A 57,671-nucleotide genomic window follows, 5' to 3' on the forward strand; every position below is an offset into this window, starting at 1 on the left:
CTCAATGATTTCCGTTCCCTTCTCACTGTTCTCGGGCTTGCTTGCTTCCTGGGGATTTGTCTCTGGGCCTATAGCAAGACCGCCAAGTCCGGATTCGAGGAGGCGGCGCGGCTGCCCTTCACCGACGATGATGCGCCGGCCACCGCTGGTGGTCGGAACGGCGAGAAAGGATAAAAAATGGCTGACTTTGTGAGCGGCTTCTGGAACATGTATGTGATGGGCTTGGTTGGGCTAAGCTTGTTGTTCTGCTTGTTCGTGCTGATGTCGAACAACAAGCGGGAAACGGGCCCGGTCGAACTGCATGGCCATGTTTGGGACGAGAATCTGGCGGAGTACAACAACCCGCTGCCACGTTGGTGGCTGTACCTGTTCTGGGGCACCTTGGTGTTTTCGGCGGTGTACCTCGTCATTTATCCGGGCTTCGGAAACAAGAAGGGCGTACTGGGCTGGAGTTCAGCCGGGCAGTACGCCGCCGAGATGAAGGCAGCCGAAGAGCGTTATGCGCCGCTATTCGACAAGTACAAGGGGATGGAGATTCCGGCGGTTGCGGCGGATCCGGAAGCTCGCGCGGCGGGCAAGCGTCTGTTCGTCACCTACTGCGCTCAGTGCCACGGTTCGGACGCGCACGGCGCCAAAGGTTTCCCGAACCTCACCGACAAGGTGTGGAACTGGGGCGGCGATCCCGCCACGATCAAGACGACGATCACTGGCGGACGCATGGCGATGATGCCGGCCTTCGGACCGATCCTCGGCGCTGAGGGGGTGAAGGATGTCGCAAACTACGTTCGTTCCCTGTCGGGTCTCGCTCACGATTCGTTGCGCGCGCAACGCGGCGCGGAACTGTTCCAGCAAAACTGTGTCGCATGCCACGGACCGGAAGCGAAGGGCACTCCCGCGATGGGCGCGCCCAACCTGACCGACGAGGATTGGCTGTATGCGTCGAACGAGGCGACCGTGATTGAGACGATCACGAAGGGTCGCACAAACCGGATGCCTGGTTTCGGGGAATTCCTCGGTGAGGCGAAGGTCCACCTGCTGGCCTCGTATGTGTATAGCCTTTCGAATAACACCACGAAGTAAAGCTCCACGGTTTTGAAGAAGTACCGCTCCCCGGGGTTCGCCCCGGGGAATTTGTAGACCGAAGATTAGTAAATATAGATATATCGATATGGGTGATCCGCTGCCGAAGAAGAAGGGCGTCGTACCACTGGTTCGTGCGACGGAATCCGAGGGGCTTTACGCGGCCAGGAAAAAGCTCCACGTGCGTTCGGTGACGGGGCGCTTCGCCACTTGGCGATGGGTCCTCGTTTGGGCAACCCAGCTTCTGTACTATGGCTTGCCGTGGGTGAGATGGAACGATCGGCAGGCGGTATTGTTCCACCTCACCGAGCGCAAGTTCTACCTATTCGACTGGATATTCTGGCCGCAGGACGTGTTCTATCTCGCGATCCTGTTGATCATCTCGGCGTACGCGCTATTCTTCTTCACGGCGATTGCCGGTCGCCTGTGGTGCGGCTATGCCTGCCCGCAGACGGTGTATACCGAAATCTTCATGTGGATCGAAGAGAAGATCGAGGGCGACCACATCCGGCGACGCAGGCTCGAAGCGGCTCCCCTTGCCGGCCGGAAATTGGCCCTGCGAAGCGCCAAATACACCGTCTGGGCGCTGTTCTCGCTCTGGACCGGCTTCACGCTAGTAGCCTATTTCACCCCGCTGGATGAGTTGTTGGGCTCGGCCGCAAGCTTCAGCTTCGGGCCGTGGGAGCTTTTCTGGATTCTGTTCTACGGCGGCTTCACCTACCTCTTCGCCGGCGTGATGCGGGAACAGGTCTGCAAGTACATGTGTCCCTACGCGCGGTTCCAGAGCGTGATGTTCGATCCGGATACGCTCGTCATCACATACGACGCCGATCGCGGCAATCCGCGGGGCTCACGCAAGAAGGGTGTTGACCCTCGCGCAGTCGGACTAGGTGACTGTATCGATTGCGGAATCTGTGTTCAGGTCTGCCCGACCGGCATCGATATCCGGGATGGTCTTCAGTACGAATGTATCGGGTGTTCCGCTTGCATCGACGGATGCGATCAGGTCATGGACAAAATGGGTTATCCCCGCGGCCTCATCCGCTATTCGACGGAAAATGCAGTCAAGCAGCACTGGGGGCGGCGAGACATCATCGCTCACGTGCTGCGTCCCCGGACCTTGATCTACGGCGGCATCCTGGCGCTAGTCTCCCTTGCAATGGTTTGGGGACTTGCTACCCGCTCGGATCTGAGGGTGGACGTCATACGCGACCGTGCGACCCTCGCGCGAGAGGTCCCAGGAGAGATGATCGAAAACGTCTACCAACTGCAGATCATGAACATGCTCGAAACCCCGCGCACCGTCGATGTCAATGTTTCTGGGCTTGAGGGGATCCGTATCGATGGCCTGAGTCAGATTGAGCTCCAGCCGGCAAGCACCGAGGCCGCGACCGTGCGGGTGCGCGTGCCCGAGCGTGACGTAGCGGAGGGGTCGCATGAAATCACGTTCAATATCACTGTTCCAGACGATCCTCGACTTGCTGTGCATGAGCGCACGACTTTCATCATTCCACACTAATGCGGAGCGCAAGCATGCGGTTGGCAAAAGCAATTGAGACTTCGCAGCCGTGGTATCGGCACGGTTGGGTCTGGTTCCTGATTTCCGTTCCTGCCGTCGCTGTGGTGACCGGTCTCGCGACTCTGTGGCTTGCGGTTCGTACTGCCGATGGCCTGGTCGTGGATGATTACTATCAGGAAGGGAAAACCATCCAGAAGACGATGGCGCGCACCACGCGGGCGGCGGAACTTGGCATTGCAGCAGAGGTGACGGTGCGTGCGGACGAAGTGAACCTGCAACTCTCTGCTGCTCACGATGCTGCAATGCCCGAGACCCTTTTGCTGACGATCGCGCACCCGACGCGTTCAGGCATGGACCAGATTCTGACGCTGCGTAAGCGCGACGGTGCCTACGTGGCCCCGCTTGCTCCCTTGACTGCCGGACACTGGCTGCTGCAATTGGAGGACGACTCGCGGAACTGGCGCATGACGACGACGATCAGCGTGCCGGTCAGCGGGCCCGTGAGGATGGTTCCGTCAGCGGGGTAAATCGAACTGCAAGGAGGTTGTCGATGCTGAAATTGATTCAGGTCCTATGGCCGTCTTTTTTGGTCGCGGCAGGAGCCGAAGCCCTATTCTTTACGGTCATTGATCCGCAGACACTCTATCTCTTCGGCGAGCCGGTCGATTATTCTGCGACCGCGACCTATTCGATCGGCTTCTTCGGCTTCTGGCTGGTCGGGGCCGCATCGAGCTTGCTGACGTTGTTCTTTCAACGCAGCGCGACGCAGATCAACGCGTCGCATTGAGTTTGCCCTTAGGATCCGGATCGACCAGCATCGCCCCTGCGCTGGGCCGGGGCGAACGTCCTTCTTGATCTAGCGATAGACCAGCACCGGGATCGACGTGTGCGTGAGGACCTTCTGGGTTTCGCTGCCCAGCAAAAGTCCGGCAATGCCGCGGCGACCATGGGATGCCATGAAGATCAGGTCGCATCCGTGGCGCTCGGCAGCGTCGATCACCGCTTCGTACGGGACTTCATTGACGACAGTGTCGGTATCGGAGTTGACGCCGGCCGCGTCCGCGATCGATTTTGCGGCGTCGAGGATCCGTTTCGCTTCATCGGCGGCGGCCTTGCTGAACTGCTCCGGCGTGGTCGGATCGATCAATGCTCCCTCGCCATAGATCGGCATCGGGAAATCGGGCTGGGCGTAGAAAAACGTGATGCGGGCGCCAGCGTCCTTGGCGAACAATACCGCGCGTGAAACCGTCCCCTCGGACAGCGGTGAGCCATCAGTCGGGACGAGTATGTGCTTGAACATCGTGCTTCCCCTTGTTTGGATCGTCGCTTAATTATAGCCAGCCGGTTTCGTGCAGGTTAAATCCATGTGCCCTCGTTGATGCACGTCAAGAGGCGATGACAGGATGGCAGGAACACCGTCGGCATGAAAAAATGTCTATGGATATGCCATGTTCGGGGGCGCAAGCTGATCTGCGCGGCACCCATTTCCGGCTCTCGCTGAGCGCGGGCGGCAGTCCGTGAGTGCGGAGCGTATCATTGCACCGGTACGAGGATTGCGGACGGCGGAAGAAATGCTTCGGGCGGCGCCTCGCCGTCCAATGATCGAGCGCCTGGTGATGTGGCGCGAGAAGAAGAAGTGAATCCAGGACCAGGAGTCAAACATCGTGGCAACGAGGAAATCTGCAAAGACCGTTGAGCCGATCGATCCGGGAAAGGCGGTCAAACGTACCTTGCGCGAATTGCATGACACGGTCGAGGGGACCGTCGACCCGCTAGGTGTGGCAGCGCCGATCGTCCACGCGCAATTGGCGTGGCTCGCGCATCCCCAGGAGTTGATGGAGCGCTTCCTGGATCTGTCGAGCGATCTGTCCCGCCTGCAGTGGCACTCGATACTGCGCGTTGTTGGCATGCGGAGCAGAGATCCAATCAGCCCCAATAGCGACGATGCGCGTTTCGTTGATCCGGTATGGACCGAGGCGGCGAGCTGGGATTTGACTAAGGAATGGTATCTGGCGGTGACCCGGCACGTGCAGGACATGCTTTACGACACGCCGGGCTTGTCCAGCAAAGAACGTCGTCGTGCTGCGTTCTGGTGGCGGAAATGGCTCAATGCGGTAGCACCGACGAATTTCTTCTGGACGAATCCGGTTGCCATCCGTAAAGCGGTCGAGAGTCGCGGTGACAGCCTGGCCCTGGGGTGGCAGAACTTCATTGCTGACGTCGAGGCGGGCGAAATCAGGATGAGCAGCCCCGGGGATTTCAAGGTCGGGGAAACTCTGGGAACGACTCCCGGAGCCGTCGTATTCCGAAATGACTTGCTCGAAGTGATCCATTATTCGCCGACATCGCCCAAGGTGCATGCCGAGCCCCTGGTAATCATCACGCCATGGATCAACAAGTTTTATATTCTCGATCTCGTGCCCAAAAAGAGCATGGTGCGCTTCTTGCTCGACCAGGGGCTCGACGTCTTCATCACCAGCTGGAAAAACCCGGATGGGGCAATGCGGGACGTCACCTTCGACCGCTACCTCGAGGACGGCGTGCACGCGATCGTCGAAGCCGCTCGCCGCTTCACCGGTGCGCCTCGTGTCCATGCGGCCGGCTACTGCATCGGCGGGACGGCGCTGGCGATGTACATGGCCTGGGCCAACCGGCGCTTCAGCCCCGAGGAAGTGCCGGTTGCCGACTGGACCCTACTTACGACCTTGGTGGATTTCCACAAACCGGGTGACATCGAGGTGTTCATCGATGAGGCCAGTGTGCGGTACCTGACCGAGGGCATGGCGCGTAAGGGCTACCTCGACGGCAAGGAGATGGCCTCCGCCTTTCGGCTCTTGCGCTCGAACAGCCTGATCTGGCATTACGTGGTGCACAGCTGGCTCTACGGCGAAGCGCCGCTGCCTTTTGACGTCCTTTACTGGAACATGGATACAACGCGCATGCCGTTCGCAATGCATGCCTGGTATCTGCGCGAACTCTATCTGAAGAACCGCCTCATTGAGCCGGAAGGGCTGACGGTGGCGGGAGAAGAGATCGACCTGTCAAAAATCACGCAGCCGCTGTATGCAGTGTCGGCCGAGGACGATCACATTGCGCCCTGGGTGCAGACCTTTCGCATCAATAACTTCGTGACCGGCCCGAAACGCTTCGTCCTGTCGAGCTCTGGACATATCCTCGGTATCGTCAATCCGCCGGTAAATCCTCCCAAACGGACGTACCGGGTCGCCGATCCACATCGTTCCGACAAGGCGGAGGATTGGCGCAATTACGCCGAAGAACATGCCGGCAGCTGGTGGACCGACTGGATGGCATGGCTCAAGCCCCGCTGTGGCGAGCTCGTCGACGCGCGTCCCGCTGCATCAGCCGACTTCCCGGCGCTGGCCGCGGCGCCCGGCACATACGTTCTGGAACGTTGAGCTGGAAGGCCCTTTTCGTCGGTTGATACGAGTCAAGGCGTCTGCCTGAAGGTGTCGCGGACAATGATCTCGCACCTTCAGGGCAGAGACGCTTCTAGCCCTGATGGCGGGCGAGGCGATTCGGGTCGTGCAGGGTGATGTGTTTGCCGTGTACCGTGATGAGGCCGGCGTTGTTCAGATCGTGGAAGATGCGGGAAAGGGTTTCCGGCGTGAGATTGAGCCGTGAGGCAATGACCTGCTTGCTGGTCGGCAGCTCGATGTCGCGGCTGGTGGTGCCGCCCTCGGCGTCCGCCTGCTGCAGCAGGTAGCCGATTACGCGCTGCATGCTGGAGCGCAGCGAGTAGGTTTCGACGTCCTGGATCATGCCGTGGAGGCGGATTGCCATGCCGGCGAGCAGCTTTCGCGCGAAGCCCGCATCCTGATCGATCAGCTCGGACACCACGGCTTGGCCGATGTGGAGCAGATGGGTCGGAGAAAGGGCTTCGGCGAAGACCGGGTAGGGGCGATTCAGGAACATCACCGCTTCGCCGAAGGTCTGCATGGGGCTGATGATCTCAACGACTTTTTCGTTGCCCTGGGGGGATGACACTGCGAGCTTCATCTGTCCCGAGACGACGAAGTAGAAGCCATGGACCGGGTCGCCCCGCTGGAACAGGACCTCGCCTTTCTCGAGGTGGCGCTCGCGGGTGTAGCGGGTGATGTGTGCAAGATCTTCGTCGGAAAGCTGACCGAAGAACGAGATATGACGCAGCTGGGTTGGTATGTCGGTCGGGGGTATGGACATTACGGACTCCGGCAGGAAACGTGGTGATTTTACCGTGTCGGCGGCGTGCATGACCTGATGCGTGCGACGCGTCGGCGAAAACGGGTTTGAGGAGCAGGAAGGAATGCAGCGACGCAACGGCAACGAATCGGGAAGCGGTCGACATATTGTCTTCGCCGCACCGCACCGCTCGATGTTTCTGACGGGTGCGACCATGTTGCTGACCGCTTTCACGCTTTGGACTGTGGAAATCGCGGCGCGTGCAGGCCTGGCGCCGTCGGTCTCATGGACTCTTCCGCCTGTCTGGATGCATGCGTTGCTGGTGACTTGTGGGATGTTCCCGCTTTTCATGTTCGGGTTCCTGCTCACAGCAATGCCGCGCTGGCAAGCGTTCGACGAAATTCCCCAAGCGCGTTGGCTGGGTGCTTGGCGTCTTCTTGCCGCGGGCTGGGCAATTGCCGTAGTCGGAATGGTGGTCCCTGGGCTCCTGATCGCGGGACTCATGCTCGCGCTGGCCGGCTGGATCGGCGTGCTACGGGTCTTGTGGCAGGTTGCCCACCACGGCGATCTGGAGGCTTTGCATGCACGGGTTATCTGCTATGCGATGACGGCGGGCGCGCTGGCGCCGCTGGCGTGGATTGCCGTTGCGGCAGGAGCGGGTCCCGTCGCGGCACGCGTCGCCATCAATGCCGCTATCTGGTGGTGCCTGCTGCCGGTGTTCTTCAGCGTCTGTCATCGCATGATTCCGTTCTTCTCCACAGGGCCGATTCCAGGCTATCAAGTCGTGAGGCCGGTATGGGCGCTATGGCTGGTTGTCGGAGCGAGCATCGTCCATGGTGGACTGTCGATGGTTGGAGCTTCCGCCTTCAGCTGGATCGTCGATCTGCCCGCTGCCTTCGCGTCATTGTGGTTGTCCCGCCAATGGAGACTCGTGCCGGCATTGAAGGTGCCTCTGTTGGCGATGTTGCACATCGGTTTCCTGTGGCTCGGCATCGCCTGGGCGCTTTTCGCCGTCCAGTCGGCGGCCGCGATGGGCGGAATCAACATTCTGGGTCTGGCGCCGCTCCACGCATTGGGGGTGGGCTTCTTCGGTTCCGTGTTGATGGGAATGGTGTCGCGCGTGACCTTGGGGCATTCCGGCCGCAAACTGACTGCTGACCGGCTGACGTGGGGACTATTCTTGACGCTCGAGATCGTGGCGGTAACTCGGGGGCTCGCCGAATTGGTGCCGGCAGGGTGGGTGCCATGGGCAATGCTCGTATCCGTTCTGGGGTGGCTCGGCGTGTTCGGCTCATGGGCGGTTCGCTATGTGCCGATTTACCTGCGCCCGCGCAGTGACGGCCGTCCGGGGTGAGCAATGTATCTTGCGGTCAAGCATCTGCACATGTTCTGCGCAGCTCTGAGCGGCTGCGGCTTCCTGCTGCAGAGTGTGTGGATGATGCGCCGTAGTCCGCTGGTCGATCATCGGCTGACGCGTACGTTGCCGCACGTGATCGACACGGTCTTTCTCGGCAGCGCGATCACTCTGGCGACGATGAGCGCGCAGTATCCCTTCGTTTCCCCGTGGGTGACCGCCAAGGTCTGTGGCCTGGTCGTCTACATCGTGCTCGGCGCAGTCGCCCTGCGGTTCGGTCGAACGATGGCCATCCGCGTAGCGGCCTTTATTGCAGCCGTTGCGACCTTTCTCTGGATTGTGTCGGTTGCCCTTACCAAGAACCCGGCGGGCTATCTCGCACTTCTCAGTGGATCCTGACCGCGCGCTCAGCTCCGGTGAGGGTGCTGGATCAGCTTCTTCAGGCCAGCGCTGTCGATGATGCGGATATGCTTCTGCTGGACCGCAATCAGGCCTTCTTCCTGGAAGCGCGAGAACGCGCGAGAAACGGTTTCGAGCTTCAGTCCCAGATAGGAGCCGATTTCCTCCCGGGTCATGCGCAGGTGAAATTCGGCCGCCGAAAAACCCCTCGCCGTGAAACGCTGGGACATGTTCAGCAGGAAAGCCGCTAGCCGTTCTTCGGCTCGCATCGACCCGAGCAGCGTCATCACGCCGTGATCACGCACGATCTCCCGGCTCATGACCTTGTGGAACTGCAACTGAAGGCCTTCGACGACCCGCGAGAGTTCTTCCAGCTTGCTGTAGGCGATCACGCAGACTTCGCTGTCTTCGAGCGCCACAGCATTGCATGAGTGCTGCTCGGTGCTGATACCATCCAGTCCGATTATCTCGCCTGTCATCTGGAAGCCGGTGACTTGCTCGCGCCCGTCTTCGAGAAGCACGTCGGTTTTGAACGAGCCCGTCCGGATCGCGTAGATCGCCTCGAAGGGGTCTCCTGCGCGATACAGGTGCTGCTGCCGCTTGATCTTGCGGCGCGCACCGACCAGTTCGTCGAGACGGTCGATCTCGTTTTCCGACATCCCAAACGGCAGGCACAACTCGACGAGGTTGCATTGCGAGCACGCCACCTTGAGACCGGCAACCGTAATCGGCACCGTCGCCTTCATTTGCACGATAATCTGATTTCCTCTACAGAGAAGATTGGCGCGGATAAGCTGTCAAATGCTAAGTTGATCCACGTCAACCACAAAAGTGCTGCTTTTTGAGATCGTACGAAATGCACTCTACCGACACAACCATGACCAGTCAGAAAGATCTTGTCTTCGATCAGCAGTTGATTCGTCGCTTCGACATCAACGGGCCGCGTTACACCTCCTATCCGACGGCCGACCGCTTCGTAGAAGCGTTCGACGCACGTGCCTTGCGCGACTGGCTGGCTCAGCGCGGGGTCGGAGGGGTCAGCAAACCGCTCTCATTATACTTCCACATCCCCTTCTGTAACACGATCTGCTACTACTGCGCGTGCAACAAGATCATCACCAAGGATCACGCACGCTCGGCGAAGTACCTCCAGTATCTCGAGAAGGAAATGGATCTCGTGGCGGCTTCGCTCGGCGGCAGCCGGCAGGTCACCCAGCTGCATCTGGGGGGCGGTACGCCGACCTTCCTGTCGCACGACGAAATGCGCGGGCTGATGGAGGCGGTGCGTAAGCGTTTCACGCTGGTACCGAACGGCGAGTACTCGATCGAAGTCGATCCGCGCAAGGTCGATTTCGAAACGGTGAAGCTGCTCGCCGACCTCGGCTTCAACCGCATGAGCGTCGGGGTGCAGGATTTCAACGAGGATGTGCAGGCTGCGGTCAACCGCATCCAGAGCTTCGACGAAACCAAGCTCGTGATCGATTCGGCCCGTGCCACGGGCTTCAAGTCGATCAGCATGGACCTGATCTACGGTCTGCCGCGCCAGAACATGATCAGCTTCAACCGCACGCTGGAGCAGGTGCTGGAGCTGTCGCCGGACCGTATTTCGCTGTACAGCTACGCCCACCTGCCGGGCTTGTTCAAGCCGCAGCGCCGCATCGCGGTCGAGGACATGCCGACGTCCGACACCAAGCTGCAGATCCTGCAGCTGGCGATTCGCCGCCTGACCGAGGCGGGTTACGTCTATATCGGCATGGACCACTTCGCGAAGCCGGACGACGAGCTCACCGTCGCGCAACGCCAGGGCCGTCTGCACCGGAATTTCCAGGGCTATTCGACGCAGGCCGAGTGCGATCTGCTCGCCTTCGGCGTGTCGGCGATCGGCAAGATCGGTCCGGTGTACTCGCAGAACGTGAAGACGCTCGATGAGTACTACGACGTGCTCGATCGCGATGAACTGCCGGTGTTGCGCGGCATCGAGCTGACGGCGGACGACCTGCTGCGCCGTTCGATCATCCAGGCGCTGATGTGCCATTTCGAGCTGTCGATCGAGTCCTTCGAAATCGCCCACCTGATCAAGTTCGACGAGTATTTCGCCGAGGAGCTTCAGGACCTGCGTGCGATGGAGGAGGCCGGACTGCTCAAGGTCAGCGACAAGTGGATCAGTGTGCTGCCTCCGGGGCGCCTGCTGGTGCGCGGTATCGCGATGGTGTTCGACCGCTACCTGCGGGCCGACCGCGAGCGGGCTCGTTACTCGCGCGTGATCTGAGCTTACCGGCTGCCGTGGTTCGGATGGCTGCGGACCGGGCGTGAAGGTGTTAAAGTGCGGGCGTTTTTCAACGCCCGCATTGCTTTGTGCCGCCGCTCCAGTATCTGTCCGGCGGGCGTCGAGTCTAGTGATTTCGCATGCCTGAAACCGGTTACGTTGCAGCCTTTCTCATCGGCCTCCTCGGAGGCACACACTGCGTAAGCATGTGCGGCGGCATCGTCGGCGCGCTCACCGTGAATCTTCCTGGGCGCGGCCGCAGCCAGTGGCCGATTCATCTCGCCTACAACCTCGGCCGTGTGGCGACCTATACGGTATTGGGTGGCCTGCTCGGTGCGCTGGGCACGGTCGGCCTGCTGTTCAACGACTTCCTGCCGGTGCAGCTGGGCCTCTATGTGCTCGCGAACCTGATGCTCGTCGCGCTGGGCCTGTATCTGACCGGCTTCACGCGCTTGCTGACCCCGGTGGAGCATGCCGGGATGCATCTGTGGCGCCGTGTTCAGCCTTACACGGCGCGTTTCCTGCCAGCGCGCTCAGTCCGCCAGGCGCTCCCATTGGGGCTGCTGTGGGGCCTTCTTCCCTGCGGTCTCGTGTATAGCGCGTTGACGACCGCGTTGGTGACAGGGTCCGCTGGCCGCGGCGCCGGGCTGATGCTGGCCTTCGGTCTGGGTACCTTGCCGAATCTGATGCTGGCGGGGATGTTGTTCAAGCGTTTCCGCGACGTCACGCGCAATGGCAAGGTGCGCCTCGCCGCGGGGCTGCTCGTGCTCGGGTTCGGTGTTTTCGGGCTCTTCAATGCCCCGACGCTCGGCGGCGCCCTGTGGCGCGGCGTTGTCTGCGAGGTGTGATCAGCGGCCCGTCTTGCGACTCGCGGGCTTGGCAGCAGCGAGCGCAGGCTGCAACTGAGGCTGGGGTGTCGCTAGGGCATGCAGGATCGGGCATGGCGTTTCCGCATCCGAGTGTTCGCAGCATCTGACGAGGCTCTCGAGCGCAGTCCGGATTTCTTCCAGCTGCCGGACGCGCGATTCGATGTCGGCAATCTTCGCCTTCGCGAACACGCGCGCATTTTCGCGGTCCGTCATTTCATCGAGATCCAGCAATTCTGAGATTTCATCAAGGCTGAAACCGAGCGTTTGGGCGCGCCGGATGAAGTGCAGGCGTGCCGACTCGGCATCGCCGTAGGTCCGAAACGCTCCCTTGCGCGACTGCGGTTCCGGTAGCAGGCCGCGGCGCTGGTAATAGCGGACCGTTTCGACGCCCACTCCGGCGGCGCGCGCGAGGGCACCGATCGTCAGGTTGTTCATATGGGGACTTGACTCCGTACTTTGGTACGGGGTTTAGACTGCCATCAACGTGAGCATCGTGCAACGCCGATAAGGTCGGCTGCCGGTGTCACAATGAACTCAGCCTGTGAGGCAATCATGAACAGTCCCGTACCGAAACTGAGTCATCCCGCGATCGAACTGCCGGTTTCAGGAATGACCTGCGCCGCCTGCGCGGCCCGCATCGAAAAGGTCGTCAATCGCCTACCTGGGGTCAGCGCGAACGTGAACTTCGCGGCGGAGAAAGCGCGAGTCATGTTCGAGGGGCCGGATAGTACGCCCGAGCAGGTGATCGGGGCGATCCGCAAGGCGGGTTTCGAGGTGCCGCCGGCGCAACTCGAGCTGGCGATTTCCGGGATGACTTGTGCGGCCTGTGCGGCGCGTTTGGAGAAGGTGCTCAACCGGCTTCCTGGGGTCGAGGCGAGCGTCAATTTTGCGACCGAGCGGGCAGTGCTGAGGTATCAGCCGGGTCTCGCGAGCGCCGACGAGATCGGCGAGGCGGTGCGGCGTGCGGGCTTTGAGGGCGCTGAGACGGGAGCGACGACACGGGAACGCGATCGCGAGCGTCAGGCTCAGGCATGGAAAGCGGAGTTCCGTCGCTTCTGGATTTCGGCGCTTCTCACTCTGCCCTTGCTGGCGCAGATGGGGGCGATGTTCGAGGGCGGCTGGACGATGGCGCATGACATCCTGCCGCGTTGGGTGCAGTTTGCGCTGGCGACGCCGGTGCAGTTCTGGATCGGTGCGCGCTTCTATCGCGGTGCGTGGTCGTCCCTTCGAGCCGGCGGAGCGAACATGGATGTCCTGGTCGCGCTCGGGACGTCGATGGCCTGGATCTACAGCGCCGTCGTGACCGTGCTGGGACGACACGATCTGCACGTGTACTTCGAGGCCTCGGCGACGATCGTGACCTTGATCCTGCTCGGCAAGCTGCTCGAGGCGAGGGCCAAGGCGCGCACGACGGCGGCGCTCGATGCGCTGTTGCGCCTGCAGCCGAGGATGGCGTACGTCGAACGGGGATCCGAGATCGTCGCGGTGCCGGTCGAGAGTCTGCGCCCGGGGGATTGCTTTGTGGTGAGGCCGGGCGATGCGGTGCCGGTCGATGGCGAGGTCGAGTCGGGCGAGTCATCGCTCAACGAGGCGATGCTGACCGGCGAGAGCATGCCGGTCGACAAGCGTGTCGGCGACAAGGTCTTCGCAGCGACGATCAACGGTCAGGGGGTATTGCGCTGTTGTGCGACGGGAGTCGGAGCGCGCACGCTACTCGCCGGTATCATCCGCCTCGTCGAGCAGGCGCAGGGTTCGAAGGCGCCGGTGCAGCGGCTGGCGGATCGCATTGCCGGCGTGTTCGTGCCAGTAGTGGTCGTGATCGCGGCTGTGACCTTCGTCGGCTGGTGGTGGTTTGGCGGAGATTTTGCGCAGGCGCTGATCTGCGCGGTGGCCGTGCTCGTCATCGCATGCCCATGCGCGCTCGGACTCGCCACGCCGACCGCGATCATGGTTGGGACGGGGCAGGGGGCTCGGGCCGGCATGCTGGTGAAGAATGCGGAGGCGCTGGAACTGGCCGAAAAGATCGGGGTGCTGGTGGTCGACAAGACCGGGACTCTGACGGAGGGGACTCCGGCGGTGAGCGAGGTCGTGCCGGCTGAAGGCTGGGATCGTGTGAGGCTGTTGTCGATCGCAGCGGCGCTCGAGCAAACGAGTGCACATCCTATTGCAACGGCAATCGTTGCTGCGGCAGGTGCCGAGGGGGCCTCGGTGCCCGCCTCAACCGGGGTGAATGCCGCGGCCGGAAAGGGCGTCAGCGGCGTCGTCGGCGGGCGCGAGGTGCTCGTCGGGAATCCCGGTTTGCTCGCGGAGCAGGGTGTCGTCGTTCCGCAGGGGGCGTGCGACGAGCTCGCGGGGGCGGGCAGGACCCTGGTGGCTGTGGCAGTGGGCGGCGTCTATGCTGGTCTGATCGGTGTTGCGGATCGTGTCCGGGCCGATTCGGCAGCGGCTGTGGCGCGGCTGAAGGCTCGCGGTTTGCGTGTCGTCATGCTGACTGGCGACCATTCGGCGACCGCCGCCGCGATCGCCGCCGAGACCGGGATCGACGAATGGCGTGCGGGAGTGTTGCCCGGCGACAAGGCCGCGGCCGTCCAGTCATTGGCGCGAGATGGTCTGCGGGTCGGCATGGCCGGTGATGGGATCAATGACGCGCCGGCGCTCGCCGCGGCCGACGTTTCGTTCGCGATCGGGGTCGGAGCGGATGTCGCCGTGGAGGCGGCCGACATCACGCTGGTCCGCAACAGCCTGCACGGCGTCGCGGACGCGATCGACCTATCGCGCGCGACCTTGTCGAAGATTCGTCAGAATCTCTTCTTTGCGTTCATCTACAACGTATTGGGCATCCCGCTCGCGGCATTCGGCTTCCTCAATCCCGTGATCGCGGGGGCTGCGATGGCGATGAGTTCGGTGTCGGTCGTCACGAATTCCTTGCTGCTGCGGCGCTGGACGGCAGGGCGATAAGCTTTTCCTGGGGGACTTGAATCATGGCGGAAGTGACATTGAAGGTCGGGGACATGAGCTGCGGCGGTTGTGTGCGGAACGTGACCACCGTGTTGAAGGGCTTGCCCGGGGTGGAGGACGCCCAGGTGTCGCTCGAGGCGGCGCAGGCCGTGGTCCGCTACGATCCAGCGCAAGTGAGCGTCGATGCGATGCGGGCGGCGGTCGAGGACGCCGGTTTCAGCTGCCCGGCTTGAGCTGTCTTGCGACGCGCTGTATCTGGCGTCGCTCGCTAATCCTGCAGCCGGAATGCGATCGGGACGCGTAACCAGCTGTCGATCGGGGTGTCGCCCTGACGGGCAGGGGTGAAGCGCCAGTTGCGCACCGTCTCCCGGGCTGCCTCGTCGAGTCGCGGGTGGCCGCTGCTTTCTGCGACGTCGATGCTGGACGGGCGTCCGTCGGCAAGCACGCGGACCCGTAGCATGACCGTGCCTTCCTCGCCCGCCCGTCGCGACATGCGCGGGTAGCTGGGCGACGGGTTCTGCAGGTAGGCTGCGTCGAAGCGCGCGCTGACCGTCGGAGTTGGTGACTCCGGGGCGGACCTGACATCGCTTCGGGCGTTGGCCATCGCCGGGGGGCTTGCTGGGAGCGCCACGACGGGCTGCGGCGGCTGTTGCTCCGGCGTGGGCGGCGGCAAGCTGCCCTGAGAGGCTGGCGCCGCGGGGGTCTCGAGTCGTGCGGCGAGCGGGGGATGTGGCGGTTGGGGGACGCCGCCTGCTTTTTGCTGCGCCATTCGCGGTGGCGTCGCGGGCACGGGTGGATGAGTTTGGGCCGCGGCGGGGGCGGGGATCGGTGCCGGCATCGGGTCGGGACGCGGTGCGATTGCACTGCGGAGTTCGGGGGCGATGAGCTGAACGCTGATCGCCTGGGCCTCGGGTCGAGGTTCCGGCGGAGCGGCGCCGTCGAGGCCCGAAAGCGCCAACAGTCCTGCTGCATGCGCCCCGGCCACGACGGTCAGCCATCCCCATTGAACGGAGCTCCTTCTGAGGGGGGATCGCGGAGCGGGAGAGCGTCGAAGCGAAATGGGGGGCATCCTTTGCTGCCGCGGGTTTGTGCCGTGGGAGGCCGGATTATATCTGGACGACTGCCGGCGGACCTGCCCGAATGCGCACCCCCTGTCAATTTCCACATATAATTCAGGCCAAATTTTTTAACGGGAGGAAGATATGGGTTTCGACCAGGTCAAGGCCGGCAAGGACGTGCCGAACGACATCAATGTCATCATCGAGATCCCGGCGCAAGCCGATCCGATCAAGTTCGAGGTCGACAAGGACAGCGGCGCGGTTTTCGTCGACCGCTTCATGGGCACCTCGATGCGTTATCCGATCAACTACGGCTACGTCCCGCACACCGTCGCCGGTGACGGCGATCCGGTCGACGTGCTGGTCGTGACGCCCTTCCCGCTGCTGCCGGGCGTCGTGATTCGCTGCCGTCCGGTCGGCGTGCTGAAGATGGAAGACGAGTCGGGCGTCGACGCGAAGGTCGTGGCGGTTCCGGTCTCCAAGCTGACTCCGCTGTACGACAAGGTTCAGACCACGGACGACCTGCCCGAACTGCTGATGAAGCAGACCGTGCACTTCTTCGAGCACTACAAGGATCTCGAGCCGGGCAAGTGGGTCAAGGTCCTGGGTTGGGGGACGGTCGAGGATGCCAAGCAGGAAATCCTCGACGGCCTGAAGAACGCCGCGAAGTAATATCCGCGCGATCCCTCGGGATCATGAAGAAGGCCCGCTCTGAGCGGGCCTTCTTGCTTGTGTGGAGGTGCTTCCGGCGTCCGTGCTTCACATCGTTGTGGTGCAGTCGCTGGCGAGCGGCTTGTTGGTCTTGGCGTCAAGCAGCATTCCTTTCCATGGCAGGTCGATCCACACGAGTCCGCTGATCTTGTCTTCGTAACGGGGCAGGCCGGACGAGGAAATGTTGCGGGCGAGCTGATAGCGTCTGCCCGTCCATCCTATCTCTATTGCAATGGCCTCTCCCGCGGGGCGGACGATATTGATGCGCTGGCCCATGTCGCAGCTATAGACGCCGCTGGCGAGTTTGAAGTCGAGTTGACCCGCGAGGGGTGGGGGAGTGGTTTCGGGAACCCCGAGAACGCTCGGGGTGGGTTCGGTTTCGGTGCGGGTTGCGGTCGTGCTCGGCGTCGAGCATGCGGCCACCATCGCGCCGGTGGCGATCAGGGTCAGGCGGAACAGCAGCATTTCAAGGCTCGCTAGGTACTTCGATAATTCATTTTAGGGCGTTTGCGCTGGCCGTCTCCCCGCCAAACCCGGATTAAGGTAAGAGATCGTTTCCACTCCCACATGGCGTATTCACTGGCTTTCGGGCTGAGCGCGCATGGGGCTGAAGCGGTATAGTTGCGCTCATGAAACCAGTTACCTCATCGCTTTCGATTGCCGTCGCACAGCTCAATTTCACGGTGGGCGACCTGACGGCCAACGCCGACCGGATCATTCGCGCCCTCGACGAGGCGCGCAATCTCGGTGCGGATCTTCTGCTCACGCCCGAACTTGCGCTATCGGGCTACCCGCCCGAAGACTTGCTGTTGCGCCCGGATTTCTATCGCGCGTGTTCGCGGGAAGTGGCGCGCATCGCGGCGCATACGCAGGACATCACGCTCGTGCTCGGGCATCCGGAGGAGCGGCACAATTGGCGCTACAACGCGGCGTCGGTGATTCGCGACGGCGAGCTCGTCGCGTCCTACCACAAGCACCTGCTGCCCAACTACGAGGTCTTCGACGAGGAGCGCTATTTCGACCGCGGTCTTGCGGCCTGTGTGTTCGAGATGAAGGGCCTGAAGCTCGGCGTGAATATCTGCGCCGACCTGTGGGAGAGCGGTCCCGCCGAGCTTGCGCGTACCGATGGCGCCCAGGTCCTGCTGGGGCTGAATGCGTCGCCCTACCACATGAACAAGCTGCAGCGGCGCTACGACGTGCTGCGCGACCGCGTCAAGGATACCGGGCTGCCGGTGATCTACTGCAATATGGTCGGAGGTCAGGACGAGCTTGTGTTCGACGGTGCCTCCTTCGCTCTCGATGCCGACGGGACGCTCGCCTACCAGGCGCCGTCTTTCGAGGAGCGCATTGACCTCGTTCATCTGGGCGACGGTCGCTGGGTATCCTCCGAGGTGGCGGCGGCGCGTCCGATCGAGGCCGAGGTTTATGAGGCGCTCAAGGTTGGCGTGCGCGACTACCTGGGCAAGAACGGCTTTCCCGGTGCGATCATCGGCTTGTCGGGCGGGATCGATTCGGCTCTGACGCTGGCGGTTGCGGTCGACGCGCTGGGAGCCGAGCGGGTGCGGGCGGTAATGATGCCCTCGCCTTATACGGCACAGATGAGTCTAGACGATTCGCGCGAGATGGTGGAACGCCTCGGCGTGCGCTACGACGAGATCGCCATTGCTCCGGCGATGGAGACGTTCTCGGCCTTGCTGGCGGATCAGTTCCGCGGGCTCGCGGCGGACACGACCGAGGAGAACCTGCAGAGCCGGATCCGCGGGATGATCCTGATGGCGCTGTCGAACAAGACGGGCGCGATCGTGCTGACGACCGGCAACAAGAGCGAGATGGCGACCGGCTATGCGACGCTTTACGGCGACATGGCTGGCGGCTTTGCCGTCCTGAAGGACTTGTACAAGACTTTCGTGTACCGGCTGGCCAATTGGCGCAACACCGTCGGCCCGGTGATTCCCGAGAACATCATCACGCGACCGCCCTCGGCGGAGCTGAAGCCTGACCAGAAGGACCAGGATTCCCTGCCCCCCTACGAGGTGCTCGATGCGATCATCGAGGCCTACATGGAGCGCGACGAATCGCCGCGCGAGATCGTCGCGCAAGGCTTCCCCGAAGCCGAAGTGCGTCGCACGGTCGCGATGCTCAAGCGCAACGAATACAAGCGCCGGCAGTCACCGGTCGGGATTCGCGTTACGCAGCGCGGATTCGGCAGGGATTGGCGTTATCCGATAACATCGCGCTATCAGGACGAATTCTGAGCGAATACTGGAGGCACGGCGCCGGCCAGCCCGGGCCGGTCCGCTCGCCAACCCATCGAGGAGATTAATATGAAGAAGATCGAAGCGATCATCAAACCGTTCAAACTCGACGAAGTGCGTGAAGCGCTGTCGGAAGTCGGTATTGCCGGGCTGACCGTGTCGGAAGTGAAGGGATTCGGTCGCCAGAAGGGCCATACGGAGCTCTACCGGGGCGCTGAATACGTTGTTGATTTCCTGCCGAAGATCAAGGTCGAGATCGTCGTCGGCGACGACCTGGCGGAGCAGGCGGTCGAAGCGATCATCAAGGCTGCCCACACCGGCAAGATCGGCGATGGCAAGATTTTCGTGATACCGGTCGAGCAGGTCGTGCGTATCCGCACCGGCGAGACCAACGAAGCGGCCATCTAAGGCCTGCGGAACGCCCGGCGTCCCGCTTCAGTATCAGCTGCGCGGCCGGGTTCCGGCCCGCAGCAGCACCAGCAGCGCTCCGGAACCGCCGTCATGCGGTCCCGCCTGACAGAAGGCCAGGATTTCCTCGCGTTGCGCGAGCCATCCGCGCGAGAGCTGCTTCAGGATCGATTCCTTGCCCGGCGAGCCGAGGCCTTTCCCGTGAATCACCCGGACGCAGCGATGCCCTTGTTGCAGGCATCCGACGAGAAACTGGGACAGTTCTTCCCGCGCTTCTTCGCGGTTGAATCCATGCAGGTCGAGTTGCCCCTGCAGCACCCAGCGGCCGCGGCGCAGATCGGTGAGGACGCGGCGCGGCAGGCCCGGGCGCAGGAAGCTCGCCTCGTCGCCCATTTCCAGCCGGTCTTCCAGACTCAGCGGTGCTTCCAGCGATTCGCGTAGGGCCTCGCGCTCGTCCTCAGCGCGCTTGATCGGGTGAGGTTGCGGGGCAGGTTGGTCGATCTCGGCGCGATTGCGCGTGTCGATCGGTTGGACGCCGCGCACGGCGTACTGAAAGAGTTCCTCCGCCGGCGCACAGTCCGCGTCGGGCGGAAGTTGAGACGCGACGGGACGCTCGCCCAGAGGCCGCCGTCCGGACTGCGACCAGGGGCTGTGCCGCGACGCGGGGCGTTGATCGATGCCGATGTCGACGCGGTCCGTATGGCCGATGGGCGAAACATCCTGCATCTCGAATCGGAAGAGTTCGGCGCCGTCCTGTGGAGGTGGGCGTCGTAGCGGCCTGACCAGCGGTTCGTCGTCGACCGCCTCGGGATGGGGGCGCGGCACCGGTGCCGGTTTCGGTGTTTCGATGACGGCGCGATGCGCCTTGTCCGCGAGCGGTTTGACGTCGCCGAGCGCGGCGCGCAGAAGTTGTCGGTCGAGGTCTGTGTCGCGCGCAGGCGGAGTCGCCGGGCGAGTGCTGCGACTGGCCTTAGACTGCCCATGCGCGCTTGCCAGACCGAGCTGGCCACGCAAGGCCGCCAGCCCATCGAACGCGCCACGCGCGGCTTTCCCTGAACCTTGCGGTCCCGGCGACGCCGAGCGTGGTTTGCGGCTCATGGTGCGATCACTTGCCCAGGCTGTCGAGGTAGCGTTCTGCGTCGAGGGCGGCCATGCAGCCCGTGCCGGCCGAGGTCACTGCCTGGCGGTAGATATGGTCCTGCACATCGCCCGCGGCGAATATGCCGGGAATGCTCGTCGCCGTCGCATCGCCTTCGCGACCGCCCTTGGTGACGATGTAGCCGCCTTCCATCGTAAGCTGACCTTCGAAGATGTCGGTGTTCGGCTTGTGGCCGATCGCGATGAACACGCCCTGCAGCGCCACGTCGCGGGTCTCGTCGTTATTGATGTTGCGGACGCGCATCCCGGTGACGCCGGTGTTGTCGCCGAGCACTTCGTCGAGCGTCGAGTTGAGCACCAGTTCGACCTTGCCCGCCGCAACGCGCTCCATCAGCTTGTCGATCAGGATCTTTTCGGCGCGGAATTTCTCGCGGCGATGGACCACCGTGACCTTCTTCGCGATGTTGGCGAGGTACAGCGCTTCCTCGACCGCGGTGTTGCCGCCGCCGATGACCGCGACGTCCTGGTTCTTGTAGAAGAAACCGTCGCAGGTCGCGCAGGCCGACACGCCGCGGCCGGAGAACTTCTCTTCCGAAGGGATGCCCAGATACTTGGCGGTGGCGCCGGTCGAGATGATCAGCGCGTCGCAGGTGTACTCGCCCGAGTCGCCGATCAGGCGGAAGGGGCGTTCGTCGAGCTTCGCCGTGTGGATGTGGTCGAAGATCATCTCCGTGTTGAAGCGTTCCGCATGCTTCTGGAAGCGCGCCATGAGATCGGGGCCCATCACGCCCTCGGCGTCGGCCGGCCAGTTGTCCACGTCGGTCGTCGTCATCAGCTGGCCGCCCTGGGCGAGGCCGGTGATGAGGACGGGATTCAGGTTCGCACGGGCCGCGTAGACCGCGGCGGTGTATCCGGCGGGACCGGAACCGAGAATGAGCAGGCGGGCATGCTTCGTCGTCATGGCGGTTTCTACTGTCTGGTTGGCAATGCGCGGATTATAGCCGAGCCCTATGGCGTGCCGATCCAATGAGCGCGATAGCGTCATCCAATGAACGCAGAGCGCGCGATAGGGCGTCGTCGCCGCAGCGCACCATGATCGCCGAATCGTCTATACTCTGTTCGTCATTTTTTCGCCAAGTGCGCAGTTTCATCATTTGCGCCCGATGTTTCGACATTCCGGAGTTCTCATGACCCAGGCCACCGCCGTTTCGACCGTTGCACTGCGGACTTTTCCGCTGTTTCATGGCTTGTCGGATGAAACGCTCGTTGCGGTTGCGCATTCCGCCGTGATGCGACGCATTCCACGCGGGCAGAGCGTGGTGCACGCGGGGGACCGCACTGATTTCGTCTATTTCGTCCTGACCGGGACGTTGAAGGTCGTCGTCAGCGACGAGGATGGCCGGGAGGTGATCCTGAGCATCCTGGGACAGGGCGAACTGTTCGGCGAGATGGGAATGTTCGGCGAGCAGCCGCGCTCGGCATCGGTGGTCGCCGTCACGCCGGCCGACCTGGTGTTGATCGCGAAGAACGACTTCCGGTCGATCATGCAGGGCAACTTCGAAGTGGCCTGGCGCATCATGTGCAACCTCGCTGATCGTCTGCGCAACGCCGACCGCAAGATCGAAAGCCTGGCGCTGATGGACGTGTATGGGCGTGTCGCGCGGCTGCTGCTCGAGATGTCCGAGGACTTCAACGGCGAGACCGTGGTCGTACGCAAGGTCACGAAGCAGGACATCGCGAAGATGATCGGCGCGTCGCGCGAAATGGTCAGCCGCGTGATGAAGGATCTCAGCAATCAGGGGTTGATCGAGGAAACCGATCACGGCATCGTCCTGCGTGATCGCTTGAACGACCTTTGACGCCGGCTGGCGACGGATTTGCAGTCTGCCTGTTTCGTTTCGCAACCGGGCGCGGGCGGGGCTCCGGTTCGCATATAATCACAGGTCGTTCGTTCCACCAGGACTCTGGTTCCTGAGCCGATGTCATCCCGCCAGTCTTCCCGTTCCCAGCCCCTGCCGGAAAAGATCTCCCTGCTTCTCCAGGAGGCCCGCTGGCTGATCCTCGGCGTGATGTCGCTGTATGTCGGCCTCGTCCTCCTCGGTTACAGCAAGGCCGATCCCGGCTGGTCCCACGCCGCGCAAGTCGCGCGCGTCAGCAACCCCGGCGGCCGCTTCGGTGCCTGGCTTGCCGACCTGCTGTTCTATCTCTTCGGCGTGTCGGCGTGGTGGTGGGTGGTGTTCCTCGGCTACGGGCTGATCCTCGGTTTTCGTCGCCTACGGCATAACCTGCACCTCGACCGGCGCTCCTTCTTCATCGTGCTATGCGGCTTCATCGTGTTGCTGCTCGCGAGCAGCGCACTGGAGTCGCTGCGTTTCTATTCGCACGGCGCGAGCGTTCCGCTGGCGCCCGGCGGACTGGTCGGAATGGAACTTGGCCAGACGGTGCAGCGCTATCTCGGCTTCACGGGCGGCACGCTGCTGCTGCTGGCCTTGCTGGCATCGGGCCTCAGCCTCTTCACAGGTATTTCCTGGTTGTCGCTGATCGAGCGTGTCGGCCTGGGGCTCGAACAGCTGTGGTTCGGGACCATCGGCGCCTGGGGTCATTGGCAGGATCGCAAGGCCGGCCAGCATGTGGCGCAGAAGCGCGAAGAGGTGGTCCAGACCAAGCGCAAACGTGCAGCCGAAGCCGCGCCGGTGGCGCCACAGCTGCGCATCGAACCGGCGGTCGTCGAGGTGCCGCGCTCGGAGCGCGTCGAGAAGGAGCGCAATCAGGCGCGCCAGAAGCCGCTGTTCTCGTTCGCGGACCTGCCCTCGGGTTCGCTGCCACCCTTGAGCCTGCTCGATGAGCCCTCGGGCGACGTCGAGCCGCCGTCGGCCGAGTCGCTTGAATTCACGTCACGCGTCATCGAAACCAAGCTCGCCGATTTCGGCGTCGAGGTGAAGGTCCTTGCCGCTTATCCGGGCCCGGTCGTCACGCGTTACGAAATCGAACCGGCGACCGGGGTGAAGGGCAGTCAGGTCGTCAATCTCGCGAAGGATCTGGCCCGCGCCTTGTCGCTGGTGTCGATCCGGGTCGTCGAGACGGTCCCGGGCAAGTCGTGCATGGCGCTGGAACTGCCGAACGTGCGGCGTCAGACGGTCCGCCTGTCCGAGATTCTTGGCTCGAAGGCCTACCACGATATGCAGTCGCCCCTGACCGTCGCGCTCGGCAAGGATATCGGCGGCCTGCCGGTGGTGGCGGACCTCGGCAAGATGCCACACCTGCTCGTCGCCGGTACGACGGGCTCGGGCAAGTCGGTCGGCGTTAATGCAATGATCCTGTCCCTGCTGTACAAGTCGGGGCCGGAAAAGGTGCGCCTGATCATGGTCGACCCGAAGATGCTGGAACTCTCGATCTACGAGGGTATCCCGCATCTGCTCGCGCCGGTCGTCACCGACATGAAGAATGCGGCCAATGCGCTCAACTGGTGCGTGGTCGAGATGGACAAGCGCTACAAGCTGATGGCCGCGGTCGGGGTGCGTAACCTCGCTGGCTTCAACAAGGCCGTGCAGGAGGCGCAGAAGGCCGAGAAGCCGCTGACCAACCCGTTCGCGATCAATCCCGACAATCCGGAACCGCTGGAGCAACTTCCGCACATCGTCGTGATCGTCGATGAACTCGCCGATATGATGATGGTGGTCGGCAAGAAGGTCGAAGAGCTGATCGCCCGTCTTGCGCAGAAGGCGCGGGCGGCCGGCATCCACCTGATCCTTGCGACGCAGCGGCCGTCGGTTGACGTCATCACGGGTCTGATCAAGGCCAACGTGCCGACGCGGATCGCGTTCCAGGTTTCGAGCAAGATCGACTCGCGCACGATTCTCGACCAGATGGGCGCCGAGGCGCTGCTGGGGATGGGCGACATGCTGTATCTCGCGCCGGGTACGGGGCTGCCGATCCGTGTTCACGGCGCTTTCGTGGCCGACGAGGAAGTGCATAAGGTCGTTGAATGCCTCAAGCGCAGCGGTCCGCCGGACTACGTCGAGGGCATCCTCGATGCGCCGGAAGATGCGCTCGATGCCGCGCTTGGCGGGGGCGGCGGCGGGGAGGGCGGTGATGGCGAAGCCGACCCGCTCTACGACCAGGCCGTCGAAGTCGTGGTCAAGACGCGCCGTCCGTCGATCTCGCTCGTGCAGCGTCATCTGCGCATCGGCTACAACCGTGCTGCGCGCCTGATCGAACAGATGGAGCGTGCCGGCCTCGTGTCGGCGATGGGCACCAATGGCAACCGGGAAGTCATCGTCCCGGCGAAGGAGGGGGAATGATTTCGCTCGATGTGCGCGCGGCCGTCTCGCGGGCGTGCCTCGTTGCCACGTTCGGCTGCCTGATGGCGACGGACGCCGCAGCAGCGGGTATTGCGCAACTGAAGCAGTTCGTCGAATCCGCACGCACCGTGCAGGGCGAGTTCGACCAAGTGGTGACGTCCGCTTCCGGACGCAAGCCTCAGCGCGCCAACGGCACGCTCGTGTTTTCGCGCCCCGGCAAGTTCCGCTGGAGCTACGAAAAGCCCTACCAGCAGGTTTTGGTCAGCGACGGCCAGAAACTGTGGTCTTGGGATCGGGATCTGAACCAGGTGACGGTCAAGCGCATCGGCGACGCCTTGGGGAGTACGCCGGCGGCGATTTTGGCCGGGGACGATGCGCTGGAGAAGAATTTTGAATTGGCCGAAGGGGGCGTGGCGGACGGCCTCGAGTGGGTCAATGCGAAGCCGAAGCACGCGGAAAGCAGCTTCGAGTCCGTGCGGCTGGGCCTTTCGGGCGGCATGCTGAAACGCATGGAGCTCAAGGACAACTTCGGACAGACAACGCTCATCGAGTTCCGCGCGATGTCGACCAACGTGCATCCCGACACGGGCATCTTCCGCTTCACGCCCCCCGCGGGCGCTGACGTGATCGGCGAGTAAGCGGTTTCGTTCGATGGCGGATCTGTTCGACTCGCTCCCGCCGCCTCGCGTGCCGCTCGCCGAGCTGATGCGTCCGGCACGTCTCGAGGACGTGGCGGGCCAGCGTCACCTGCTGGGGCCGGGCAAGCCGCTTCGCCTCGCGTTCGAATCGGGCAAGCTCCACTCGATGATCCTCTGGGGCCCGCCCGGCGTCGGCAAGACGACGTTGGCGCGGCTGATGGCGCAGGCTTTCGATGCGGACTTCACCGCGGTGTCGGCGGTGCTGTCGGGGGTCAAGGAGATCCGCGAAGCCGTGAGTCAGGCCCAGGCGGCGAAGGCACGCGGCCGGCAGACGATCCTCTTCGTCGACGAAGTTCATCGCTTCAATAAGGCGCAGCAGGACGCTTTCCTACCCTACGTCGAACAGGGTTTGCTGACCTTCATCGGAGCGACCACCGAGAATCCGTCCTTCGAGGTCAATTCGGCCTTGCTGTCGCGCGCGGCTGTCTATGTCCTGGAGCCGCTTGGACAGGACGACATGATCGGCCTGTTCGAACGCGCCAGGGCGCTTGCGTGCCCGACGCTAGTGTTCGACGAGCAGGCGCGCGAGCGCATGGTGGGCTTTGCGGACGGCGATGCCCGGCGGCTGATGAATCTCGTGGAGCAGGTGCAGATCGCCGCGGAAACCGCCGGCGTCAATCCGGTGACGCCCGAGTTTGTTGACGAAGCGCTGTCGACGAAACTGCGACGCTTCGACAAGGGCGGCGAGGCCTTTTACGACCAGATCTCGGCGCTGCATAAATCGGTGCGGGGATCTAACCCCGACGCGGCACTTTACTGGTTGTGCCGGATGCTCGATGGCGGCGCGGATGCCCTGTACCTCGGCCGGCGCCTCGTGCGCATGGCCGTCGAGGATATCGGGCTCGCCGACCCGCGAGCGCTGGAGCTCGCGCTCAATGCGTGCACGACCTATGAACGGCTCGGTTCGCCGGAGGGCGAACTGGCACTCGCGCAGGCCACGGTGTTCCTCGCGTGTGCTGCCAAATCGAACGCCGTCTACAACGCGTACAACGCCGCCCGCAAGTTCGTGTCGAGCGACGTATCGCGACCGGTCCCGCTTCACTTGCGGAATGCACCGACGAAGCTGATGAAACAGCTGGGGTACGGCAAGACCTACCGCTACGCGCACGACGAACCGGAAGCGTATGCGGCAGGCGAAAGCTATCTTCCGGACGGGATGTCTGCGCCAGAATGGTACCGTCCGACCCCGTATGGACTCGAAGCTCGCATCGCCGCCAAGCTCGCGCATTTGCGCGAACTCGATGCGGCGGCGAAGCAAGACCGGGAGGACCCTCCCGGGTAGGGGCAGGCGAGGCCGGGATTCAGTGGGCTGCGGGGTGGTCCGCCATGAAGCGTTCGCAGATGGACTTTGCCCGCTCAGCCCAATCGACGTCTCCGCGGCGAGAGGCCTCTTCGATCAAGTCCTGCATGTAGCCAGTCAACACGAGCACGCCCTCTGGAGTCTGAACCATGCCGCAAGCGATTTGTGCGGCAGCCGCTTCAGGGATGCCCTCGTGCTCGGCAATCAGTGCCACTTCGTCGTCGGTCAGATCGCAATAATCAAGGCAGTCTCTAATTGACAACATGCAAGTCTCCTCCGTTGCTTAGGTTATCGCCGTCTTCCGCGGCGTTTTGTAGACTGTGAAGTCTACTGCAAGCGGAGCCGATTTCAAGCCGAGTTTGCTTTCATTTTATTTATAAGCACTTGATTTTATTAATCTAATTGTGCGATGCGGCAATCTGGCCGGCTCGCGGTAGAATCACTGCAATCTGAAATACTTGGCATCCGTACTTCGACGCCGTGCGAACAATAAACGCCTACTCATTGAATTGAAAGACTTTCGGAAAGCCCATGCTTGATATCCAACTGCTTCGCAATCAGATCGACGTCGTTAGCGCCGCACTTGCGGCGCGTGGGATGAGTTTTGACCCGGCCTCCTTTCAGGGGCTCGAGAATGAGCGCAAGGGCTTGCAGACGCGCACCCAGGAGCTGCAGGCGCGGCGCAACGCGCTGTCGAAGCAGATCGGCATGCTCAAGGGCAAAGGCGAGGATGCTTCCGCGGTGATGGCCGAGGTGGCGGGCATCGGTGACGAATTGAAGGCGAATGAGCAAGCGCTCGCGGACCTGCTGCAGCGCATCGACGCACTCGTCGCCGGTCTGCCCAACCCGCCGCACGAGAGCGTGCCGGTGGGTCGCGACGAAACGGCCAACGTCGAGGTGTCGCGCTGGGGCCAGCCGCGGACGTTTGATTTCGAGGTCTCCGATCACGTGGACATCGGCGCGCGGCTCGGTGGGCTGGATTTCGAGACGGCGGTGAAGATTTCGGGTTCGCGCTTTGCCGTGATGCGCGGCGAAATCGCGCGGCTGCATCGGGCGCTCGCGCAGTTCATGCTCGACGTGCATACGCGCGAGCATGGCTACACCGAGGTGTATGTGCCTTACCTGGTCAACGCGGACAGCATGTTCGGCACGGGCCAACTGCCGAAGTTCGAGGCGGATCTCTTTGCCGTGCCGAAGGACGACGGCCGGTTCTTCCTGATCCCGACCGCTGAGGTGCCGGTGACCAATATGGTCCGCGGCGAGCTGTTGGCAGGAGATGCGCTGCCGCTCAAGTTCGTCAGCCACACGCCCTGTTTCCGGTCCGAGGCGGGCAGCTATGGTCGCGATACGCGCGGGATGATTCGCCAGCACCAGTTCGACAAGGTCGAGCTCGTGCGCATCGAGCATCCGGACAACTCCTGGGCGGCACTCGAGGAGCTGACCTCGCACGCCGAGGCGATCCTGCAGAAGCTGGAGCTGCCGTATCGCAAGATCGTGTTGTGTACCGGGGACATGGGCTTCTCGTCGGCCAAGACCTACGACCTCGAAGTCTGGCTGCCGGCGCAGAAGACCTACCGCGAAATCTCCTCGTGCTCCTGCTTCGACGCCTTCCAGGCGCGCCGCATGCAGGCGCGCTTCAAGAATGCGCAGGGCAAGAACGAACTCGTGCATACCCTGAACGGTTCGGGGCTCGCGGTCGGCCGTACGCTCGTCGCGGTGCTGGAGAACTACCAGCAGGCCGACGGCTCGGTGATCGTGCCGAAGGCGTTGGTGCCTTACATGGGCGGTCTGGAAGTCCTTACGCCGGGCCGCTGAGCGGATCGGGGCGTCTTCCCGGGGGGGCGGGCTCAGGAGCCTGCGCCCAAGGGTTTCGCTACGGTGCCCAGTTTCAGTCCGAGCGGCTGCAGCGGCGGCGCGAATGCCGGCTCGAGGCGCATCAGGATGTCGTGGTAGTTGCGGATGTTCTCCGCCATGATCACCGCCTCGCCGCCGCGCGCCGCTCCCGCCTTGAGGCGGCTCGCGTATTCGGGCTTCGACATCAGCGGCAGCACCGCCTTCATGTCGAGCCAGCTCGTGTTGTCCTTGCCGATGCGCGAGGCGATCTGACGGGCGCCGTTGAGGTGCCCCATTCCCAGGTTGTAGGCGGCAGCGGCCATCCAGGAGCGATCGGGCTCGGGGATGCTGTCCGCGAGCTGATCGCGAAGCATCAGGAAGTACCGCGCGCCGCCGAGGATGCTCGCGCGTGGGTCGAGGCGATCGTTCACGCCGAGGCGGTCGGCCGTATCCGAAGTCAGCATCATGATGCCGCGCACGCCGGACCATGAGGTCGCGAGCGGGTCCCATTGCGATTCCTGATAGGCGAGGGCCGCGAGAAAGCGCCAGTCGATGCCGGTGCGGGCCTGCGCTTCCTGGAAGAAGTCGCGGAATCGCGGCAGGCGGGCGCGGGTTCGCGCAAGGAAGGTCGTGACGTCGGTATCGTTCAGGCGGCGGACATGGCCGAAGTAGCGGTCGGCGATGCGAGCGAGCAGTTCCGTCACCGTCGCTTCCGCGACAAAGGCGGCGACCTCGCGTGCAAGGTCGTCGTGCGCCTCGTGGCTGAGTGCCCACGAGATGGTCGAACGGACCGGCAGATCGTCTACGACGACGAGTTCCGGCGCGGTCTGGGCGGCAATCGCGTATTGAACGCTGTCCGTGGCGACAATATCGAGGTCGCCTCGCGCGAGCCCGGCGAGCAATTGGTCGCCGGAGCGGCCGGTCGTGAAGTGCAGCTTCAGTTCGGGAATGCGCTTGCGCAGCCGTTGCAAGGCCTCTGTGATCGGCGAGCCGCGACGGGCAGTGATCGTCCGTCCGGCGAGATCGGATTCGTCGTTGATTTCGGGACGATCCGAGCGGCCGACGAGCACGTATTCGACTTCTCGCAGGGGCGCCGACCAGAGTAGGGGGAGCCTGTCGTTGCGGCCAAGGCCGGCGGCGGCGAGGTGAGCCTGACCCGACACGACGGCGTCCAATGCGGCGGCGGAATCGGGATAGACGTCGAAGCGCACCGGCACGCCGAGGCGTTCGCCGAGCCGGACCAGGAGATCGTGTTCGAAGCCCGAAGCGGCCCCGGTTTCGTCGATCCGGTACGACACTGGATCCTGGCGCGTGGCGACCCGCAGCTCGCCGAGCGTGCGATAGTCCACGATCCGTCCGGCGTCGGGCGGCGTGCAGCCGCTGAGGATCAACAGCCCGAGGATCAGAAGAAGCGTGCGCAAGCAGGTGTCCGTATTTTCATAAGCGCATGATTCTGCTTGAGTTCGGACGAAGCGGCAATGATTTGGGTCACAGCGGCCCGGCGGGAGAGATGCACGCCCAGGATGGCCGAGGCGAGGTCGATAAATTTTTTTTAGGTCGGCTGTTGTTTCAAAAAAATCTTGTGCGTATAATTCGGCCTCCCGCAAGGCTAGGCCAAGCGGGAATGGAGAGGTGGCAGAGTGGTCGAATGTACCTGACTCGAAATCAGGCGTAGGTGCAAGCCTACCGTGGGTTCGAATCCCACCCTCTCCGCCATACGCGCCCGTAGCTCATCTGGATAGAGTACTTGGCTACGAACCAAGGGGTAGGGAGTTCGAATCTCTCCGGGCGCGCCAGTTTATGTGGAAAGGCCAGTCAGTGACTGGCCTTTTTGCTTCCGGATATACGCTTTGCATCACGGCGTGAATCTTGGAAAGTAGCGGTTGACGAAGCAGAATTTTCGTCTATAATTCTGCTTCTTCGTAGCGCGCCCGTAGCTCATCTGGATAGAGTACTTGGCTACGAACCAAGGGGTAGGGAGTTCGAATCTCTCCGGGCGCGCCAAAGTTTTTCAGTAAAAAGGGCATCTCGATCGAGATGCCCTTTTTACTTTGCGCGCCGCAAAAGAAGGCGCCTTGTTCGCACAGGCCTTCGCCGTGCCGATGTCGCCCTTCGTGTTGCGGCGATTCCACTCTCCGGTCAGAGCGCATGCGGTGACGCGTCTGCCGGCCGAGGCTTCTACCTCCTGGCCACGCCCACGAACTTCGATGCATGGCGTCGCTCAATTTTTCCCTATAGCATGGACAGCTATGGGGTGATTTTGATCTGGATCAGCTAATCCATTCATCGGCGAAGAGCGATTCGCCGGGCGGGCTTTTCAGAGGGGAGTGCGTGCCGGTGTTGCGCCGACTGCTGCGAATTCTGGTCCTGACGGTAGCCTCGCTGGTGGGTTTCGTGCCCGGGCACTCCATCGCTGCGGAGACGCTGCGCGTATTGGCGTGGCCGGGTTATGCCGACGAAGACTTCGTGAGACGGTTCGAGGAGCGGACCGGTGCGCGCGTCGAGGTGACTTTTGTCGGCATGGACGACGCGCTGTGGGACAAGATTTCGGCGCCCGGGGAGCGTCCCTTTGACGTGTTCGCCGTCAACACCGCGGAGTTGCAGCGCTATATCGATGCCGGGTTGGTGCAGGCAATCGACCCGGCGGGGATTCCGAATGTGAAGCGGCAATTGCCGCAGTTCCAGGCGAGGGATCGTATTCCGGGCCTCCTGCGGGAAGGGCGCCTGTTCGCGATTCCGTATGCCTATGCCGAAATGGGTCTGATCTACGATCGGCGTACCGTCACGTCGCCGCCCGATTCGATTTCGGCGCTGTGGGATCCTCGCTATCGGGGCCGGGTGCTGGCCTATGACGGCGGGACGCACAATTTCTCACTCGCGGCGATGCGTCTTGGCAAGCCTTCGCCCTTTCGCTACCGTGCGGGCGACTGGGCGGAGGCGGCCGAGCAGCTGATCGCGCTGCGCCGTAATGTGTTGACGTTCTATAGTTTGCCAGAGGAATCGGTCGAACTCTTCCGGGACAATGGCGTGAGCATTCTCTTTGCGAACTATGGGACGCAGCAGTTGCAGTTGTTGCGGGCCGCGGGTGCGGACGTGGGTTATGTGATCCCGCGTGAAGGGGCGCTCGCGTGGCTCGATTGCTGGGCGGTGACGACGGCGGCGAAGAGCCCGGTGCTGGCGATGAAGTGGATCAGCTTCATGCTGGAGCCGGAGGTGAGCCATGCGCTGACGACGCGCCACGGTCTGAACAACACGCTGCAGGCGCCGGCGGACGAGGGGGCTGCGAGCGGTAAGCTGGTGTGGCTCGAACCGGTTGAGGATTCGTCCCGGCGGGCTGATCTGTGGCACCGGATCATCTCCGGCGAGCGGGCTGTCGGCCTGAAATGAGGGGGCGATGAGGCGCGGCATCACCTTCTACCTGATGTTGCTGCTGGCGGTGTTCGGCGTGCTGTCGTCGACCCTGGCGGGGTATGCGTCGTATCTGAAGAGCCGCGAACTGCTGGTGCGGGCGGCCGAGAACGAGCTCACGGGGGCCAACCAGGCGCTGGGGCGGAAGCTGTCGGTGGCGCTGGGAGAAATCGCGCGGGATGCGCGGATGATTGCGCGTCATCCGCTGGCGGCGACGATCTGTTCGAGCACGCGGCCCGTTGCAGCGGCGGAAGGCGCGATGGCGGACATCGTGACGGCGACGCTGTCGGTGCACCCGGAGTACTTCCAGATCCGCGTCATCGAGGCCGACCGCCATGGGCTGGAGCGGGTGCGTATCGACCGTATCGAGTCGGAGAAGAACGCGCTGCAGCGGGTCCAGGAGGCGGATCTGCAGGAGAAGGGGCATTTCCCTTATGTCTTTCGCACGCTGAAGCTGGGGCGTGACGAGGTCTATCTTTCTCGCATCCTGATCAACCACGAACGCGGTGCGCATGCGGCATTGGGACAGCCGACCATACAGGTGGCGACCCCTGTGATCGACGGCGGGGAGAATGCGGTGGGGGTCGTGGTCATCAACGTGGACCTGAACAGCCTGTTCAATCTGTTGAAGACGGACTTGCCGGCGCAGACCTCCCTGTATCTGGCGAATCGGTGGGGCGATTTCCTGCTGCACCCGGATCCGGGCCGAGCCTTCGTTTTCGATGTGGGCGGGCGGGAACTGGTGCAGGATGAGTTTCCCGCGACGGCGACGCTCGTGAATGGCGATGGCGAGAAGGTGATCGTCCGGGGGAGTGACCGCGGACGCGGCCATGGCGCGGGCCGCGTGGTGGGCTCTTTCCAGCGGGTTCCGCTTGATCGGAGCGACGGGGAGTCTTTCCTGCTGCTCGGCCTGAGCAAGCCGACGGCGGTGGTGACCGCGGAGGCCGATACGCTGGCGTGGACGACGCTGTACATCGTGATCGGGGCGAGCGTGCTGGCGCTGGTGACGGCGATCGGCGTGGCGTCCACGGTGACGCATCCCTTGCGGCAAATGGCGCGTGCCGTGCGCCGGTTCTCGCGTCGCCGGGAAATCACGCAGCTGCCGACGGGACGCTACGACGAGATCGGGGTGCTCGCGCGCAATTTCCACGACATGCAGTTGCAGATCCAGAGCCAGATGAAGGAGCTGCATGCGCGGCACGAGGAGCTGGAGCATCTCGCGCGGCATGACCCGCTGACCGGGCTGCCGAACCGGATGATGTTCTTCGAGCGGCTGGAGCAGTCGCTCGCGCGCAGCCGGCGCTCGGGCTTGCCCTTGGCCTTGCTGTACGTCGATCTGGACCGTTTCAAGGAAGTGAACGATACCTGCGGCCATTCGGCGGGCGACGCGGTGCTGAAGGCGACGAGCCTGCGCCTGCTGCGGAATGTCCGCGAGATCGACACGGTTGCGCGACTGGGGGGCGACGAGTTCGTGATCCTGATCGACAGCGTGATGGAGCTGGACCATGTGCCGCAGATCGCGGAGAAGCTGCTGACGACGGTGGTCGAGCCGATCGAGTTCGAGGGCCACCGGCTGACGATCGAGGCGAGCATCGGCATCAGCGTGTTTCCGACGCACGGACAGAGTGCGAACGATCTGCTGGTGCGCGCCGACCGGGCGATGTACCGAGCCAAAAGCGCCGGCCGGAACAATTATTCCTTGAGCGAGGTCGAGCCGGAGTAGGCGTCGCTGGCGCCTCTCGTCAGTCTGCTGGCTGCGGTGCTGCCTTTGTCGCGGGTGCGCGCAGGAGTTCCAGCATCCGGCGTCCGGCGCGGCCGTCGACTTCGAGGCCGGCTTGGCGCTGGACATCTTCGATTGCCTGGCGCGTCGCGCTGCCGATGACGCCATCGATTTCGCCGATCGCGTAGCCGCGCTGGAGCAGCAGGGATTGGACTTCGCGACGCTCGGCACGCGACAGGCCAGGGTCGTCGGTCGGCCACCGCGTTACGAAGGGTTTGCCGCCGCGCAGGCGATCGGAGAGGTGCGCGATCGCGAGCGCATAGCTCTCGGCCGCGTTGTAGGCGTATATCGCGTCGAAATTCGGCGTCACGAGGAAGGCGGGGCCGCCTTCGCCGGCCGGCAGGATCAGACCTGCCCGTGTCGTTGCGGGCTCGAGCGGCTGGCCGTCGATGCGCTTGACCCCGTGCGCGGCCCATTCCGCGAGGGGGCGTTTCTTTCGTCGTCCGATCAGGGAGTCGTCGATTCCGGTGGGCAGGGCGACTTCGAAGCCCCAGGGGAGATCGGGCGACCAGCCTGCGTCGGCGAGGAAGTTGGCCGTGGAGGCGAGTGCGTCGGGAGCGCTGCTCACGAGGTCGCGCCGGCCGTCGCCGTCGAAGTCGACTGCGACGCGGGCGAAGGTCGAGGGCATGAACTGCGTCTGGCCGAAGGCGCCGGCCCAGGAGCCGGTGAGGCGGGCCGGCTCGACGTCGCCGTGTTCGACGATCTGCAGGGCCGTGAAGAGTTCGCTGCGGAAGTAGTCCTGCCGACGACCGAAACACGAGAGCGTGGTAAGAGACGTCAGGATCGGGCGCTTGCCGACGTTGCGGCCGAAGTTGCTTTCGACGCCCCAGACCGCGACGACCGTGGCCGGATCGACGCCGTAGCGCGCCTGGACGGCCGTGAGCACCCCTGCCCACTGGTCGAGCATCGCCTGGCCGTCGGCGATGCGTTCGTCGTCGACGAGGCCGGAGAGGTAGTCCCAGATCGGCGTCTTGAATTCGGGCTGGTAGTCGAGCGAGGCGACGACGCTCATGTCGGCCTGGAGGCCGCGGATGTTGCGGTCGAAGACTTCTGCGCTGACGCCCTTGGCCGGGGCGGCCGCGCGCAACTCCTCGACGCAGTGGTCGAAGGTCTCGTCGGCGCCCTGGGCCGCCGGGATCAGGAGAACGAGGAGTGCGACGGCGGTCGCAAGCTGCTTGGGCATTCGAGGTCAGGCCTGTCGCGTGAGGTGGGCGATCTGGGCGGGCGTGGACTGTTCGGCTTCGCGTTCGATGTTGGAGAGCGCTTGCGCGGCGCGTTGCAGGGCGGGCAGGAAGTGCAGGGCCTTGTCGACGGTGAGCCGCATGATCGGGGCCTGGATCGCGACGCCGATGTTCGAGTGCCCGGGCTTGCCGGGCACGAGGACCGCGACGCACAGCAGGCCGGGCAGGAATTCCTCGTTATCGAGGGCATAGCCGTTGCGCTTGATGACTTCGATCTCGCGTTCGAGGGTGTCGTAGTCGGTGATCGTATTGGCGGTGAAGCGTTCGAGCGGGACGTGGGCGAGGAGGCGGCGGCGTTGTGCAGGGCTCATCTGTGCGAGGAAGAGCTTGCCGGTGGCGGAGCAGTGGGCGGGCACGCGCGAGCCGGGATGCAGGTAGAAGCGCAGGGGTGCCGCGGTTTCGACGCGATCGAGATAGACGACTTCGCTGCCGTTGAAGGCGGTGAGGTTGCCGCTTTCGCCGACTTCCTCGACGAGCTGGCGCAGGACGATGCGGCGGGCGCCGTGCATCGTATTGTTGAGCAGCAGGTTCTCGGCGAGCCGGCGCAGGCGCACGCCGGTGCTGTATTGGCGGCCGTCGCCGTCGCGCTGGAGCATGCCGGCGCTTTCGAGCTGCTGCAGCATGCGGTGCAGCGTCGGCTTGGGCAGGCCGATCTCTTCGACCAGGCTTTGCAGTGAGAAGAACTGGTCCTTTTCGGCGATGACTTCGAGCAGGGCGAACAAGCGCAGCGTCGGCGTGTCCCCGTCGATTTTCGCGGTTTCGGACCGGAGGGCGTTGGACTCGTTCATTACGATCTCCTCATGGATTTTGCATTTTAGGTACAAATCGTACCGTTTTCTGAGTTTTGTGTGTTGACCTTTCGGCTGACTCTGCTTAGAGTCTAGACAAATTTCAAAAATCGGAACCATAAATACCGAAAATATTAAATCACCAGGAGCTATTCGAATGCTGGACATGCGCAGCTGCCGCGCGTTCTCGCCCCTTCGTCGGCGATAAGCGATTGCGATCGGTGTTACGCGACCGACCCCTCAAGCCTCCCTCCTCAACTCCCGCTGTCACGGGTGTTGTGATTGCGCCGGAACCGAGCTCTCCCCAACCCCTTCGGTTCCGGCATTTTTTTGGGTGAACAGAAATGAAAGCGATCAACCGGATCATCGACTCTGCCCGGACCCTGCCCAAGCGCATCGTGCTCAGCGAGGGAGACGACGTGCGTGTACTGCGGGCAGCCGAGCGGGCCGCACGCGAGGGGACGGCGAAGATCCTCCTCGCAGGGGATCGTGCGGCGATCGAGAGCTGTGCCTATCGGGAAGGGATTTCGCTGGCGGGGATGGAGGTCGTCGATCCGGCCCGCTCGCACCTGACGCCGCTCTTCGTGGCGGAGCTGCTGAGGCTGCGCGCGCACAAGGGCATGACGCGCGAGCAGGCCCAGCGCGAGGTGCTCGATCCGCTGTGTTTCGCGAACCTGATGGTGCGGCTGGGGCATGCCGACGGCTCGGTGTCGGGAGCGGTGCGCACGACCGCGGACGTGGTGCGTAACGCGATCCAGATCATCGGCGTGAACAAGTCCTTCAAGCTGGTTTCGAGCTTCTTCCTGATGATGTTGTGCGAGCCCTTTCACAGCCTGAAGGGTGGGCTGATCTTTTCGGACTGCGGGTTGGTGGTCGATCCGGACGCGGAGGAGTTGTCCGAGATCGCGATGGCGGCAGCGGACAGTGCGCGCAGCTTGCTGATGGAGGAGCCGCGCGTGGCGATGCTGTCGTTTTCGACGAGCGGCAGCGCGAAGCATGCGGCGGTCGACAGGGTCGTCGAGGCTGCAGGGCGGGTACGGGCGCGGCGGCCGGATCTGGCGATCGACGGCGATGTGCAGCTCGATGCGGCGATCGTCGCGGAGATCGCGAACCGCAAGCTGCCGGATTCGCAGGTGAAGGGGCGGGCGAACGTGCTGGTCTTCCCGAACCTGGAGGCGGGGAACATCGGCTACAAGCTTGCCGAGCGGGTCGGTGGCGCGGTGGCGATCGGCCCCTTGCTGCAGGGGCTGGCGAAGCCGGCGAACGATCTGTCGCGGGGCTGCAGCGCCGACGATGTGTTTTATGTGATCGCGGTGACGGTGGTGCAGGCGCAAGCTGCGCAGGCCGAGGCCGGCCGACCGTGCGAGGCCGTCGCGACATGACGTCGCAAGTTGTGTTGTCGCTGCTTGTCGTGATCGCGGTGGCGACCTATTTCCAGACGGTGACCGGTTTCGGCCTCGGGATGATCGTGATGGGGGCGACGAGCGGCATGCACATCGCTTCGGTCGCGACCGTCGCCGCCGTCGTGAGCATCGTCTCGCTCGCGAACAGCGTTGTGGCACTTCCCGGACGCCTGCAGCAGATCGACTGGCGGGCGGCGATGGCCGCGTCGGTCGGCATCGTGCCCGCGATCGTATGCGGCGTCGTGTTGCTCGATTATCTGAATGCGTCTGCGGCGGGGGTGTTGCAACTGCTGCTCGGTGTCGTGATCGTGCAGGGAAGCGTCGGATTTGCATTGCGGCCGGCGCAGCGCGAGGAGCGTTCGTCGGACCTGAGCTTCGCCGCCAGTGGCTTCTTTTCCGGTCTGAGCGGGGGATTGTTCGGGGTCGCCGGGCCGCCGCTGATCTTTCAGTTTTACCGCCAGCCGATGGACGCGGCGGTGGTGCGCAACATGTTGTTGTTGCTGTTTGCGCTCACCTCGGGCTTGCGGGCGGCTTACCTGGGACTGCAGGGGCGTCTCGATGCCGAGATCTGGACTTTGACGGCATTGGCGCTGCCGGTGGTCGGACTGGTCACGGTGCTAGGTCGCCGTTACCCGCCGCCACTCGCGACGCGAACGATGCGGCGGCTGGTGTTCATCGTCCTGATGATCACCGGGGCTTATCTCGTGATGTCGGCGCTGCCGGCCATCGCGCATTTTGCATAGTCCGCGCCCGCCGACGGCTGCATTTCCTCACTCGCCCATCACGACCCCCTCGCGCCGCGGGTCTGCGCCGCCGAAGAAGCCGCTGGGTGTCCGGCCGATCGCCTGCAGGCCGCTGGTCATCTCCGTCTCGCGCACCTCATGGTTGTGGGCCGTGAGCCAGTCGACGGTCGCCCGCGGGAAGCGCTTTTCCTCGAGCAGGGTCGGTGCGCCGATGGCGCCGAAGTTCGGCAGGTTGATCGCCGTCTGCGCGTTCATGTTCCAGTTGAGCATGGCGTACAGGGTCTTGGCGGTGAAGTGAATGATCAGTGCGCCGCCGGGGCTGCCGCCGCTGATCAGGACCTCGCCCGTGGGTTTGTCGAAGACGAGGGTTGGGCTCATCGAGCTGCGCGGACGTTTGCCCGCCTGGACGCGATTGGCGGTGGGTTGGCCGGCGGCGTCGTTGGGCGCGAAGTTGAAGTCGGTGAGCTCGTTGTTGAGCAGGAAGCCGCCCGTTTCCTTGCCGGAGGGATTGACCATCTGGCGTGCGCCGAACTGGGCCTCGATGGTGGTCGTCATGCTCAGCGCGTGGCCGTCGCGGTCGATGATGCTGATGTGGCTGGTGCCGTATTCGGGTTGCTCTGCGGCCATCCCGAGCAGGGCTTGCAATGCGCCGGGCTGGCCGGGCTCGGCGGTCTTCATGGAGTTTTCGCCGATCAGTTTGGCGCGCGCGGCGAGGTAGCCGGGTGCCAGCATCGCGAGCCAGTTGCCACCGGGCGGGGTGACGAAATCCGGGTCACCGAGGTACTTTGCGCGGTCGGCGAAGGCGAGGCGTGAGGCTTCGGTGTAGAGATGCAGCCATTGCGGAGAGGGCTGCGGCTTGCCGTCCGGCCCGGCTTGCAGCGGCATCCGGGCGGCGTCGGTGTTGTTGAGGATGCCGAGGATCTGGCCGATGGCGATCATGCCGCTGCTGGGAGGCGGAAACCCACACAGGCGGTACTCGCGCTCCTGCGCCCGGTAGTCGGTGCAGAGCGCGTCGCGTTTCTTCGGTTGGTAGTTGGCCAGGTCCGTGAGACTCAGCTTGCCGGGGTTCGTCGGATGGCCTTGGACCTTGGCGACGATGGCTTGCGCGACTTCGCCGGTTAGCAGCGCCTTGCTGCCCTTGGCGGCGATCTGCTTGAGGACGTCTGCGTAGGGCTGGTTCCGGAGGATGTGGCCGACGGGATAGGGCTCGCCGTCGGCCTGGTAGAAATAGGCGGCGGCGACCGGGTCCTTCTTGAGGAAGGCGTCGGCCTTGAGCAGCGTGTAGAGCCGGGGGCTGATCGCGAAACCTTGTTCGGCGAGCTGGATCGCGGGCTGGAAGAGATCGGCCCAGGGCAGCTTGCCTTGCTCGCGGTGCGCGAGTTCGAGCATCGCCAGTGCGCCGGGTACGCCGACCGAGCGGCCGCCGACCACGGCGTCCTCGAACTTCATGGGTTTGCCGTCGGCGCCGAGGAAGAGGCCTTCGTCGGCCGTTGCGGGTGCCGTCTCGCGGCCGTCGTAGGCGCTGACCCGTTTGCCGTCGTAGTAGAGGAGGAAGGCGCCGCCGCCGATGCCGCTGCTTTGCGGCTCGACGAGGCCCAGCACCATCTGCACGGCGATCGCGGCATCGAGCGCTGTGCCGCCGGCAGCGAGTACTTGGCGCCCGGCATCGGTCGCGAGCGGATTGGCCGCGGCGACGGCATATTGCCGCGTCGCCCAGCCCGGCTTTTCCTGGTAGCCGGAGGCGACTTCCGGTTGTTGCGGAAGCGGGGTGTAGGTGAAGGAGGGAAGGTTGCTGGCGCAGGCGGCCAGCAACAGCGACAGCGCAATCGCGCGCACGGGCATCTTCATGGATAACTCCTGTCGGGGGTGGGAGTTACGGCTACAGATACGATGCGTGGAGCGAGTCCGGAGACCCGAACTGGAGCGTTTTTACCGGGAAATATAGTTGCTCATTCGCGGGCCGACCAGCTTGAAGCGGGAAGCTTGTCGAGCATTTCACGCAGCGCGGTCTTGAGGATCTTGCCGTAGTTGTTCTTCGGCAATTCGGTAAGGAAGTGATACAGGCGCGGACGTTTGAAGCGCGCAATCTCGTGCAGGCACAACGCGTCGAGGTCGCTGGCGGTGACGTTGTGACCGACGACGAAGGCGACCGGGATCTCGCCCCATTCGGGGTCGGGTTTGCCGACGACGGACACTTCGATCACGCCACGGTGCCGGAGCAGCACTTCCTCGACTTCACGGGGATAGATGTTGGAGCCGCCGGAGATGATCACGTCCTTGGAGCGATCCTTCAGCGTGAGCAGGCCGCGGGTGTCCATTGAGCCGAGGTCGCCGGTCCACAGCCAGTCGTCACGCAGCGTCTTGTCCGTCGCCCCGGGGTTGTGCCAGTAGCCCGCCATGACAGTGTCGCCGCGCACCAGCACTTCGCCGGTTTCGCCTGGCCGAACGGGGTGGCCGTTGGCATCGGCGACGATGACTTCGACCGTCGATTGGCAGATGCCGACGGAGGCAGCGTACGCCTCCCACGCCGGGTTCGACCGGTCGGCGAGCAGTTCGCGGGGCAGCACGCTGATGCTCATCGGGGATTCGCCCTGGCCGTAGATCTGCACAAAGCGCGGGCCCATCACGTCGAGCGCGTCGCGGATGTCCTCGAGGTACATCGGGCCGCCGCCGTAGACGATGGTCTTGAAGCCGTCCGCCGAGGTCTCGCTGGCGCGGATCTGCGCGACGAGCCGTTTGACCATCGTCGGTGCGGCGAACATCGAAAGATTGCCGAGGGAGCGGGACAGTTCGACGAGTTCCTGCGGGTCGAAGCCGCCCGACGCGGGTATGACGTGGCGGCAGCCGCGCAGCGTGAAGGCGAAGCTGTAGAGGCCGGCGCCGTGCGACATCGGTGCGGCGTAGACGGCGGCTTCGCTGCCAGCAAGGGCCTCGACGTTGGCGAAGTAGCCGTGGGTCATCGTCAGGAGGTTACGATGCGTGAGCATCACGCCTTTCGGGCGGCCCGTCGTGCCCGAAGTGTAGAAGAGCCAGGCGAGGTCGGTGGGGGCGCGCGGGACGGGGGCGAGCGGCCGGCCGGTGATCGCTTTTGCGTACTGGCCGCCGCCGGTGACGATGACGTGCGTGCGGTTGCCGGCCTCGTGCAGCACGGGCAGCAATTCGTCGGCGAGTTCCGGGGAAGCAAAGGCGACGCGCGACTCGGCGTCCGACAGGATGTGGAGCACTTCGCGCGGATGCAGCTTGGCGTTGACGGGCACCGCCACAAGTCCCGCCCACAGCGTCGCGTACAGCGCTTCGAGATACTCGGGACGGTTGCTCATGTAGAGCGTGACGCGGTCGCCGGCTTCGAGGTGGTGGTCGTTGCGCAGGTGATGGGCGAGTCGGGCGCAGCGCGCGGCGAACTCGGCGTAATCGTGCAGCGCAGCCGCGCCCTGCAGGATCGCGGGCCGCCCCGGAAAGCTGCGGGCGGTGCGGACGAGAAGTTCGGCGATGTTCATTGGACGTGCTCCAGGATGTTGACGTAGTTGGCCACTGCCATACCGCCCATGTTGAAGACCGCACCGAGATTCGCGCCCGTGATCTGCATCTCGCCCGCTGAACCGGTCAGTTGCATGGCCGCCAGGACGTGCATCGACACGCCGGTCGCGCCGATGGGGTGGCCCTTCGCCTTGAGACCGCCGGAGGCGTTGATCGGGAGTGCGCCATCAGGATAGACCGTACCGTCGAGCAACGCCCGTGATCCACGACCGGGTTCGGTAAGTCCCATCGCCTCGTAGGTCAGCAGCTCGGCAATCGTGAAGCAGTCGTGGATCTCGGCGAAGGAGAGGTCGCGGACGCTGCAGCGCGCGGCCGAGAGTGCCTGCGTCCAGGCGCGGCGCGGGCCTTCGAAGCCGAGGATGTTTCGCTTGGCGATCGGCAGCAGGTCGTTCACGTGGGCACGGGCGCGGAAGGCGATGGCGCGGTCGAAGTCCTTCGCGAGTGCGGCGTCGACGAGGATCAGCGCGGCGGCACCGTCCGACACCAGCGAGCAATCGGTCTTGCGCAGTCCGGGATGGATCAGCGGGTTGGCGGCGGAGACCGTGTTGCAGAAGTCGAAGCCGACGTCCTTGCGCATGTGAGCGTAGGGATTGCGCGTGCCGTTGGCGTGGTTCTTGGCGGCGATGCGCGCCATCGCGTCGGACGGGTCGCCGTACTGCCGGCCGTAGGCGTCGACGAGCTTGGCGAAGATGCCGGGGAAGGTGAGGCCGTGGGCGCCTTCGTCGCGATAGTAGGAAGCGCGGGCGAGGATGTCCGTGACCATCTGTCCGGAGACGGCCGTCATCTTCTCGGCGCCCACGACGAGGGCGATGCGGGCGCGTCCGGCTTCGATCGCGTCGCAGGCCGAGGCGATGGCGGCCGCGCCGGAAGCGCAGGCGTTCTCGACGCGGGTGGCGGGCTTCCAGCGTAGTCCGGGGTTGCCCTGCGAGGGTAGCGATGAACAGAAGATCTCAGGGATCAGGCCGCCGTTGAGATGGCCGAGCCAGACGCCGTCTATCGCCGCGGCGTCGATACCGGCATGGGAAATCGCATCGGACGTGGCCGTCGTGACGAGCTGTTCGAAATCGAGATCGAGGCGGCCGAACGGAGTGTGGGACCAGCCGACGATGCAGACACTCATGAAATGTCTCCGTGGGGGTGTAAAAAGCGCGGAAACGCTTCCGGTGGAGAGGAGAGGATGGAGGAGATGAAAATGATCCTGCACCGGATACCGCGCGTTTCCGCGGGAAAAAGGGGACTTATTGCAGCGCGACCCGGAAGGGGGCTGCGGTGCGATCGTGGATCTCGTCGATCGTCGTGTCGGGCGCGACTTCGACGAGCGTCAGCCCCTGCGGGCCGACTTCGAACACGCACAGGTCGGTGACGATCTTGTTGACGACGCGCGCGCCGGTGAGCGGTAGGGTGCATTCCTCGAGGATCTTCGGTTCGCCCTTCGCGGTGTGTTCCATCAGCACGATGACGCGCTCGACGCCGGCGACGAGATCCATCGCGCCGCCGATGCCCTTCACCATCTTGCCGGGGACGGTCCAGTTGGCGAGGTCGCCTTTCGCCGACACCTGAAGCGCGCCGAGGATCGCGAGCTGGATGTGGCCGCCGCGGATCATGCCGAAGGAGGCGGCGCTGTCGAAGAAGCTGGTCGTCGGAAGCGTCGTGATGGTCTGCTTGCCGGCGTTGATGAGATCGGCGTCCTCTTCGCCCTCGAACGGGAAGGGCCCCATGCCGAGCATGCCGTTCTCGCTCTGGAACTGCACCGACATGCCTTTCGGGACGCAGTTGGCGACGAGCGTCGGGATGCCGATGCCGAGGTTCACATAGAAACCGTTGCGCAGTTCCGCGGCCGCGCGTGCGGCCATTTCTTCTCGGGTCCAGGCCATGGCTTATTCCTCGATGTGCATCGCGCGCGGACGCACGGTGCGTTGTTCGATGTGTTTGGGGGCATCGGCGACGGCGACGATCCGGTTGACGAAGATGCCGGGCGTGACGATGTGGTCAGGGTCGAGCAGGCCGGGCGACACGAGATTTTCGACCTCGGCGATCGTCATCGCGGCTGCGGTCGCCATCGGGGGATTGAAGTTGCGCGCGGTCATCCGGTACTGCAGATTGCCTTCGGTGTCGCCCTTCCACGCATGGATCAGTGCCAGGTCCGCACGCAGGCCGCGCTCCATCAGATAGGTCTTGCCGTCGAATTCGGCGGTGGGCTTGCCTTGGCCGATCACGGTGCCGACGCCGGTGCGGGTGTAGAAGGCCGGGATGCCGGCGCCGCCTGCGCGGATGCGTTCGGCGAGTGTGCCTTGCGGGTTGAACTCGACCTCGACTTCGCCCGCCATGTATTGCTGCGCGAAGAGCGCGTTGTCGCCTGCGTAGGAGCAGATCAGTTTGCGCACCTGGCGGCTCTTGAAGAGCTTGCCCAGGCCGTGGCCGTCGGCGCCCGGGTTGTTCGAAATGATCGTCAGGCCCTTGACGCCCGAATCCAGGATCACGTCGATCAGGACCGACGGGATGCCGCACACGCCGAATCCGCCCGCCATGATCACAAGATCGTCGCGGAGGACGTCCGCGAGCGCCGCCTCGGGCGTCAGGAATATTTTGTTGAATGACACTGCGAAATCCTCCTCGTTGGTCGGTGGCTGAGTCAGACCGCCATTCAGCAAGGACGATGCCAATGGGAAGGGGTTGAGAATTTTCCCGCCTTTTCAAGGTGTTGAGAAAATTGCGCCAATTGCGGGCGATCGGCTCGGACGGCGGGCGAGTCGCGAGATCGGACGGCGCGGGTTCGAATATCGGGCGCATCGTTCCGGAGTATGTCCGTTCGCCCTGAGTCCTTCGGTGTCGCTTAGGAGGCAGGTCGAAGGGCGGTGGCGGGGCTTCGACAGGTTCAGCCCGAACGGGATTTGATTGCCGAGACAAGGACTCCCCCGCGACATGCGTCGCCGGACCCGTTCAGTCCGATAGCCGGCCGCTGCGCAGGAGGATATCCGGACGCACGGCGATTTCTTGCTGCTACGCAGCAATTTCAATGTCAGAAAATACCAATAAAAATCAGACGTTTATTTAATGATTTTTGTTGGCACCCATTTTGCTGAACGCTCGCCGCGGCCTGCTGGCGGGATGTCGGTCTTCCGTCCGGACGCGATGCGCGGGGTGTCGATAAGCCCCGAAAAAACGAAATGCGGGACCTGGCGCGGGCGCAGCAGACGTCGTCGCCGCGCGGTACGGCTCCCCGGACAAAAGGAAGAGAAATGCTTGGAGACAACGGTCGATCGGCGCGTCGGCGAGAGCCGGCGCAGGGGGCGGTGGGGGCATGCCGCGATTGGAATCTGTCTGACGTGATCGGTGTATGCCATGACTAGCGCGGCGCTTTCACTCAATCGTGGCGCGCGCAGCGTGTCGGCCACGGTGATCTCCACGCTGCCGCTGCTGATCATCGGCGGGCTGATGTACGCGGCTTTCTTCGTCAAATGGGAACCGCAGATCGCAGTGTTGCAGGCGCCGGCGATCGAGCGTCGCGATGTCTTCTACGGCATCGCGACGCCGTCGCCTTCGGTCGCCTGGGCGGTGGGCTATTACGGCAAGGTCGTGCGCAGCGACGACGGCGGGAAGACCTGGACAATCCAGCCGAACAAGGCACCCGCGCACCTGCAGGCGATTTCGGCGTGGGACGACGAGCGCGCGGTCGCGGTCGGCAATGCGGGGACGGTGATCGTCACCTCGGATGGCGGCGCGAGCTGGCGCGAAGTGCAGGTGCCGCGTTCGGAAGTCGCGAACAAGCTGATGCAGGTGCGCGCCTATTCGGGGGGCGTCGCGTGGGCGGTCGGCGAGGTCGGTGCGGTGCTGCTGACGCGCGACTACGGCGAGACCTGGGTGCGGGCGATGCCGGAGAAGGACCAGGCCTGGAACGACGTCTTCTTCCTCGGCGAGGACGGTTGGATGGTCGGCGAGTTCGGCCAGATGCTGCGCACGCGTGATGGCGGGGCGACCTGGGTGCCGATGGCGAGCCCGGTGAAGTCCAGCCTGATGTCGGTGCACTTCCGCGATGCGCAGCACGGTGCGGCGGTCGGGCTTTCCGGCGTCGTGCTCGTGACCGCGGACGGCGGGGCGAACTGGAAGCAGGCGCCGCGCGCGACGGTCGAGCATCTCAACAGCGTGATCTGGGACGGCGCGCAGTGGGTCGCAGTCGGCGACAAGGGCGTGCGCGTCGAAGGCTCGGCTAACGGCGACGACTGGAAAGGCGGACGCATCTCCGAGCAGGACTTGTCGTGGCGCACGCAGATCGTGCAGTCCGGCAAGCGCTTCTTCCTGGCCGGCGCGAACCTCGCCGTGATCGACGACGGCCACCTTGGCATCTACGGGCGCGAGTAAGCCTCCCCCCACAACGCGTCAGAGGAACCATTCATGAAAAACGCAACGTTCAAGGCGCTCGAACGCTTCATCGACCTGATCCTGCGACGGCGGGTGTTCGTGCTCGCCCTCATCGCCGGCATCACCGCCGCGATGGGCTATCTCGCCGCCCACATCGAAGTGAAGACGGTCTTCAGCGACCTGTTGCCGAAGAATCACCCCTACGTCGAGGTGAACAACCGCTTCAAGCAGACCTTCGGCGGCTCGAACATGGTCAGCATCATGCTCGAAGTCGAGCAGGGCGACGTGTTCAACATGACGCTGCTGAAGAAGGTGCAGCAGATCACGCAGGCGCTGCAGAAGGTCGAGGGCGTCGATAACTACCAGATCGTGTCGCTCGCGTCGAAGAAGATGAAGGAGGTGCGAGCCTCGACCGAGGGCATCGAGTCGCGTCCGCTGATGTGGCCGAACCTGCCGAAGGACGACGCGGCGATCGGCGTGCTGCGCGAGGCGGTGTTGAACAACCCGCTGGTGTACGGGCCGTATGTCTCGATCGACATGAAGGCGACGCTGATCACGGCGGACTTCACCGACGGCGCGGTCGACTACCTGAAGGCCTACCGCCAGATCGCCGAAATCGCCGACCAGGCACGCGGCGACGGGGTGCTGGTGCGGGTCGTCGGCGAGCCGATTCTGTACGGACTGGTGAATTACTACCTCACCGAGACGGTGCAGATCTTCCTGATCACGGTGGCGTCGCTGGTGCTGCTGCTGCTGCTCATTACGCGCACCTGGCACGGCACGCTGCTGCCGCTCGTGACCGGCATCGTCAGCGCGACCTGGGCGCTGGGCGCCGCGAAGCTGATGGGCTTCCACCTCGATCCGCTGGTGATCGTCGTGGCCTTCCTGATCACGGCGCAGGCGGTGTCGAACTCGGTGCAGCTTGTGTCGCGCTTCGACGACGAGGTCGCGGCGGGCGCGTCCAGCACCGCGGCGGCGGCCAAGGCGAGCCTGCTCAACCTCTTCAAGCCGGGCATGCTGGCGGTGGTCGCCGACGCGGGCTGCGTGCTGGTCGTCGCGCTGACGCCGATCCCGATGCTGGAGAAGATCTCCTACATCGGCACCGCGTGGATCCTGTCGATCATGATCAGCGCGCTGGTGCTGACGCCGGTGTTGTTGTCGTGGTGCGGGCTGAAGAAGCGCCATGCCCATCCGATCAACATCATGCCGGTCCTGCGCTGGATTCTGGATCTGTGCTCGTCGGTCGTGACTTCGCGGGCGCGCTTCGGTGTCGCGCTCGGGGCGCTGGTGATCTTCGCCGTGTCCGGGCTGTATGCCTTCAAGCTGAAGGTCGGCGATGCGAATCCGGGCTCGCCGATCCTGTGGCCGGATTCGACCTACAACCAGGACGCGACAGCGATCAACAAGAAGTTCCAGGGCTCGGACCGGATGTTCGTCGTCGTTGGTGGCAAGCAGGAGGGCGCGCTGAAGGAGCCGGCGGTGCTCGAAGGCATGGAGCGCTTCCAGAAGTACATGGAGGCGCAGCCGGAGGTCGGCGGCAGCATTTCGCTCGCGGACATCCTGCCGGCCGTGAAGCGCGTGATCCGCGAAGGTAACGCGCGCTACCAGGAGCTCGGCAACACGGCCAACGAGAACGGCGAGCTGGTCTACATGTTCGTGTCGGGCGCCGATCCGGGCGACATGGACCGCTTCGCCGACGCGCAGGCGCAGAACGGCGCTGTGACGCTGTTCTTCCGCGACCACCAGGGCGAGACGATTCGCACTGCGATCGCGCGCGTGAAGGACTACATCGCTCAGCATCCGATGGAGAACGCTCAGTTCATGCTGGCGGGCGGTCTCGTTGGCGTGCTCGCGGCGGTCAATGAGGTGATCCTCAACGGCCAGATCGAGGCGATCGCCTTCGCGCTGCTGGTGCTCGTCGTGTGCTGCATGGTGACCTACCGCTCGCTCGTGGCCGGCGTGTTCTTCATGATCCCGGTGTTGCTGTCGAACACGCTGACTTTCAGCTACATGGCGTGGAAGGGCATCGGCATGAACATCAACACGCTGCCGGTCGTCGCGCTCGGCATCGGGCTGGGCGTCGATTACACCTTCTACATCGTCGATGGCATCCGCGAGGAGCTGCACCACCACCGCGACGTCGGCCGTGCGATTGCGAAGTCGATCGCCAGCGCCGGCAAGGGCGTGCTGGTCACGGCGCTGACGCTGATCACCAGCGTGGTGCTGTGGAGCATGTCCTCGCTGCGGCTGCAGGCCGACATGGGCGTGCTGATCGCGATCTGGCTCTTCATCTCGGCGACGTCCGCGCTGTTCCTGATGCCGGCGCTGGTCTACATCTTCCGGCCCGAGTTCATCGTCGGCTCCAAGCGCCACCCGGTCGAACTCGCCGACGAAGCGGAGTCCGTTGAATCCGAGCCCGCGCTCGTCGCCAACGTCGCCTGATCCGGACCCTTTCCCTACAAGCGTTTCAACCACCGTCGGCCGCAGACCCCTGCGGCCGCGCGGAGGAGACATGCCGTGCCCACACTCACTACAACAGGAGGGAGACTCATGAAAAACCACAATGTCCGTCGGGTCCGAAGGCTGGCCGTCAGCGCTGCCGTGCTGGCGGCGATTTACGGCGGCGCCGCGTTTGCCGAGGAGCCGGACGCGGACTCCAGCGGCAACAGCTTCCATCTCGGCGGCTACGTCCGCGGCTGGGCGGCGTTCAACCTGCAGAACATCCCCGAGACCAAGGCCAACGACAGCGGCAAGGCCTCGATGCTGCGCGGCTCGCTGCTGCTCGACGCCGACGCGCAGACCGGTCCGATCAAGTGGAAGGCGATCGCGCGCGCAGACCAGGAGGCGAAGACCGACTACCTGCGCGACCTGGAGCGCCTGCGCAAGACCAACGGCACGACCGGCGGCGACGACCACGACATCCTCGACAACTATAACCGGCTCGACATGCGCGAGTTCTGGGGCGAGTTCAAGGTCGGCGACCGTGCAACCTTCCGACTCGGCCGCCAGCAGATCGTATGGGGCGAGTCGGACTTCTTCCACGCGATGGACGTCGTGCATGGCTACGACCTGTCGTGGCGCCTGTTCTTCGAGGGCGAGAACGAGGAATGGCGCAAACCCCTGTGGCTCGGCTCCGTGAAGGTCGACGTACCCGAGGCGGACGGCGAGCTGCATGCCTTCGTGCGCCCCGGCCTCGACGGCTGCGAGGACATCGGCAACACCTACGATATCCAGGGCGGGCGCTGGTTCTTCCAGCCCTACCGCGGCTTCGACCTGACGGCGATCACGAAGAAGGACTGCAGCCATCCGAAGGGCGACCAGGACCAGGTCACGGGCGGCCTGCGCTGGGCGGGCACGGCGGGCCCGGTGAACTACTCGCTCGCCTACATCAAGTCCTTCTCGGCCGACCCGGTCGCGAACTCGGCCGCGAATCCGTGGAAGAAGGCGCCGACCGGCCCGGTCTTCGATCTGATCCATCCGATGATCGACGTGATCGGCGCGACCATCAGCGGCTACTCGGCGCCGCTCGATTCGGTGTTGAGTGCCGAGCTCGCCTACACCATCGACCAGGCCTACAACGTCGGCACCGGACCGCTGCTGGGCCTCAACGGCATCAAGCAGAAGGACGTCGTGACGGTGATGTTGCGCGCCGACAAGAACATCCACTTCGAGAAGTGGCTCGGCACCAACCGACCGTCGTTCTCGTCGGTGCAGCTCTTCGACACGTGGATCCAGAACTTCCGTGAGCGCGAGGATCTCGCGCGCCTCTTCGCCTTCGGCGCGCCGCTCACCGAGCACAACACGATCCTCACGGCCTTCACGGTCCTCAACTACAAGAGCGACACGATCAACCCGAGCTTCGCGGTGGGCTTCGACCTCACGCACGGCGGCGGCTTCGCGATCCCGGCGGTGGATCTCGTCCTCGGCGACAACTGGCGCGCCAAGATCGAGGCGGACCTCTTCTGGAACACGGGGAAGTCGAACTTCCTGCTCGATCCGAATCGCTCGACCCAGCTCTTCGGCTATTTCGCCAACAACAACCAGCTGACTTTCCGTCTGACCCGTCAGTTCTAATCACCAAGGAGACATGAGATGAACGCATCATCCAGCACCCTGCGCCGCTCGGCCGGCGTCCTCGGCCTCGCGGGCGGCCTTGCGCTGCTCGCCGGTAGCGCCGCCGCGGGCGAACTGCAGCCGGGCTTCGTGATCACGAAGGACAACTACGACAAGATCAAGAACGAGACCTTCGAGGGCAAGACCATCGCCAGCATGGTCCCGGAGAAGCTCGAAACGATGATCAAGAACTTCGGGCTGACGATCAAGATCGCGCACTCGAAGAAGATCGAGATGGACCCGAAGTACGTCCAGGCGACCAAGGAATACGCGAAGGACGTGAAGTTCGACCCGGCGACGCGCACCGTCAGCGGCTGGAAGGCGGGCATGCTGTTCCCGCCCGAGGCGATCAAGCTCGACGACCCGAACGCCGGCGACAAGATCATCTGGAACCTGCGTGCCGCGACCTACGGCGCGACGATGGACCTGCGCGACATCTCCTTCGTGTTCATCAGCGGCGCGAACGGCGTGGAGCGCGTGCAGCGCTGGCAGTCGCGGCGCTACTACATGGAAGGGCGTCTCGATGGCGGCCCGATCGCCGAGGGCGACGGCGACATCGCGCAGAAGACCTATCTCTTCGCGACCAGCCCGCAGGACATCCGCGGCCTGGGCACCTTCTCGATCCGCTACAACGACTCGACCTCGGCCAAGCCCGACGACACCTGGGCCTACCTGAAGTCGGTGCGGCGCACCCGTCGCCTGTCGGGCGGCGCGTGGATGGACCCGATCGGCGGCACCGATCAGCTCTATGACGATTGGGATATCTGGGATGCCTTCCCGACGAAGTACCGCGCCAACAAGCTCGTCGCCAAGCGCTGGGTGCTCGCGATCGCGCACAGCCCACTTGTCAGCGTCGACAGGAGCAAGGAAGGCACGCCCGGCGAGTTCCCGTCGGTGGGCCTGAGCGAGGCACCATACTTCTTCCCGGCGAAGAACATCGAGTGGGAGCCGCGCGAGGTGTATGTCGTCGAAGGCACGCCGCCGGCCGAGCACCCGTACAGCAAGAAGGTCGTGTACATGGAAGTCGACTTCCCGCGGCCGTATCTGGGCGAGATGTATGACCAGAAGGGTGAGTTCTGGAAATTCATGATCTTCCAGAACCGCCCCGACGTCGGCGACGACGGCTACAAGGCGGTGATGCCGGTCGTGGGCCACGTGATCGACGTCAAGCGTAATCACTCCACGACCTGGTCGTCGAACATGAAGGCCAACCCGAAGGGCGTGAAGGAGAAGGACGTGTCGCTCAGCAAGCTCGAGGAAGTGGCGACGGGCGGCGGCAAGTAAGCCCGCGCGAAGCGGGGCGGCGCTCCGGTCTGCCGACAGGGGGCAGTCGGAGCGCCGCCGTTCCGGGGCTTTACCGGCATGAATCTGGCTCGGATATCTGGCTCGATGGCGAAAAGGCGCCCGATCCGGATTCCTCCGACCGAAAATCGGACGGTCGGCGTCCGATTTTCGGTCGGTGCCGCCGGACGGTCGGACGCTCCAAGCAGGGCGCGGCCCGCAGATCCTAGTGCTAAAGTGATAAATCGTCAGGGATTGCGATTCGTCTGGGTGATGGCACGGCGCTTGCTGATGCTCCTCTACGGCGGTTCGGCGGCTGAAATGCCGCTCCGGCGGAAAGACCAAAAGAGATCGACAGAGCCTGAGCCGCACGCGGCAAGGCAACGGTCGACGCACAGAGACGAAGGAGGAGTGGTCAATGCAAGTCAGTCAGCGCAGCCAGTTGTTCCCGCGGCCCGAGAATGACGGACGCATCATGCAGTCGTGGGAACGCTTCCTCAACGGAGAGCGGGCTCATGGCAACGCGCTGCGGCGCCTGATCGACGATTCGTGGAAGCGCTGCCTGGACGCGAGCGTGGACCCGAGCCGCTTCCAGGCGCCGGCGCCGCTCGGCGAGCATTCGCTGTATTCGCTGCGTACCGAACACCAGGAACTGCTGAACGCCAGCACCCCGGTGATGGCCGAGGCGCGCGAGTTCCTGTCCGAGACGGGGACCGTGATGGTCCTGACCGATCACAACGGGACGGTCCTGAACCTCGAAGGCGACTCGTCGACGGCCACCCGGGGCGCAACGGAGAACGTGCACCTGCTGCCGGGCAGCGACTGGAGCGAGAACGCCTGCGGCACCAACGCGATCGGCACGGCCCTGACGCTCGGCCAGCCGGTGCAGATCCATTCCGCCGAGCACTTCTGCGCGGGTATCAAGCGCTGGACCTGTTCGGCGACCGTGATCCGTGATCCGTACGACAACAGCATTCTCGGCGTGATCGACGTGTCCGGCCTGAATGGCACCTACAACCGCCACAGCCTGGCGCTGGTCGTGACGACCGCGGGCCGAATCGAGAACCGGCTCGCTCGCATCGAGATGGACTATCGCTATCGGCTGCTCGAACAGTGCATGCGCAACCTGACGACGAGCACCGCGGACGGGCTGATCGTCATCGACCGGCGCGGGCAACCGATCAAGGCCAACGAGCGCGCCTCCACGGTGCTGGTGGGGCTCGGCGAGGATATCGGCGGTCGGCGCGGCCTGACGCTCGGCGACCTGTCGCTCGGCGTGGCCCGCGGCGATGGCGTGCCGGACAAGCTGCCGGACTGGATCAAGCCCGAGTGGCTGGCGCCGGTGATGCACAACGGGCAACGCATCGGCACCTTGCTGACGCTGCCCAGCCGTTCCGCCACGAGCTTTGTGGCGGCAGGATTGCAGGAAGGGGAATCGGGTTTGGCATCCGACAAGGGAGCCTTTGCGCGTGTCATCGGACAGAGCCGCAACACGCTCGAAGCGGTCGCCCGTGCACGCCAGCTCGCGCGTTCCAACGTGCCGGTGCTGATGCTCGGCGAGACGGGCGTCGGCAAGGATGTGTTCGCACGCTGCATGCACGAGGCGGGCGGTGCGAAAGACGCCCCCTTCGTCGCGCTCAACTGCGGCGGCTTTTCGCGCGAACTGCTGACGAGCGAACTCTTCGGCTACACCGATGGCGCCTTCACCGGTGCACGCCGCGGCGGCATGATCGGCAAGGTGGAAGCGGCCGACGGCGGCACGCTCTTCCTCGACGAGATCGGCGAGATGCCGCTCGACCTGCAGCCGCATTTTCTGCGCGTATTGGAAGAGGGTGAGGTTTATCGCCTGGGCGAAAACAAGCCGCGCAAAGTGAAATTCCGCCTGATCGCGGCGACCAACCGGGACCTGCGCAAGGAGGTGGAAGAGGGACGTTTCCGCATGGACCTCTTCTATCGGGTCGCCGTCACGAGCGTGCACATTCCGCCGCTGCGCGAACGGATCGGCGACATTCCGCTGCTCGCCGACTTCTACCTCGAACGTCTCGCCCAGCAGCACGGCGTGCGCAAGGGCGTGCTGCTGCCGGGCACGCTGGAAGCGCTGCAGGAATATGCGTGGCCGGGCAACATCCGCGAACTCCGCAACGTGATGGAAAGCATGTTGCTGACGGCGCCCGATCACATCCTGGGCGACGAGTGCCTGCCGCCGGAGATCCTCGGCAGGGGTGCAACGCCTGTCGAATCGGCGTCGCGCCAATATGCCGAGCCGCAGCAGGTCGCGGCCGAAGGCAATCGTCTGGAAGACGCCGAGCGCGACGCGATCCTGAAGGCGATCCGCAATCACGGCGGCAACATGGCGGCCGTGGCGCGTGCGCTGGGCATCGCGAAGAGCACGCTGTATCTCAAGCTCAAGCGTTTCGAGCTCGACTCGCTGGTGGATTCGGTGCGCGGCAGCCGCAATTAAACGCAATCCGGCCTGAAGGCCGGACGATATCTCCGATGGGGCAGTTCAGCGATCGCTGACTGCCCCATTTCTATTTGTCGCGCAATGCGACGAATTGGACCGGTTCGATTGCCGTCTTCCGACATTCGGACGCCGATCCGGAATCCGGACGGTAATTCGCGCGCAATGGGTCCGTGCTTGTCGTTGATTAATATAAAAATCAATAAAAACATATATATATAAATTAATCGAGGCGTTATTTCCTATTGGCACAGCCGTTGCTAATTCTGTCTCGGAGACTCTTCCGATGGCGCAGCGGATTCCCGGGTGACATCGGAAAGATAAATGGCACAAGCTTCACGAAACGCCATTCGCGTCCCGAAAAAGGATTCAACCGAGATCATTCGCGTCCGTTGGAAAAGGAGGTAACGCAATATGGGATTGCAAATAAACATCGATAACGGTGGCACCCTCACCGATATCTGCATCAATCACGACGGCGTCGTGAAAAAGACCAAGGTCTTGACGACGCCGTATGACCTGAGCAAGTGCTTCTTCGAGGGGCTGCAAAAGGCATCGGGCGTGATTTACGGGGAGCAGAACGTGAGCCGGTTGCTCGAGGAAGTGGATCTGATCCGCTACTCGACCACCCAGGGCACCAACGCGATCTGCGAGCGCAAGGGGCCGCGTCTCGGCCTGATCCTCGACAAGGCGGCGCGCGACCTGCCCGTCCGGCTCGCCGAGCACGATCCCGAGGTGTATGAGGCGCTGGTCGGCGACCGCGTGGCGATGCTCGACGGCCAGGCGGTGAAGTCCGGCGACGCCGACCTCGAAGTCGTCAAGGCCATCAACCAGCTGACCGCTGCCGGCGCCAACCGGCTCGTCGTGAGCTTCGACGGTGCCGATTTCCTGGACATCGAGACGCATTGCAAGAAGGTCGTGCTGCGCCGCTACCCGCGCCATCTGCTGGGCGCCGTGCCGGTGCTCTACGGCAGCGACCTGACGACCGACCGCGACGTCGTGCGCCGCACCTGGACCGCGCTGATCAACTCCTTCCTGCATCCGGCGATGGAAGCCTTCCTCTTCAACGCCGAAAACCGTCTGCGCGACTTCCGCACGAAGAATCCGCTCTTGATCTTCCGCAACGACGGCGATGCCTCGCGCGTCGCGAAGACGGTCGCGATCAAGACCTACAGCTCAGGTCCGCGCGGCGGCATGGAAGGGATGAAGTCCTTCGCACGCTTGTACGACATGCCGGACGTCGTCGCGATCGACGTCGGCGGCACGACGACCGACATCGGCCAGTGCCTGCACGGCAAGGTCGCCGAGGTGCGACGCGGCCACGTGGAAGGGATCAGCGTGTCCTTCCCGCTGTGCGAAATCATGAGCGCCGGCGCGGGCGGAAGCTCGATCTTCAAGGTAGTCAATCACCGTATCGCGATCGGTCCCGAGAGCGTCGGCGCGGTGCCCGGGCCGGCGGCCTTCGGCCGCGGCGGCAAGGAGGCGACGATCACCGACGCGAGCCTGCTCGCCGGCATCTTCGATCCGAAGTCCTACTTCGGCGGCGGCATGGCGCTCGACCTCGACCGCGCCGCGACCGCGGTGACGCTGAACATCGCGCAGCCGCTCGGCGTCTCGCTCGACGAGGCGCTGCTGCAGATGGAGCACGCGTACGAGGACAAGATCGCCGTCGAGCTGCACCGCTTCACGAAGGTGTCGCCCGAGACAGTGCTGCTCGCCTTCGGCGGAGCGGGTCCGCTCAATGCCTGCGGCGTCGCGGAGAAGGCCGGCATCGACACGGTGGCCGTGCCCGCACTCGCCGCCGTGTTCAGCGCCTTCGGCATCGGCTCCTGCGACGTGTCGCAGCGTTATGCGGTGGCGATCGAGGAGCGCAGCGACCAGGCCGTGGCCGACGCGCTGGCGGCGCTCAAGGTGAAGGCTGCGCGCGACATGTTCGCCGAAGGCTTCGGCGAGGGTGAATTCGAGGTGCATGCGCGTCTGGTCGCCGAGATCGCCGAGGGCGAGGAGGTGTCGCGTCCGGTGTCCGATCACGTGGCCTTCCCGCCCGAGTTTGCGAAGGCGCGGTCGGTCGAGCTCGAACTCACCGCGGTGAAGCCGATGCGTGAGGAGGCCGGCAAGGCGGCGAAGTTCGTCGAGGGCGCCGCTGCGCAGGCGGACGGCGTGCGCAACGTGCTCACGCGTGGCCAGGGCCGCATCGACGTGCCGGTCTACAAGCTCTCGCAGCTCTCGCCCGGCGACCACGCCGCGGGACCGGCGATCCTCGAGGAAGACTACTTTACCTGCCGCGTGCTGGATGGCTGGAGCTTCGTCATCAGCGATGCGGGCGACATTTTGCTGAAGAGAAAGGCGTAAAGATCATGAAAGTACAGATGACCGAATACCTGCGCATCGACCTCGACACCGAGCAGTGGGAATGCCGCGTCTGCGACCACGTCGTGGGCCCGGCGACCAAGGGCTACAAGGAGGGGATGCTGGTTCACAACCGCGACCCGCGCGAAATCCATCCGCCCATCATCGACCCGGACAAGTACCGCTTCACCTTCAGCCCCGACCCGGAGTGGGTGCGCATCCTCGAGTACTACTGCCCGCACTGCGGAACGATGGTCGAGACCGAGTACGCGATCCCCGGCCATCCGCCGCTCCATGACATGCAGCCCGACCTGCCCGCGCTGAAGGCGCAGTGGGCGAAGCGCGAAGCGCTGGCCGAGCCCGTCACCGGTCCCGCCGTCACCGCCGGCAAGGGTCATAACCATTGAGCCAGAGCCCCGGCAGGGGCGCCAAAGGAATCGAGGAGATAGCATGAGGCGAGTATCAGTTGATATCGGTGGCACCTTCACCGATTGTTTCGTGGTCTGGGACGGCAAGTACATCGAAGCCAAGGCCCTGACCACCCATCACAATTTGGCGCTGGGCTTCAACGAAGCCCTGAGCAAGGCCTACCACGTGCTGGGCCTGGAGCTCGAGGAGATCCTGTCGCAGGTCGACTCCGTGCGCTACGCGACCACGCTCGGCACCAACGCGCTGATCGAGCACAAGGGGCCGAAGATCGGCATGCTCGTGACCGCGGGCTACGAGGCCACCGTGCCGCTGTCGCGTGCCCGCGGCTACGGCGAGGGCCTGGACAACATGGGCCAGCAGGACATGCCGAACGCACAGCGCCCCGATCCGCTGGTGCTGCCGCACATGATCCGCGGCGTGCGCGAGCGCGTCGACTTCCAGGGCAAGCTGGTGATGCCGCTCGACGAGGACGACGTGCGCACGCAGATCCGCTCGCTCGTCGACCTCGGTGCCGAGATCATCGTCGTCGCGCTGGTCAATTCGGTCGTGAATCCCGCGCACGAGCAGCGCATCGAGGAGATCCTGCTGGACGAATACCCGTCGCACCTGCTCGGCGCGATCCCGGTGATCCTGTCGCACCAGGTCGCAGGCCGCAAGGGCGAGTACGTGCGGGCGACCTCGGCGATCGTCGACGGCTACCTGCACTCGACGATGTACCACGCGCTCTCGGCGCTCGAGCAGAACCTGCGCGCGCACCGCTACGAGAAGCCGATGCTCGTCATCCACAACTCGGGCGGCATGGCGCAGCTGAACTCCACCGACGCGCTGCAGACCATCCACTCGGGTCCCGTGTCCGGCATCGGCGCGTCCGAGCACCTCGCCGCGATGGCCGGCCTCGGCAACGTCGTCGCGACCGACATGGGCGGCACGAGCTACGACATCGGCATTGTCGTCGATGGTGGCATCAAGCACTACGACTTCAACCCGGTCATCGACCGCTGGCTGGTGTCCGTGCCGATGGTGCACCTCGTGACGCTGGGCGCCGGCGGCGGCTCCATCGCAAGCTACGACCGCATGTACGACACCGTGAAGTGCGGCCCGGAGTCCGCGGGCTCCGACCCCGGCCCGGCCTGCTACGACCGCGGCGGCATGAAGCCGACCGTGACCGACGCCGACCTGCTGCTCGGCTACCTCGATCCGCAGAACTACGCCGGCGGCTCGATCCCGCTGAACCCGCGGCGCGCGTCGGCCGCGATCGAGGATGCGCTGTGCGACGACCTCGACTGCTCGGTGATCGAGGCGGCGCTGCTGGTCCGCGAGAAGGTCGACGACAACATGGCGAACGGCCTCTTCACGGAGCTGCGCGCGCGCGGCTACGACCCGAAGGACTTCACGATGCTCGCCTACGGCGGCAACGGCCCGCTGCACTGCTGCGGCATCGCGCAGAACCTCAGCATCGACAAGATCCTCGCGCCCCCGCTGAGCTCGGTGTT

General features: G+C 64.1%; 49 protein-coding genes and 3 tRNA genes (1 of these 52 running past the window's edge). 35 read left to right on the plus strand and 17 right to left on the minus strand.

All coding sequences use genetic code 11. The features are described from left to right. The 5 genes from VJ673_RS23685 to VJ673_RS23705 all read left to right on the plus strand — a co-directional run. Positions 1-174: cbb3-type cytochrome oxidase subunit 3 (locus VJ673_RS23685; protein WP_324128722.1), on the plus strand; the 174-nt coding region annotated here is incomplete at its 5' end. A 3-nt stretch (positions 175-177) separates the two neighbouring features. Then, on the plus strand, positions 178-1,080 hold the full coding sequence (gene ccoP, locus VJ673_RS23690) for a cytochrome-c oxidase, cbb3-type subunit III (RefSeq protein ID WP_324128649.1): 903 nt from the start codon (positions 178-180) through the stop codon (positions 1,078-1,080). A gap of 88 nt (positions 1,081-1,168) precedes the next feature. After that, positions 1,169-2,599: a cytochrome c oxidase accessory protein CcoG gene (gene ccoG, locus VJ673_RS23695; protein WP_324128650.1), complete on the plus strand. Its 1,431-nt coding sequence runs from the start codon at positions 1,169-1,171 to the stop codon at positions 2,597-2,599. A 14-nt stretch (positions 2,600-2,613) separates the two neighbouring features. Beyond that, positions 2,614-3,126 (plus strand): FixH family protein, encoded by a 513-nt coding sequence (locus VJ673_RS23700; protein ID WP_324128651.1) that lies wholly within the window; start codon positions 2,614-2,616, stop codon positions 3,124-3,126. A 23-nt stretch (positions 3,127-3,149) separates the two neighbouring features. Next, positions 3,150-3,386, plus strand: a complete 237-nt coding sequence (locus VJ673_RS23705; protein WP_324128652.1) for a hypothetical protein — start codon at positions 3,150-3,152, stop codon at positions 3,384-3,386. Between the two features lie 69 nt (positions 3,387-3,455). Here VJ673_RS23705 and VJ673_RS23710 read toward each other — a convergent pair whose 3' ends face one another. Next, positions 3,456-3,899, minus strand: coding sequence for a universal stress protein (locus VJ673_RS23710; protein WP_015436806.1), 444 nt, complete (start codon positions 3,897-3,899; stop codon positions 3,456-3,458). 478 nt (positions 3,900-4,377) lie between these two features. Between VJ673_RS23710 and VJ673_RS23715 the strand changes: the two genes are divergently transcribed. Then, the gene (locus VJ673_RS23715; protein WP_324128723.1) at positions 4,378-6,015 is read left to right on the plus strand and encodes a PHA/PHB synthase family protein; all 1,638 of its coding nucleotides are present in this window, start codon (positions 4,378-4,380) and stop codon (positions 6,013-6,015) included. Between the two features lie 94 nt (positions 6,016-6,109). Here the strand turns inward: VJ673_RS23715 and VJ673_RS23720 are convergent, their stop codons facing one another. Continuing rightward, entirely contained in the window at positions 6,110-6,799 is a 690-nt protein-coding gene (locus VJ673_RS23720) for a Crp/Fnr family transcriptional regulator (protein ID WP_324128653.1), read from the minus strand. Between the two features lie 103 nt (positions 6,800-6,902). On the opposite strand from VJ673_RS23720, the gene VJ673_RS23725 reads away from it, so the two are divergent. Then, positions 6,903-8,132: an NnrS family protein gene (locus VJ673_RS23725; RefSeq protein ID WP_324128654.1), complete on the plus strand. Its 1,230-nt coding sequence runs from the start codon at positions 6,903-6,905 to the stop codon at positions 8,130-8,132. Positions 8,133-8,135: 3 nt separating this feature from the next. Continuing rightward, positions 8,136-8,531: a SirB2 family protein gene (locus VJ673_RS23730; RefSeq protein ID WP_324128655.1), complete on the plus strand. Its 396-nt coding sequence runs from the start codon at positions 8,136-8,138 to the stop codon at positions 8,529-8,531. Positions 8,532-8,539: 8 nt separating this feature from the next. Here VJ673_RS23730 and fnr read toward each other — a convergent pair whose 3' ends face one another. Continuing rightward, positions 8,540-9,277, minus strand: coding sequence for a fumarate/nitrate reduction transcriptional regulator Fnr (fnr, locus tag VJ673_RS23735; protein ID WP_324128724.1), 738 nt, complete (start codon positions 9,275-9,277; stop codon positions 8,540-8,542). Between the two features lie 131 nt (positions 9,278-9,408). Between fnr and hemN the strand changes: the two genes are divergently transcribed. Then, positions 9,409-10,800 carry an oxygen-independent coproporphyrinogen III oxidase gene (hemN, locus tag VJ673_RS23740; RefSeq protein WP_324128656.1) on the plus strand — a complete coding sequence of 464 codons (1,392 nt, stop codon included), beginning with the start codon at positions 9,409-9,411 and terminating at the stop codon, positions 10,798-10,800. A 137-nt stretch (positions 10,801-10,937) separates the two neighbouring features. Further along, positions 10,938-11,645, plus strand: coding sequence for a sulfite exporter TauE/SafE family protein (locus VJ673_RS23745; protein ID WP_324128657.1), 708 nt, complete (start codon positions 10,938-10,940; stop codon positions 11,643-11,645). Here VJ673_RS23745 and VJ673_RS23750 read toward each other — a convergent pair whose 3' ends face one another. Further along, complete coding sequence (locus VJ673_RS23750; protein WP_324128658.1) at positions 11,646-12,101, minus strand: MerR family transcriptional regulator; 456 nt, start codon at positions 12,099-12,101, stop codon at positions 11,646-11,648. It lies immediately after the preceding gene. 117 nt (positions 12,102-12,218) lie between these two features. Here VJ673_RS23750 and VJ673_RS23755 point away from each other — a divergent pair, with 117 nt between their 5' ends. Together VJ673_RS23755 and VJ673_RS23760 are read left to right on the plus strand one after the other, a co-directional pair. Next, positions 12,219-14,624, plus strand: a complete 2,406-nt coding sequence (locus tag VJ673_RS23755; protein ID WP_324128659.1) for a heavy metal translocating P-type ATPase — start codon at positions 12,219-12,221, stop codon at positions 14,622-14,624. 23 nt (positions 14,625-14,647) lie between these two features. Next, positions 14,648-14,857, plus strand: a complete 210-nt coding sequence (locus VJ673_RS23760) for a heavy-metal-associated domain-containing protein (protein ID WP_324128660.1) — start codon at positions 14,648-14,650, stop codon at positions 14,855-14,857. A 35-nt stretch (positions 14,858-14,892) separates the two neighbouring features. Here the strand turns inward: VJ673_RS23760 and VJ673_RS23765 are convergent, their stop codons facing one another. After that, positions 14,893-15,255 carry an energy transducer TonB gene (locus VJ673_RS23765; RefSeq protein WP_324128661.1) on the minus strand — a complete coding sequence of 121 codons (363 nt, stop codon included), beginning with the start codon at positions 15,253-15,255 and terminating at the stop codon, positions 14,893-14,895. A gap of 571 nt (positions 15,256-15,826) precedes the next feature. On the opposite strand from VJ673_RS23765, the gene ppa reads away from it, so the two are divergent. Further along, on the plus strand, positions 15,827-16,354 hold the full coding sequence (gene ppa, locus VJ673_RS23770) for an inorganic diphosphatase (protein ID WP_324128662.1): 528 nt from the start codon (positions 15,827-15,829) through the stop codon (positions 16,352-16,354). 87 nt (positions 16,355-16,441) lie between these two features. Here the strand turns inward: ppa and VJ673_RS23775 are convergent, their stop codons facing one another. Beyond that, positions 16,442-16,858 carry a hypothetical protein gene (locus tag VJ673_RS23775; protein WP_324128663.1) on the minus strand — a complete coding sequence of 139 codons (417 nt, stop codon included), beginning with the start codon at positions 16,856-16,858 and terminating at the stop codon, positions 16,442-16,444. Between the two features lie 164 nt (positions 16,859-17,022). Between VJ673_RS23775 and VJ673_RS23780 the strand changes: the two genes are divergently transcribed. Then, entirely contained in the window at positions 17,023-18,648 is a 1,626-nt protein-coding gene (locus tag VJ673_RS23780) for an NAD+ synthase (protein WP_324128664.1), read from the plus strand. A gap of 69 nt (positions 18,649-18,717) precedes the next feature. After that, entirely contained in the window at positions 18,718-19,056 is a 339-nt protein-coding gene (locus VJ673_RS23785; RefSeq protein ID WP_324128665.1) for a P-II family nitrogen regulator, read from the plus strand. Between the two features lie 33 nt (positions 19,057-19,089). Here the strand turns inward: VJ673_RS23785 and VJ673_RS23790 are convergent, their stop codons facing one another. Both VJ673_RS23790 and trxB read right to left on the minus strand, forming a co-directional pair. Next, the gene (locus VJ673_RS23790; RefSeq protein WP_414635688.1) at positions 19,090-20,070 is read right to left on the minus strand and encodes a Smr/MutS family protein; all 981 of its coding nucleotides are present in this window, start codon (positions 20,068-20,070) and stop codon (positions 19,090-19,092) included. Between the two features lie 91 nt (positions 20,071-20,161). Further along, entirely contained in the window at positions 20,162-21,115 is a 954-nt protein-coding gene (gene trxB / locus VJ673_RS23795; protein ID WP_324128667.1) for a thioredoxin-disulfide reductase, read from the minus strand. Between the two features lie 226 nt (positions 21,116-21,341). Between trxB and VJ673_RS23800 the strand changes: the two genes are divergently transcribed. From VJ673_RS23800 to VJ673_RS23815, 4 genes are all read left to right on the plus strand, one after another. Next, positions 21,342-22,013: a Crp/Fnr family transcriptional regulator gene (locus VJ673_RS23800; RefSeq protein WP_324128668.1), complete on the plus strand. Its 672-nt coding sequence runs from the start codon at positions 21,342-21,344 to the stop codon at positions 22,011-22,013. A 120-nt stretch (positions 22,014-22,133) separates the two neighbouring features. After that, entirely contained in the window at positions 22,134-24,455 is a 2,322-nt protein-coding gene (locus VJ673_RS23805; RefSeq protein ID WP_324128669.1) for a DNA translocase FtsK, read from the plus strand. After that, positions 24,452-25,093 (plus strand): outer membrane lipoprotein periplasmic chaperone LolA, encoded by a 642-nt coding sequence (gene lolA, locus VJ673_RS23810; protein WP_324128670.1) that lies wholly within the window; start codon positions 24,452-24,454, stop codon positions 25,091-25,093. Before VJ673_RS23805 ends, lolA begins: the two co-directional genes overlap by 4 nt. A 13-nt stretch (positions 25,094-25,106) precedes the next feature. After that, positions 25,107-26,435, plus strand: coding sequence for a replication-associated recombination protein A (locus VJ673_RS23815; protein WP_324128671.1), 1,329 nt, complete (start codon positions 25,107-25,109; stop codon positions 26,433-26,435). A gap of 19 nt (positions 26,436-26,454) precedes the next feature. On the opposite strand, the gene VJ673_RS23820 is transcribed toward VJ673_RS23815, so the two are convergent. Then, the gene (locus VJ673_RS23820) at positions 26,455-26,718 is read right to left on the minus strand and encodes a hypothetical protein (RefSeq protein WP_324128672.1); all 264 of its coding nucleotides are present in this window, start codon (positions 26,716-26,718) and stop codon (positions 26,455-26,457) included. Between the two features lie 266 nt (positions 26,719-26,984). Here VJ673_RS23820 and serS point away from each other — a divergent pair, with 266 nt between their 5' ends. Further along, positions 26,985-28,268 (plus strand): serine--tRNA ligase, encoded by a 1,284-nt coding sequence (serS, locus tag VJ673_RS23825; RefSeq protein WP_324128673.1) that lies wholly within the window; start codon positions 26,985-26,987, stop codon positions 28,266-28,268. Between the two features lie 32 nt (positions 28,269-28,300). On the opposite strand, the gene mltF is transcribed toward serS, so the two are convergent. After that, positions 28,301-29,707 carry a membrane-bound lytic murein transglycosylase MltF gene (mltF, locus tag VJ673_RS23830; protein ID WP_324128674.1) on the minus strand — a complete coding sequence of 469 codons (1,407 nt, stop codon included), beginning with the start codon at positions 29,705-29,707 and terminating at the stop codon, positions 28,301-28,303. A 205-nt stretch (positions 29,708-29,912) separates the two neighbouring features. Between mltF and VJ673_RS23835 the strand changes: the two genes are divergently transcribed. From VJ673_RS23835 to VJ673_RS23855, 5 genes are all read left to right on the plus strand, one after another. Beyond that, positions 29,913-30,002, plus strand: a tRNA-Ser gene (locus VJ673_RS23835). 3 nt (positions 30,003-30,005) lie between these two features. Continuing rightward, positions 30,006-30,082: transfer RNA gene (locus tag VJ673_RS23840), tRNA-Arg, on the plus strand. A 131-nt stretch (positions 30,083-30,213) separates the two neighbouring features. Then, positions 30,214-30,290, plus strand: a tRNA-Arg gene (locus VJ673_RS23845). A gap of 333 nt (positions 30,291-30,623) precedes the next feature. After that, the gene (locus VJ673_RS23850) at positions 30,624-31,673 is read left to right on the plus strand and encodes an extracellular solute-binding protein (RefSeq protein WP_324128675.1); all 1,050 of its coding nucleotides are present in this window, start codon (positions 30,624-30,626) and stop codon (positions 31,671-31,673) included. A 7-nt stretch (positions 31,674-31,680) separates the two neighbouring features. Next, a complete protein-coding gene (locus VJ673_RS23855; protein ID WP_324128676.1) occupies positions 31,681-33,417 on the plus strand; it encodes a sensor domain-containing diguanylate cyclase in 1,737 nt (578 codons plus the stop codon). 19 nt (positions 33,418-33,436) lie between these two features. Here the strand turns inward: VJ673_RS23855 and VJ673_RS23860 are convergent, their stop codons facing one another. Then, positions 33,437-34,657, minus strand: coding sequence for a lytic murein transglycosylase (locus tag VJ673_RS23860; RefSeq protein WP_324128677.1), 1,221 nt, complete (start codon positions 34,655-34,657; stop codon positions 33,437-33,439). 6 nt (positions 34,658-34,663) lie between these two features. Then, entirely contained in the window at positions 34,664-35,503 is an 840-nt protein-coding gene (locus VJ673_RS23865; RefSeq protein WP_324128678.1) for an IclR family transcriptional regulator, read from the minus strand. A gap of 344 nt (positions 35,504-35,847) precedes the next feature. Here VJ673_RS23865 and pta point away from each other — a divergent pair, with 344 nt between their 5' ends. Both pta and VJ673_RS23875 read left to right on the plus strand, forming a co-directional pair. Further along, the gene (gene pta / locus VJ673_RS23870; protein WP_324128679.1) at positions 35,848-36,885 is read left to right on the plus strand and encodes a phosphate acetyltransferase; all 1,038 of its coding nucleotides are present in this window, start codon (positions 35,848-35,850) and stop codon (positions 36,883-36,885) included. Further along, positions 36,882-37,649: a sulfite exporter TauE/SafE family protein gene (locus VJ673_RS23875; RefSeq protein ID WP_324128680.1), complete on the plus strand. Its 768-nt coding sequence runs from the start codon at positions 36,882-36,884 to the stop codon at positions 37,647-37,649. Before pta ends, VJ673_RS23875 begins: the two co-directional genes overlap by 4 nt. A gap of 27 nt (positions 37,650-37,676) precedes the next feature. On the opposite strand, the gene VJ673_RS23880 is transcribed toward VJ673_RS23875, so the two are convergent. The 5 genes from VJ673_RS23880 to VJ673_RS23900 form a co-directional block, all read right to left on the minus strand. Next, a complete protein-coding gene (locus VJ673_RS23880) occupies positions 37,677-39,497 on the minus strand; it encodes a gamma-glutamyltransferase family protein (RefSeq protein WP_324128681.1) in 1,821 nt (606 codons plus the stop codon). Positions 39,498-39,598: 101 nt separating this feature from the next. After that, entirely contained in the window at positions 39,599-41,146 is a 1,548-nt protein-coding gene (locus tag VJ673_RS23885) for a class I adenylate-forming enzyme family protein (RefSeq protein WP_324128682.1), read from the minus strand. Next, positions 41,143-42,306 carry an acetyl-CoA acetyltransferase gene (locus VJ673_RS23890; RefSeq protein WP_324128683.1) on the minus strand — a complete coding sequence of 388 codons (1,164 nt, stop codon included), beginning with the start codon at positions 42,304-42,306 and terminating at the stop codon, positions 41,143-41,145. Before VJ673_RS23890 ends, VJ673_RS23885 begins: the two co-directional genes overlap by 4 nt. A 118-nt stretch (positions 42,307-42,424) precedes the next feature. Further along, positions 42,425-43,060, minus strand: a complete 636-nt coding sequence (locus tag VJ673_RS23895; RefSeq protein WP_324128684.1) for a 3-oxoacid CoA-transferase subunit B — start codon at positions 43,058-43,060, stop codon at positions 42,425-42,427. A gap of 3 nt (positions 43,061-43,063) precedes the next feature. Next, complete coding sequence (locus VJ673_RS23900; RefSeq protein ID WP_324128685.1) at positions 43,064-43,786, minus strand: CoA transferase subunit A; 723 nt, start codon at positions 43,784-43,786, stop codon at positions 43,064-43,066. A 742-nt stretch (positions 43,787-44,528) separates the two neighbouring features. Here VJ673_RS23900 and VJ673_RS23905 point away from each other — a divergent pair. The 8 genes from VJ673_RS23905 to VJ673_RS23940 form a co-directional block, all read left to right on the plus strand. Continuing rightward, the gene (locus VJ673_RS23905) at positions 44,529-45,545 is read left to right on the plus strand and encodes a WD40/YVTN/BNR-like repeat-containing protein (RefSeq protein WP_324128686.1); all 1,017 of its coding nucleotides are present in this window, start codon (positions 44,529-44,531) and stop codon (positions 45,543-45,545) included. Positions 45,546-45,578: 33 nt separating this feature from the next. Further along, on the plus strand, positions 45,579-47,987 hold the full coding sequence (locus VJ673_RS23910; protein ID WP_324128687.1) for an efflux RND transporter permease subunit: 2,409 nt from the start codon (positions 45,579-45,581) through the stop codon (positions 47,985-47,987). A gap of 108 nt (positions 47,988-48,095) precedes the next feature. After that, entirely contained in the window at positions 48,096-49,619 is a 1,524-nt protein-coding gene (locus tag VJ673_RS23915) for a DUF1302 family protein (protein WP_324128688.1), read from the plus strand. Positions 49,620-49,637: 18 nt separating this feature from the next. Then, a complete protein-coding gene (locus VJ673_RS23920) occupies positions 49,638-50,942 on the plus strand; it encodes a DUF1329 domain-containing protein (RefSeq protein WP_324128689.1) in 1,305 nt (434 codons plus the stop codon). 415 nt (positions 50,943-51,357) lie between these two features. Then, the gene (locus tag VJ673_RS23925) at positions 51,358-53,400 is read left to right on the plus strand and encodes a sigma-54-dependent Fis family transcriptional regulator (protein ID WP_324128690.1); all 2,043 of its coding nucleotides are present in this window, start codon (positions 51,358-51,360) and stop codon (positions 53,398-53,400) included. Positions 53,401-53,814: 414 nt separating this feature from the next. Next, complete coding sequence (locus VJ673_RS23930; protein WP_324128691.1) at positions 53,815-55,752, plus strand: hydantoinase/oxoprolinase family protein; 1,938 nt, start codon at positions 53,815-53,817, stop codon at positions 55,750-55,752. A 5-nt stretch (positions 55,753-55,757) separates the two neighbouring features. Next, a complete protein-coding gene (locus tag VJ673_RS23935; RefSeq protein WP_324128692.1) occupies positions 55,758-56,156 on the plus strand; it encodes an acetone carboxylase subunit gamma in 399 nt (132 codons plus the stop codon). Between the two features lie 43 nt (positions 56,157-56,199). After that, a protein-coding gene (locus VJ673_RS23940; protein ID WP_324128693.1) for a hydantoinase/oxoprolinase family protein crosses the window boundary here: on the plus strand, positions 56,200-57,671 show its 5' portion. It continues 664 nt past the right edge of the window; 1,472 of the gene's 2,136 nt are visible here — the first part of the coding sequence; the start codon lies at positions 56,200-56,202; its stop codon lies off the right edge, out of view.

It is taken from the genome of Aromatoleum sp. (assembly GCF_035254505.1).
Lineage (GTDB): Bacteria > Pseudomonadota > Gammaproteobacteria > Burkholderiales > Rhodocyclaceae > Aromatoleum.

Bases quoted from the DNA above. Each gene is read 5' to 3' on its own strand.
- VJ673_RS23710 (WP_015436806.1), bottom strand. From the start codon at position 3,899: ATGTTCAAGCACATACTCGTCCCGACTGATGGCTCACCGCTGTCCGAG.
- VJ673_RS23905 (WP_324128686.1), top strand. From the start codon at position 44,529: ATGACTAGCGCGGCGCTTTCACTCAATCGTGGCGCGCGCAGCGTGTCG.
- VJ673_RS23915 (WP_324128688.1), top strand. From the start codon at position 48,096: ATGAAAAACCACAATGTCCGTCGGGTCCGAAGGCTGGCCGTCAGCGCT.
- VJ673_RS23925 (WP_324128690.1), top strand. From the start codon at position 51,358: ATGCAAGTCAGTCAGCGCAGCCAGTTGTTCCCGCGGCCCGAGAATGAC.
- VJ673_RS23920 (WP_324128689.1), top strand. From the start codon at position 49,638: ATGAACGCATCATCCAGCACCCTGCGCCGCTCGGCCGGCGTCCTCGGC.
- VJ673_RS23815 (WP_324128671.1), top strand. From the start codon at position 25,107: ATGGCGGATCTGTTCGACTCGCTCCCGCCGCCTCGCGTGCCGCTCGCC.
- hemN (WP_324128656.1), top strand. From the start codon at position 9,409: ATGACCAGTCAGAAAGATCTTGTCTTCGATCAGCAGTTGATTCGTCGC.
- VJ673_RS23860 (WP_324128677.1), bottom strand. From the start codon at position 34,657: ATGCCCAAGCAGCTTGCGACCGCCGTCGCACTCCTCGTTCTCCTGATC.
- VJ673_RS23910 (WP_324128687.1), top strand. From the start codon at position 45,579: ATGAAAAACGCAACGTTCAAGGCGCTCGAACGCTTCATCGACCTGATC.
- VJ673_RS23865 (WP_324128678.1), bottom strand. From the start codon at position 35,503: ATGAACGAGTCCAACGCCCTCCGGTCCGAAACCGCGAAAATCGACGGG.
- VJ673_RS23805 (WP_324128669.1), top strand. From the start codon at position 22,134: ATGTCATCCCGCCAGTCTTCCCGTTCCCAGCCCCTGCCGGAAAAGATC.
- VJ673_RS23875 (WP_324128680.1), top strand. From the start codon at position 36,882: ATGACGTCGCAAGTTGTGTTGTCGCTGCTTGTCGTGATCGCGGTGGCG.
- VJ673_RS23775 (WP_324128663.1), bottom strand. From the start codon at position 16,858: ATGCTGCTGTTCCGCCTGACCCTGATCGCCACCGGCGCGATGGTGGCC.
- lolA (WP_324128670.1), top strand. From the start codon at position 24,452: ATGATTTCGCTCGATGTGCGCGCGGCCGTCTCGCGGGCGTGCCTCGTT.
- VJ673_RS23930 (WP_324128691.1), top strand. From the start codon at position 53,815: ATGGGATTGCAAATAAACATCGATAACGGTGGCACCCTCACCGATATC.
- fnr (WP_324128724.1), bottom strand. From the start codon at position 9,277: ATGAAGGCGACGGTGCCGATTACGGTTGCCGGTCTCAAGGTGGCGTGC.
- VJ673_RS23745 (WP_324128657.1), top strand. From the start codon at position 10,938: ATGCCTGAAACCGGTTACGTTGCAGCCTTTCTCATCGGCCTCCTCGGA.
- VJ673_RS23725 (WP_324128654.1), top strand. From the start codon at position 6,903: ATGCAGCGACGCAACGGCAACGAATCGGGAAGCGGTCGACATATTGTC.
- VJ673_RS23780 (WP_324128664.1), top strand. From the start codon at position 17,023: ATGAAACCAGTTACCTCATCGCTTTCGATTGCCGTCGCACAGCTCAAT.
- VJ673_RS23935 (WP_324128692.1), top strand. From the start codon at position 55,758: ATGAAAGTACAGATGACCGAATACCTGCGCATCGACCTCGACACCGAG.
- ccoP (WP_324128649.1), top strand. From the start codon at position 178: ATGGCTGACTTTGTGAGCGGCTTCTGGAACATGTATGTGATGGGCTTG.
- VJ673_RS23755 (WP_324128659.1), top strand. From the start codon at position 12,219: ATGAACAGTCCCGTACCGAAACTGAGTCATCCCGCGATCGAACTGCCG.
- serS (WP_324128673.1), top strand. From the start codon at position 26,985: ATGCTTGATATCCAACTGCTTCGCAATCAGATCGACGTCGTTAGCGCC.
- VJ673_RS23730 (WP_324128655.1), top strand. From the start codon at position 8,136: ATGTATCTTGCGGTCAAGCATCTGCACATGTTCTGCGCAGCTCTGAGC.
- pta (WP_324128679.1), top strand. From the start codon at position 35,848: ATGAAAGCGATCAACCGGATCATCGACTCTGCCCGGACCCTGCCCAAG.
- VJ673_RS23800 (WP_324128668.1), top strand. From the start codon at position 21,342: ATGACCCAGGCCACCGCCGTTTCGACCGTTGCACTGCGGACTTTTCCG.
- VJ673_RS23880 (WP_324128681.1), bottom strand. From the start codon at position 39,497: ATGAAGATGCCCGTGCGCGCGATTGCGCTGTCGCTGTTGCTGGCCGCC.
- VJ673_RS23760 (WP_324128660.1), top strand. From the start codon at position 14,648: ATGGCGGAAGTGACATTGAAGGTCGGGGACATGAGCTGCGGCGGTTGT.
- VJ673_RS23750 (WP_324128658.1), bottom strand. From the start codon at position 12,101: ATGAACAACCTGACGATCGGTGCCCTCGCGCGCGCCGCCGGAGTGGGC.
- ppa (WP_324128662.1), top strand. From the start codon at position 15,827: ATGGGTTTCGACCAGGTCAAGGCCGGCAAGGACGTGCCGAACGACATC.
- VJ673_RS23890 (WP_324128683.1), bottom strand. From the start codon at position 42,306: ATGAGTGTCTGCATCGTCGGCTGGTCCCACACTCCGTTCGGCCGCCTC.
- VJ673_RS23855 (WP_324128676.1), top strand. From the start codon at position 31,681: ATGAGGCGCGGCATCACCTTCTACCTGATGTTGCTGCTGGCGGTGTTC.
- ccoG (WP_324128650.1), top strand. From the start codon at position 1,169: ATGGGTGATCCGCTGCCGAAGAAGAAGGGCGTCGTACCACTGGTTCGT.
- VJ673_RS23785 (WP_324128665.1), top strand. From the start codon at position 18,718: ATGAAGAAGATCGAAGCGATCATCAAACCGTTCAAACTCGACGAAGTG.
- VJ673_RS23895 (WP_324128684.1), bottom strand. From the start codon at position 43,060: ATGGCCTGGACCCGAGAAGAAATGGCCGCACGCGCGGCCGCGGAACTG.
- VJ673_RS23720 (WP_324128653.1), bottom strand. From the start codon at position 6,799: ATGTCCATACCCCCGACCGACATACCAACCCAGCTGCGTCATATCTCG.
- trxB (WP_324128667.1), bottom strand. From the start codon at position 21,115: ATGACGACGAAGCATGCCCGCCTGCTCATTCTCGGTTCCGGTCCCGCC.
- VJ673_RS23705 (WP_324128652.1), top strand. From the start codon at position 3,150: ATGCTGAAATTGATTCAGGTCCTATGGCCGTCTTTTTTGGTCGCGGCA.
- VJ673_RS23700 (WP_324128651.1), top strand. From the start codon at position 2,614: ATGCGGTTGGCAAAAGCAATTGAGACTTCGCAGCCGTGGTATCGGCAC.
- VJ673_RS23885 (WP_324128682.1), bottom strand. From the start codon at position 41,146: ATGAACATCGCCGAACTTCTCGTCCGCACCGCCCGCAGCTTTCCGGGG.
- VJ673_RS23820 (WP_324128672.1), bottom strand. From the start codon at position 26,718: ATGTTGTCAATTAGAGACTGCCTTGATTATTGCGATCTGACCGACGAC.